The sequence below is a fragment of the Pseudomonas sp. 313 genome, from assembly GCF_000316965.1.
GTDB classification, from domain to species: Bacteria; Pseudomonadota; Gammaproteobacteria; order Pseudomonadales; family Pseudomonadaceae; genus Chryseomonas; species Chryseomonas benzopyrenica.
The window spans coordinates 111546-168025 of record NZ_ANBZ01000024.1; the positions used below are offsets into that span (position 1 = coordinate 111546).

The following is a 56480-nucleotide window of genomic DNA, read 5'->3' on the forward strand; positions in this document are numbered from 1 at the left end:
TAGCCGCCGATTTCGACCAGGTCTGGCCGCTGATCCAGCAGGTCGCCCAGGCCCGGGAGACCTACGCCTACGACCCGGACATGAGCCGCGACGACGCCTGGCGACTATGGGTGGAATTGCCCAGGGCAACCTTCGTCGTTGAACGCGATGGCCAGATTCTCGGCAGCTACTACCTCAAGGCCAATGCCATGGGCCCGGGCGATCACGTCTGCAATTGCGGCTACATGGTCGCTCCCGCCGCCCGTGGCCAGGGCGTCGCCGGCGCCCTTTGCGAGCATTCCCTGCAGATGGCCCGCGAACTGGGCTTCCAGGCCATGCAATTCAACTCGGTGGTGGCCAGCAACCAGGTGGCGGTGCGGCTCTGGCAGAAGCACGGCTTCGAGATTGTCGGCACCCTGCCCAGGGCCTATCGCCATGCCAGCCTGGGGCTGGTGGATTGCTATGTGATGTATCGCTGGCTGGCGGACTAGCGCCACTCGCTCAGCACGGCTTTCAGCGAGGCCGGCAACATGGGGCCGTGGCCCAGGCCTGCGAGCACCTCGTAGCGCACCCGGATGCCGGGGAGCTGGCCGAGGCGGTCGGCCAGGCGCCGGGTGGCATCGGCAGGGACCTCGCTCTGGAAGTGCGCGGGCAGCTCGCGTTCGGCGCCGCCCTGCAGCAGCACCAGGCGGGCCGGGTGCGCCTTGAAACGCTCTTTCAATTGCTCGTCGTCTTGCGGCAGCACGGTAGGGCTCCACCACAGCGAGGGGCTCACGGCGTAGCCCTGGGCGAAGGCGTCGGGGCGGGTGAGCAGGGCGTGGAGGACGAACAGCCCGCCCAGGGAGTGACCCCAGAGCGCGCGCTGGCCATGATCCAGCGGCACCTGACGGCCAACTGCCGGTTCCAGGCGGTCCAGCAGCCACGCCAGGAAGACGTCGGCGCCACCGGTGGCCATCTCGCGAAAGCGTTCGCTGGTAGGCGCAGACGGCGTGTAATCGTAGGCCCGTCCGGGGCCGTCGATGCGCTTGCCGCCGACATAGCCCACCGCCACCAGCACGGGCGGATGGGGCCGCTTGGCCAGGGTGTCGAGCAACTCGGCGTTCAGCCCGCCCAGGGCGGCGTTGCCGTCGAGCAGGTAGAGCACCGGATAGCCGGCGGCCGGTGCCGGGGTGGCGGGTCGGGCGATCCATACCTGGTAGTGGCGGGCGCCGTCGACGGAATCCAGCTGGAGTTCGCTGAAGGCATAGCCGTGGCCTGGCTGCTGGAGCACCTGGGCATCCATGGGCTGATCGATGGGACGGGCCTGGCCGGGAGCGGCGAGGGCGAGCAGCAGCGGCAGGGCCAGCCAGGCGCTCTGACGGGAGAAACGGGACGAAAGCGGCATCAGCGAACAAGACTCATTTCCAGTGGAGCAGTCGAGCCTACCGATCTCTGCCCCCGGTCGCCATACTGGCCAGTATCCCCGCCGCCCAGGACACCCCATGCATCACCCCCATCTGCTGTTCGATCTCGATGGCACCCTCACCGATTCGCGCCTGGGCATCACCCGGGCGATCCAGGTGGCGCTGCGCGCCGAGGGCATCGAGGAGCCCGATCTGCACAAGCTGGAGGTCTTCATCGGCCCGCCGCTGCTGCAGAGTTTCATGACCCACTACGGCTTCGACGAGGCGCGGGCCTGGCGCGCGGTGGAGGCCTATCGGGGGTATTTCCGCGCCACCGGTCTCTATGAGAACGAGGTCTATGCGGGCATCCGCGAGTTGCTGGCCGAGCTGCAGGCGGCCGGGCGGCGGCTCTATCTGGTGACGGCCAAGCCGCGGGTGTTCGCCGTGGAGATCCTCAGACATTTCGCCCTGACGGAGTTCTTCACCGCCCTGCATGGCAGCGAGCTGGATGGCACCCGCACCGACAAGACCGAGCTGCTGCGTTTCGTGCTGGAAACCGAAGGGCTGGCGCCGGAAAGTTGCCTTATGCTGGGCGATCGCGAGCACGACCTGATCGCCGCACGTGAAAACGGCGTGGCGGCGGTAGCCCTGGGCTATGGCTTCGGCAGCCGGGAAGAACTGGAGCGCCAGCGCCCGGCCTTTCACTTCCACAGCGTGGCAGCCCTGCGCCAGGGTTTCGGCCTCTAGTGGAGCGTACCGACCTGCGCGGCCTGGGCCGGCAGGTCGAGGGGCGCGCGGATCAGCCGCAGGTGGCGGTTTGCACTACCAGACTGGCGCTGGTGGTGATGGTCAGGCGCTGGGAATTGAAGTCCATGGTCATGGGGTCCTGCGGACGGACCACGCGGACGACCTGGGCACCGGCGCGCTGACGGCCTTCCTCGGCCAGGGCCGGGGAGAGGGCCTTGCCAACCAGATCCTGGACCGCATCAGAGTTGCACCGGCCACTGCTGCTGACGGCGCCGCTCGTGGTCGAGGAGGCCGCCGGGCTGTCCTGGGTTTCATGCGAGCTGCAACCGGCCAGCAGGGTGAAGAGGGCGGCACTGGCCAGCAGGAGAGGGGACTTGGAGCTCATGAGTTCGCCTTTTCGATCGTGGGGGAAGGAACCTTAACCCGTACGGGCCTCTGCATGGACCCCTCTGGAGTGGGCATTGTTACAAATCGCGAGTCAGGCGACGTTGATAGCCACAGGTGACCAGTCATCTCCCAGGGATAAAGTTAACAAATATAACGTTCGGTAATCGGCCAAATTCGGGTGGCACGGCTTGATCCATTTTTGGCATCGACCATCATCGAACCAGGGCCATACGGCCTCTTACGGTGATGACAACAACAAGAAAGGAACACCCGCCATGTCAGCTCGCTATCCCGCCGTTTTCCCTCCTGACGATCAGCCGATCCGCGCCCGCTAGGCCCTGATCCTCGCGCCCCAAGGCGCTTCCGCTTCCTTCGTCAGGACTCACACCATGTCGACATCGCGCTCGCCCCAGGCCTGCGCACGGGCCCGCTCGTGCCTCGCCTTTGCCTCTCTCGCCTCCCTGCTGGCCAGCCAGGGCGCCTTCGCCGCGCCTTCCACCACCCTGGAAAGTGCCCGCCCCAAGCCCCTCAACAGCCTGGAGACGGCGCGTCCCCTGCCGCCCGGGCCGCCGCGCTGGGCCGAGGACTATCGCTTCCTCGACGATCCGGCCAAGCGCACCGATCCCTTCGACGGTCTGCGTTACCAGCGCCTCGGCGATTCGGCCTGGCTGCAGACCGGCGGCGAGGCGCGCTATCGCTTCGACAGCATCCGCAATCCGGTCTTTGGCCGGCGTGGGGTGGATACCGATCACTACATTCAGCAGCGCCTGCAGCTGCACGCCGACCTGCACCTGTTCGACGACGCCGTGCGCGGCTTCGTCCAGCTGGAAAACACCCGCGCCTGGAACAAGGCGCTCTACGGTCCCTACGACCAGAGCCGCACCGAACTGCACCAGGCGTTCATCGACCTCAACACGCCGCTGGCCGGCGGCAAGCTGATGACCCGCATCGGCCGCCAGGAGCTGGGCTACGGCAACCAGGCCTTCGTCACCTACCGCGACGCCCGCAACATCCGCCTCAACTTCGACGGTCTGCGCCTGGCCTGGAGTCGCCCGGACGGCTACCGGCTGGACGCCTTCGGCCTGAGGCCCGTGGTGACCGGCGAGGACAGCTTCGACGACGGCTCCAACAACGCGGTCAAGTTCTATGGCCTCTACGGCACCCTGCCGCTGGCCGGACCGCTCAGGCTGGATGTCTACGGCTTCGGTCTGGAGACCGATCAGCGCACCCTGGACGGTCTGACCGGTGCGGAAAAGCGCTACACCGCCGGCATCCGCCTGTTCGGCAACGCCGGTCCCTGGGACTGGAGCTGGGACCTGGCCGGGCAGGGCGGGCATCTGGCCGGCGCCCAGATCCGCGCCTGGGGCCTGAGCAGCGAAACCGGCTATCGCCTGGGCGGCGCCTGGAAGCCGCGGCTGGCCCTGCGGGTGGACGCCGCCAGCGGCGATCACGCGCTGGGCGACGACCGCGTCGGCACCTTCGATCCGCTCTATCCGAAGAATGGCTTCTATGGCGACTCCGGTCTCACCACCCTGGCCAACCTCTATCTGGTCGGCCCGCTGCTGACCCTGGCGCCGCGACCGACCCTGCAGCTGGAAAGCGGGCTGTTCGGCGTCTGGCGGCAGAGCACCGAAGACGGCGTCTACCTGCCGGGCATGACCACGGTGCCGGGCACCGCGGCCAGCTCGGCGCGCAAGGCCGGCACCCTCTGGCGCAACAACCTGCGCTGGATGCCCACCGCCAACCTGACCCTGGACCTGGAGTACAGCTACTTCCAGGCCGGCGCCGCCGTGCGCCAGGCCGATGGCGACGACACCAGCTTCCTGATGGCCGCCACCACCTTCCGCTTCTGAGGAGTCCACCATGCGCCTGCTCTCGACCGTTCCGCCCGGGGCCCGCCTGACCCTGCTGCTGTGCTTCATCGTCGCCCTGCTGGAGGGCATGGACCTCCAGGCCATGGGCATCGCCGCCCCGGCCATGGCCAAGGCCTTCGGCTTCCAGCCGGGGCAGATGGGCCTGGTGTTCAGCGCCAGCATCCTCGGCCTGCTGCCCGGCGCCTTCATCGGCGGCTGGTGCGCCGATCGCATCGGCCGCAAGAAGGTGCTGATCGCCTGCGTGCTGATCTTCGGGGTCTTCTCGGTGGCCACCGCCCATGTCTGGAGTCTGGAGAGCCTGCTGCTGGCGCGGCTGCTCACCGGCATCGGCCTGGGCGGCGCCCTGCCCAATCTGATCGCCTTGTCCGCCGAGTCGGTGGACGAGCGCGCCCGCGCCACGGCGGTCAGCCTGATGTACTGCGGCGTACCCCTGGGTGGCGCCCTGGCGGCGGTGGTGGGGTTGCTGGACGTCGGCCGCTGGCAGACGGTGTTCTATGTCGGCGGCCTGGCGCCGCTGCTGGTGGCGCCGCTGCTCGGACGCTACCTGGCGGAGACTGCCGGCTTTCTGCGCACGCGCGGTGGGCCTCAGGCAAGCGGGCCGCGCGGGGCCTGGCTGGGCGCCATCCCGCTGTCGACCACCCTGCTGCTGTGGCTGGGCTACTTCTTCACCCTCACGGTGATGTACATGCTGCTCAACTGGCTGCCCTCGCTGCTGGTGGGCCAGGGCTTCAGCCGCGGCCAGGCGGTGGGGGTGCAGATCCTCTTCAACCTGGGCGGCGGCATCGGCTCGGTGCTGTTCGGCCTGCTCATGGATCGCTGGCGGCCACGGCTGACGGTGCTGGCCATCTACCTGGGCATCCTGCTGGGTCTGGCCGGGCTGGGTCTGGCCAAGGCCTATCCGCTGGTGGCCCTGGCCGGTTTCGCCGCCGGGCTGTTCGTGGTCGGCGGCCAGCTGGTGCTCTATGCCCTGGCGCCGCAGCTCTATCCGGCGGCGGTACGGGCCACCGGGACCGGTGCGGCGGTGGCGGTGGGGCGCCTGGGCGCCATGGCCGGCCCCTTGCTGGCCGGCCAGGTGCTGGCCGTGGGCGGGGGTGCGGCGACCCTGGTGGTGGCCACCACCCCGGCGGTAGTGGTGGCGGCGGGCGCGGTGCTGGCCCTGCTGCAACGGCGGACGGCGGCACCCGCGGCCACCGCCCGCGTGGAGGCTCCCCGTCATGCGTAGCCTGCTGCTGGTCACGTTGCTGATGCTGACCGGCCTGGCCCGCGCGGCCACGGCGGACGGCGATCCGGCCACCGCCACGCCACCACCATTGCAGCTCGAACCCCTGGCGCGTTTCGAGGTAGCCCTCGACGCCCCGGTGTGGGAGCTGGGCCAGACCAGCGACCTGGGCAAGCGGCGCATCATCCCCATCACCGGCGGTCGCTTCGATGGCCAACGCCTGCACGGACGGATCCTCGACAACGGCGCCGACTGGCAGGTGGTGACCGCCGATGGCCTGGCCATCATCGACACCCGCTATCTGCTGCAGACCGACGATGGCGCCCTGATCTATCTGCAGACCAAGGGCTATCGCTACGGCCCGCCGGAGGTGATGCGCGAGCTGGCCGCCGGCAAGCCGGTGGACCCACGGCGCTATTTCTTTCGCGTCACCCTGACCTTCGAGACCGCCGCCCCGGCCTATGCCTGGCTCAACCGCGCCATTGGCGTGGGCAGTGCCATGCGCCTGGGCAAGGCGGTGGTCTACGACGCCTATCTGCTGCAATAGAGGAGTACCCGATGGCTAGCGGAATGAGTGCGCTCTACGACGATGTCCTGCTGCTGGATGGCGTGCGCACGCCCTGGACCGATCTGAATGGCGCTCTGGGGCAGGTATCACCCACCGACCTGGGTATCGCCGTGGCCCGGGGGCTGCTGGCGCGCGGCCACGCCGCCGGGGCGGTGGATTCCGTGCTGGCCGGCTCGGTGGCCCAGGCCAGCTTCGATGCCTATCTGCTGCCACGCCATATCGGCCTCTATGCCGGGGTGTCCGAGGCGGTGCCGGCGCTGCAGGTGCAACGGGTCTGCGGCACCGGCCTGGAGCTGCTGCGCCAGGCAGGCGATCAGTTGCAGAGCGGCCAGGCCAGCCGGGTGCTGTGCGTGGCGGCCGAGTCCATGACCCGCAATCCCATCGCCGCCTACACCCACCGCAGCGGCTTTCGCCTCGGCGCGCCGGTGGAATTCCACGACTTTCTCTGGGAGGCGCTCAAGGACCCGGCGGCCGGGCTGGACATGATCGCCACCGCCGAGCGCCTGGCGCAGCGCCACGGCATCGCCCGCGAGGCTGTGGATGCCTGGGCGCTGCGCAGTTTCGAGCGCGCCCTGGCGGCCCAGCGCCAGGGCTGGTTCACGGAAGAGATCGTGCCGGTGGCGGCGGCCCATTTCGAGGCCGAAGGCCTGGCGCCGCGGGAGTTGCGCCTGTCGCGGGGCTGCGCGGTGGTCGAGCATGACAGCCATCCGCGCGAGACGTCGCCGGAGGCCCTGGCGCGGCTGACGCCGGTACATCCGGGCGGCGTCCAGACCGCCGGCAACAGCTGCGCGGTGGCCGATGGCGCCGCCGCCGTGCTGCTGGCGCGGGGCGCGACCGCCGCGTCGGCACGGGCACTGGCCTGGGTGCGCGGCAGTTGCGTGGTAGGCGTGCCGCCGGACCTCATGGGTAGCGGGCCGGTGCCGGCCATCCAGGGCCTGCTCGACCGCGCCGGCCTGACCCTGGACGCCATCGACCGCCTGGAGATCAACGAAGCCCAGGGCGCCCAGCTGCTGGCGGTGCAGCAGGCCCTGGAGCTGGATCCGGCGCGCCTCAATGTGCACGGCGGCGCCATCGCCCTGGGTCATCCGCTGGCCGCCACCGGGCTGCGCCTGGCCATCACCCTGGCGCGTCAGTTGCGCGCCGAGGGGCTCAGGTATGGCGTGGCGGCGGTGTGCATTGGTGGCGGGCAGGGGATGGCGGTGTTGCTGGAGAATCCGGGGTGGCGAGGGTGCTAAGGCGTAGGGGGTTGGCCAGGGCGCGCCGGATCACCCCCGCTCTCTGGGGGAGAGGGTTGGGGTGAGGGGATCGGCTCTGGTGTGTTGGGCTTCGCTGTGCTCAGCCCAACCTACGAGGGTGTGGGGCACGCCGGATCGCCCCCTCTCCCTGGGGAGAGGGTTGGGGTGAGGGCAGCCCCTGCTCCGACCTACGAGGCCTCCGCCTGCGGCACGACGAGCGGCGGGAAATGGATGGCCACCCGCAGGCCCTGGCCGCCTGCTGCGGTGGCCAGTTCGATGCCGGCGTCGTGGGCGGTGGCGATGTCGCGGACGATGGCCAGCCCCAGACCGGTGCCGTGGATGCCGCTGTCGAGGCGATAGAAGCGCTCGAAGATGCGTTCGCGCTCCGCCTCGGGAATGCCCGGGCCGTCGTCTTCCACCTCCAGTACCGTCGCTCCGGCCTGGCCGCGCAGCCTTACCGTGACCTGACCGCCGCGTGGGGTGTATCTGAGGGCGTTGTCGACCAGGTTGTCGAGCAGGTCGCGCAGCTGAAAGGCGTTGCCCTGCACGGTCTGCGGCTCCAGTTCGTAGCCCAGGTCGATGCCGTGGCCATCGGCCTGGGACAGCTGGCTGGGCATGGCTGCGCCGATCAGCTCGTCCAGCCGCAGGGGTTCGCGTGGCGGACTTTCCAGGCGTGCGGTGGCGGCGCGGGCCAGGGTCAGCAACTGGTTGGTCTGGCGGGTCATGCGCTCGGTGGCGGCCTGGAGTTGCGCCAGGGCCGCGGCGCTTTCAGCATCCCCGGCATGGCGCTGGCGCAGCCACTGGGTCAGGGTGCTGATGCCGGCCAGCGGGGTGCGCAACTGGTGCGCCATGTCATCGAGAAAGGCGCGCTGGTTGCGTGCGCCCTCGCGGATGCGCAGCAGCAGGCCGTTGAGCGCGGTGACGAAGGTGCCCAGTTCGCGAGGCGCACCCTCTTCGCGCAGTGGCGCCAGGTCATCGTAGTGGCGGCTGTCGAGCTGGCGCTCCAGCCGTTCCAGGGGCTTGAGGCCCCGGCGCACCGCCCAGAGCAACTGGGCGGCGATCAGCAGGGCGACCAGGATCTGCACCGCCACCAGGGTCAGCACCATGCGCTGCAGGGCGGCGGTGTGGCGACTCAGGGTCTGGGCCACGCTGGCCACCACCGGTTGCCCGGCTACCGCGCCGAGGCGGCCGACCATGAACACCGAGCGGTCGTTGATGCGGGTGCGCAGGGCGGTGGTATGGCCGTCGCGCATCTCGTCGGTGATCTCCTGGACGGGCATGGCCTCATCGCCGAACAGCAGCTGGCCATCGAGGGTGCGGACCGCCAGCCAGACGTGGTCGTGGCTGTTGTGGCGCAGCAGGTAGTCGGCTTCCGTCGGCAGCCACAGGCGGCCGTTGCCATCCACCTCCAGTTGTTCGAGCAGCAGGATCACCGCATCGGTGAGATCGCCGTCCAGGGCGCTGAACGCCGGTTTGCGGGCGAACTGATAGCTGACCACCGCGCCGGCGAGGTTTACCAGGAGCACCGGCAGCACCAGCCACTTGAGCAGCCGCCGGCGCAGGCTGGGCGCGGTGGCGGTCATGGCGCGGCTTCTTCCAGGCGATAGCCGAAGCCGCGCACGGTACGGATGCCGACCCCGGAGTCGGCCAGTTTCAGCCGTAGCCGCGAGACATAGACCTCCACGGCGTTGTGGGTCAGGTCCTCGCTGCCCCAGGGGGCCAGGGCGTCGATGATCTGCTGCTTGGAGACCACCTTGCCGGCCTGGCGCAGCAGGTGTTCGAGCACCGCCCACTCGCGGGCCGAGAGATCCAGTGAGGTGTCGCCAAGGCGCGCCTGGTGGGCGGCGGTGTCCAGGCGCAAGACGCCAAGGGTGAGGTCGGCGCTGCTCTGGCCACCGGCGCGACGGACCAGCGCCTTGATCCGCGCCACCAGCTCGGGCACGGCGAAGGGCTTGACCAGGTAGTCGTCGGCACCCACCTCGAAGCCATGTACCCGGTCGTCGATGGCGTCGCGGGCGGTGAGCAGCAGCACCGGCTGATCGCTGCCACGCTGGCGCAGGCGGCGGACCACCTCGAAGCCGTCCAGGCCACCGGGCAGGCCGATGTCCAGCACCACCACGGCGAAGCGGGTGGTGCGCAGCCAGGCGTCGGCCTCGGCGCCGGTGCGCAGGAGGTCGACCTGCATGCCATGGCCTTCCAGGACGCGGCGGATACCGTCGGCCAGGGTGGCGTCATCTTCGACGAGCAGGATGTGCATGTAGGGTCCTTGGATTCAACGCGGTTCGGTCGCCGTGCCGCCGATTATGCACAGGCTCTCAGCGCGGCAGGGTGCAGAAATCGCCCAGCGCCCGCACCAGGGCCAGGCGGTGGAGATCATCGGGGCGCGCGGCGGCGAGATGGGCGGCGAGGGCGCGATCCAGCTGCGCCGGGCAGTCCGCGGCGGCGCGCAATTCGCCGGTGGCGGCGAGACCGCCGAGCAGCCTGGCCTGGAGCTCGTTCAGCTGGGTCCTGAGTGCCGTGAGGTCCGTCGTGCTGGCGGGCAGCGGCTGTTCGTTGCGCCGCCATGCCTGCAGCAGGCCGTATTGCACCAGCTTGTTGGCTTCCATCTGGGCGGCGAAAAAGGTCTGGGCGGTGGCCGGGGAGACGCTGGCGGCGGGCGCGGCCTGGGCGACGTCCTGCAGCACCTGGCGTTCGCGGACTTCGTCCAGCACCGGCTTGCCGCTGTCGTGCTTGCTGCGGGCCACCTGATCGGCCAGCGTCAGGCGCTGGGCCATGGCGTCCAGCAGGGCCGGCAGCGGCTCCGCCGCGGCCTGGGCGCCGAGGGCGATACTCAAGAGCGGCAGGGCGAGCCAGCGAATACCGGACATGACGGACCTCCAGGGCAGGGGAAGGGCACCGAAGCTCGCACGGGGCAGCGGGGTGGTCAAGATTAGCGGGGCAGGGCGGTTGCGCGGGAATGAGGGAGTGGGGGTGGCCCTCACCCCAGCCCTCTCCCCGAGGGAGAGGGGGCGGAGCGGGTGCCGTGCCTCCTGGATGAGGCTGCGCCGTCATCCACGCTACGGAGTCGCGCACAGGCGGAACCTGTGGCTTTCGTAGGTTGGGTTGAGACGGCCCCATCGTCGAAGCCCAACACGGCGGCGTCGAGCGCAGGTCGGGTTCGAGCGGAGCGGCGCCCTCACCCCACCCCTCTCCCCAGGGGAGAGGGGGCAGAGCGGCGTGGGTGGCGTGCCTCTTGGATGAGGCTAGGCCTCCTGCGTCGCCCGTACCTCGGCGGTCAGGGCCTGGAGGCGGGCGTCGAGGGCGCTCAGGGCGCCGGCGTCGGCGGCGGTGTCCAGGCTCAGGCGCAGGGCGGCCAGCACCAGCAGCTCGATGGCATCACCGCGGCGGCGATCGCCCTGGATGGCGACCAGTTCGTCGCGCAGGCGGGCGGCGGCCTGTTGCAGGGCGGCGCGGTCGCCTTCGGCCACCTTGAAGCGGTAGCGGCGACCGAGCACCTCCACCTCGTCGTCGGCGCCCGCGTTAGCGGTCTTCACTCGACGCTGGCCGCGTGGCGCTGCTCGGCGTCGGCGGCTACGGTCTGCTCCACCGACTGCGCGGAGAGCAGGGCCAGCAGGCCTTCCACGCGCTGGCGGGTGCTGGCGCCGTGTTCTTCCTGCTCCAGCAGACTCAGTTGCAGGGTGTCGTTTTCCTCGCGCGCGGCCAGCAGGGCCTGCTCCAGTTCCTGGGTGCGGGCGGTCAGGCGCTGGTTGCGCTGCAGCAGGTCGCGGATGGCGGTTTCCAGTTCGCTCAGGGTGTTGTCCAGCATGGGCGCGGTCGTCTCTCGTGTCAGGTTCGGGACTGCCAGGGAGGCAGGGGTCAGCATTCTAGGCCTCTCACCGACCACCGGCACCCCATTCGTCGTGGGCTAAGCCCTTGTTTTGCCAAGAGGTTCACGGGGGTGGTCAGTGAGCTGACCGGCTGTCAGGCAGTTGTCAGGTTGCGCTAAGGGGGCCGTAAGGCAAGACGCCTTAGCCTGGGCTCATCGCGTCGGCTGTCCTGTCCCGGCGCCCCTCGCTTCGGATGAGCCGCCATGACCGATCTGTCCCAGAGCACCGCCCCGCGTCAGCTGGACGAGCCTTTCCTGCCGTTCTCCCGACCCAGCATCGGCGCCGAGGAAGTGGCCGCGGTTAGCCGGGTGCTGACCTCGGGCTGGATCACCACCGGGCCCCAGGCCAACCTGCTGGAAGAGCGCTTCGCCGATTCGGTGGGTGCCGCCCACGCCGTGGCCCTGTGCTCGGCCACCGCCGCCATGCACGTGACCCTGCTGGCGCTGGACATCGGCCCGGGCGACGAGGTAATCACCCCCTCGCTGACCTGGGTCTCCACCGCCAACATGATCACCCTGATCGGCGCCACCCCGGTGTTCGTCGACGTCGACCGCGACACCCTGATGGTCTCCGCCGAGCAGGTGGCCGCCGCCATCACCCCGCGCACCAAGGCCATCGTGCCGGTGCACTACGCCGGTGCCAGCTGCGACCTGACCCCGCTGCGCGCCCTGGCCCGTGAGCATGGCGTGGCGCTGATCGAAGACGCCGCCCACGCCGCCGGCACCCGCTACCAGGGTGAGTCCATCGGCCAGCGCGGCACCGCCATCTTCAGCTTTCACGCCATCAAGAACCTGACCTGCGCCGAAGGCGGCATGCTGGTGACCGACGACGCCACCCTGGCCGAGCGGGTGCGCCGCTTGAAATTCCATGGCCTGGCCGTGGATGCCTTCGACCGTCACGCCCTGGGCCGCAAGCCCCAGGCCCAGGTGCAGGAGCCCGGCTTCAAATACAACCTCTCGGACATCCACGCCGCCCTGGCCCTGGTGCAGCTGGATCGCCTGGGCGACATCAACAGCCACCGGCGGCTGCTGGCCCAGGCCTACACCCAGCGCCTGGCCCAGCTGCCGGTCGCCCCGCTGGCGCTGCCCGACTACGCCCAGACCCACGCCTGGCACCTCTACATCCTGCGCATCTGCCCCGAGCGTTGCGGGCTGGAGCGCGAAGCCTTCATGGCCGGCCTCAAGGCGCGCGGCATCGGCACTGGCATCCATTTCACCGCCACCCACCTGCACCCCTGGTACCGCGAGCGCTGGCCGGAGCTGGCGCTGCCCAACAGCGAATGGAATTCGGCCCGGCTGTGCTCCATCCCGCTGTTTCCCGACATGACCCTCGCCGACGTCGACCGCGTGGTCGGCGCCATCGAAGACCTGCTGGAGAAAGGCGCATGAAGCCCTATGCGATCGACCGGGTATCCGTGGTGATCCCCGTCTACAACGAAGAAGCCAGCCTGCCGGAGCTGCTGCGCCGCACCCGCGCCGCCTGCCGCCTGCTGGATTGCCAGGTGGAGATCATCCTGGTCGACGACGGCAGCCGCGACCGCAGCGCCGAACTGCTGCAGCAGGCCGCCAGCGAGCCGGACAGTCCCGTCGTGGCGGTGCTGCTCAATCGCAACTACGGCCAGCACTCGGCGATCCTCGCCGGCTTCGAGCAGGCCCGGGGCGATCTGATCATCACCCTGGACGCCGATCTGCAGAATCCGCCGGAAGAGATCCCGCGCCTGGTGCACACCGCCGCCCAGGGTTATGACGTGGTCGGCACCGTGCGCCAGCAGCGCCAGGACTCCTACCTGCGCACCCTGCCGTCGCGGCTGATCAATCGCGCCGTGCAGCGTTCCACCGGCGTCGCCATGCGCGACTACGGCTGCATGCTGCGCGCCTATCGTCGCCAGGTGGTGCAGTCGATGCTGGCCTGCCACGAGCGCAGCACCTTCATCCCGATCCTGGCCAACAGCTTCGCCCGCCACACCACCGAGATCGAGGTGGCCCACGCCGAGCGCGAACACGGGGATTCCAAGTACGGCTTCCTCAAGCTGATCAACCTGATGTTCGACCTGCTGACCTGCATGACCACCACCCCGCTGCGCATGCTCAGCCTGTTCGGCGGTGGCCTGGCCATCTTCGGTTTCCTCTTCGCCGCACTGCTGCTGGTGCTGCGCGTCACCCACGGCGCCGAGTGGGCGGCCGATGGCGTGTTCTCGCTGTTCGCCGTGCTGTTCATCTTTACCGGCGCCCAGTTCGTCGGCCTCGGTCTGCTCGGCGAGTACCTCGGCCGGGTGTACCACGACGTCCGTGCCCGGCCCCGGTTCCACGTGGAACAAGTGATCCGCGCCGCCACCCTTTCTCCTTCGCCGGCGCCGCTGCGCCAGATCCAGTAACAGGAAAGCCCCTGATGAAAACCGCCATCGTCTTCGCCTACCACGACATCGGCTGCGCCGGCCTCGCCGCGCTGATCCAGGCCGGCTATCCCATCGCCGCCGTCTTCACCCATCCGGATGACCCTAGCGAGAACCGCTTCTTCGGTTCGGTGGCCCAGCTCTGCGCCCGCCACGGCATCCCGGTGCACGCCCCGGAAGACGTCAACCACCCGATCTGGGTCGAGCGCATCCGCGCCCTGGAGCCGGATTTCATCTTCTCCTTCTACTACCGCAACCTGCTGTCCAACGACGTCCTGGCCTGCGCCAAGCGCGGCGCCTACAACCTGCACGGTTCGCTGCTGCCGCGCTACCGCGGTCGCGCCCCGGCCAACTGGGTGCTGGTCAACGGCGAGACCGAGACCGGCGTGACCCTGCACCGCATGGTCCAGCGCGCCGACGCCGGCGCCATCGTCGCCCAGCAACGCGTCGCCATCGCCGCCGACGACACCGCCCTGACCCTGCACGCCAAGCTGCGCGAAGCCAGCCAGACGCTGCTGCGCGACAGCCTGCCGGCCCTGGCCGAAGGCCGCCTGACCGAGCGCGAGCAGGACGAGAGCCAGGCCACCACCTTTGGCCGCCGCAGCGCCGCCGATGGCGAGCTGGAGTGGAGTCGTCCGGCCGTGGAGCTGAACAACCTGGTGCGCGCGGTGACCCAACCCTATCCGGGCGCCTTTGGCTGGATCGGTGATCGCAAGCTGATCGTCTGGGGCGCCCAGGCGCGTCAGGAAAGCCATGGCCAGGCCCCCGGCAGCGTGCTGAGCCTGGAGCCGCTGCGCATCGCCTGTGGCGAAGGCGTCCTGGAAATCCAGGCCGGCCAGCTGGGCGACAACGGCCTCTATCTGTCCGGTCCGCAACTGGCCCGCGAAGCCGGCCTGGTGGCCGGTGCCCGCCTGCACCGCCAGGATCGCCGCGCCAAGCGCCGTAACCGGGTGCTGATCCTCGGCGTCAACGGTTTCATCGGCAACCACCTCTCCGAGCGCCTGCTGGCCGACGGCGAGTACGAGGTCTATGGCCTGGACATCGGCTCCGACGCCATCGAGCGCCTCAAGTTAGATCCGAATTTCCACTATGTGGAGGGCGATATCTCCATCCACACCGAGTGGTTGGAATACCACATCAAGAAGTGCGACGTGGTGCTGCCGCTGGTGGCCATCGCCACCCCCATCGAATACACCCGCAATCCGCTGCGCGTGTTCGAACTGGACTTCGAGGAAAACCTCAAGATCGTTCGCCACTGCGTGAAATACGGTAAGCGCGTGATCTTCCCGTCCACCTCCGAGGTGTACGGCATGTGCCAGGACGAGCGCTTCGACGAAGACCGCTCCAACCTGGTGGTCGGCCCGATCAACAAGCAGCGCTGGATCTACTCGGTCTCCAAGCAGCTGCTCGACCGGGTCATCTGGGCCTATGGCGCCAAGGGCCTGAAATTCACCCTGTTCCGTCCGTTCAACTGGATGGGCCCGCGCCTGGATCGCCTGGACTCGGCGCGCATCGGCAGCTCCCGCGCCATCACCCAGCTGATCCTCAACCTGGTGGAAGGCACTCCGATCAAGCTGGTCGACGGCGGCGCCCAGAAGCGCTGCTTCACCGACGTCGACGATGGCATCGAGGCGCTGTTCCGTATCATCGAGAACCAGGGCGGTCGCTGCGACGGCCAGATCATCAACATCGGCAATCCGGACAACGAAGCGAGCATTCGCGAGCTGGCCGAAGAGCTGCTGGCCCAGTTCGAGGCCCATCCGCTGCGCCACGAGTTCCCGCCCTTCGCCGGCTTCCGCGAGGTGGAGAGCAAGAGCTTCTATGGCGATGGCTACCAGGACGTGGCCCACCGCAAGCCCAGCGTGGAAAACGCCCGCCGCCTGATCGACTGGCAGCCGAGCACCGCCATGGCCGCCACCGTCGGCAAGACGCTGGACTTCTTCCTGCGCGAAGCCATGGCGCAGCGGGAGGCCTGATGAAAGCCCTGATTCCGGCCAGCCTGCGCATCGACGTGGACACCTATCGCGGCACCTGCGAAGGGGTACCGCGGCTGCTCGACCTGCTGGACGAAGCCGGGGTCAAGGCCAGCTTCTTCTTCAGCGTCGGACCGGACAACATGGGGCGCCACCTGTGGCGCCTGGTGAAGCCCACCTTCCTGTGGAAGATGCTCAGATCCAAGGCCGCCAGCCTCTATGGCTGGGACATCCTCTTGGCCGGCACCGCCTGGCCGGGCCGGCCCATCGGCCGCGACCTCGGTCACCTGATGCGCGAGACCCGCGCCCGTGGCCACGAGGTCGGGCTGCACGCCTGGGATCACCATGCCTGGCAGGCCCACACCGGCAGCTGGAGCCTGGAGCGCCTGGGCGCGGAATTCGGCCGTGGCCTGCAGGCCCTGGAAGACATCCTCGGCGCCCGGGTCGACTGCTCCGCCGCCGCCGGCTGGCGCGCCGATCCGCGGGTGGTGCTGGCCAAGGAAGCCTTCGGCCTCAGGTACAACAGCGATTGCCGCGGCAGTGCGCTGTTCCGCCCGCGGCTGGGCAACGGCAGCCACGGCACCCCTCAGGTGCCGGTGGACATGCCGACCTTCGACGAGGTGGTTGGCCCGGAGCTGGCCGCCGGTGACTGGAACGACTATCTGCTCAAGCGCTTCCGTCCGGGTGCGCTCAACGTCTACACCCTGCACGCCGAGGTGGAAGGCATCGCCTTCGCCGAGGACTTTCGCGCCCTGCTCAAGGCGGCGCGGGAAGAGGGTGTCCTGTTCCTGACCCTGGGCGACCGTCTGCCAGCCGATCCGCGCCAGTTGCCCGCGGGCAATCTGGTGCGGGGCAGCCTGGCCGGACGCCAGGGCTGGCTGGGCGTGCAGGCATGAGTCGGCGACGCCTGTGGATGCTGCTGCCGCTGGCACTGCTGGCCTATGCCTTGCCGCTGGCCTGGCGTGGCCTGTGGATCCCGGACGAGTCGCGCTATGCGCAGATCGCCCAGGAACTCTGGCGGCGTGGCGACTGGGTGGTGCCGCACTTCCTCGGCTTGCCCTATTTCGAGAAACCCATCGGCGGCTACTGGACCCAGGCCATCGCCCAGGCCTGGCTCGGTGATTCGCTGTTCAGCGTACGCCTGGTGCCGCTGCTGGCCAGTCTCGCCACCGCCGCCCTGGTGGCGCGCCTGACCCGGCTGATCTGGCAGGACCGCCCGCTGGCGCTGCTTGCCGGGGTGGTCTATCTCTCCTGCGTGGCCGTGGCGGGTCTGGCCACCTACGTCACCCTCGACGCCCAGTTCGCCTTCTGGATGGCGCTGGCGCTGCTCGCCCTCTGGCAGGCCCAGGCCGCCGCGACCCGCGGCGCGGCCCTGGCCCAGTGGGCGCTGCTGGGCCTGGCCTGTGGCTGCGGCCTGCTGACCAAGGGCTTTCTCGCCCTGGTGCTGCCGGTGCTGGTGGCCGTGCCCTTCTTCCTCCTGCAGCGGCGCCTGGGCGAGTTGCTCTGCCGCGGTCCGCTGGCGGTGCTGGTGGCGATCCTGGTGGTCGCCCCCTGGGCGCTGCTGGTGGCCCAGCGCGATGCGGATTTCTGGAATTTCTTCTTCTGGCACGAGCACATCCAGCGTTTCGCCGGCCAGGATGCCCAGCACGAGCGCCCGTTCTGGTTCTATGGCCCGGTGCTGCTACTGGCCATCCTGCCCTGGGCCGGCCTGCTACCGCGTACCCTGGGCCGGACCTGGCAGGAGCGCCGCCATGCCGGTACCGCCTTCCTCGGCATTGCCGTGGTCGGCCAGCTGCTGTTCTTCAGCTTCAGCCGCGGCAAGCTGCCCACCTACCTGCTGCCGACCCTGGCCGCCTTGGTGCCGCTGCTGGCGCGCACCCTGCTGGAGGCGGGCCGCCGCGGCGCCACCGGCGCCCTGCGCCTGAACGGCCTGTGCAATCTGTTGCTGGGCCTGGCCGGCGTTGCCGCCCTGCTGATCTATGGCGGTCGCCTCTATGAAAGCGGCGAAGGCCTGACCCGTGCCCTGGCCCTGCTGGCGCCCCTGGCGCTACTGCTGGCCGGTCTGGCCGCCCTGGTCTGGCCGCGGCGCACCCTGCTGGCGCCGGCCCTGGCGCTCTGGGTGCTGCTGCCGCTGCTGTCCATCGCCCTGCCCAACAGCCTGGTCGACAACAAGCTGCCGAGCAGCTTCATCCAGGCCCAGCTCGGCCACTTCAAGAATGCCGGCCTGCTGGTCAGCAACGACCTCGGCGTGGCCGCCAGCCTGGCCTGGGCCAGCCACCGCGACGACGTGGTGCTGGTGGGCGGTCCGGGCGAGCTCAAGTACGGCTTCGCCCGCGAACCGGCCAGCGGCCGCCTGATCGAAGAGCGCGACCTGGCCGCCTGGCTCGCCGCCCATCGCGACCAGAGTCCGGTGGCCATCCTGCTGCGGGTCGACGGCCCCAGTGACCGCCAGCTGCTCGACAGCCTGCCCGAGCCCGGCGAGAGCATCGCCAGCGAGCGCCTGGTGCTGCTGGTCTATCCGAGGCCGACACCGTGACCGCCCTCGACGGCCTGCTGATCGCCGTGGTGATCGGCCTCACCTGCGCCGGCCAACTGGGCCAGAAGCGCGCGGTGACTGCCGGCAATGCCCTGGCCGCACGACTGCGCTCGCCCTGGCTGTGGGGCGCCCTGGTCTGCCTGGGCCTGGCCCTGCTGGTCTGGTGCGCGGTGCTGCAGCGGGTGCCGGTGGGCGTCGCCTATCCCTTGCTCTCGCTCAACACCCTGGCGGTGACCCTGCTGGCCCGGCTGGTGTTCGGCGAGCGGGTGGACGCCCGCGCCTGGTGCGGCTGCCTGTGCATCGTCGCCGGTGCCGCCCTGCTGGGGGGCCAGCTATGAACGGCCTGTTGCCGCTCGGCCTGAGCATCCTGCTCACCACCCTCGCGCAACTCTCGCTGCGCGCCGCCCTGGTGCGGCTGCCGGCGATGGCCACGTGGCTGAGCACGCCGTCGGCGCTGTTCGGCGCGGCCGGTCTGCTGCTGGCCCTGGGCATCCTCTGCTATGGCCTGTCGCTGCTGGCCTGGCTGGCCGCCCTGGCGCGCCTGCCGCTGGGTCGCGCCTATGCGGCGCTCGGCCTCTCCTATGTGTTCGTCCACCTCGGCGCGGCCTGGCTGCCAGGCGCCGCCGAATCCTTCACCCCCTGGAAAACCCTGGGCGTCGCGCTGGTCGTGGCCGGCGTCGCCCTCGTCGGCGGGCCCCGCGCCAGCGCCGCTCCCACCCTGAGGAATACCCTATGAACATCAGCGTTTTCGGCATCGGCTACGTGGGTCTGGTGCAGGCCGCCGTGCTGGCGGAAGTCGGCCACCAGGTGGTGTGCATGGACATCGACCGCGCCAAGATCGACAAGCTCAAGCGCGGCGAGGTGACCCTCTATGAGCCGGGTCTGGAAGAGCTGGTGCGCAGCAACCTGGCCGCCGGCCGCCTGGTGTTCACTCACGAGGCCGCCGAGGCCGTGGCCCATGGCGCCGTGCAGTTCATCGCCGTCGGCACCCCGCCGGCCGCAGATGGCTCGGCCGATCTGTCCGCCGTCTTCGCCGTGGCCGAGACCATCGCCCGCCTGCGTCGCGAGCCGCTGATCGGTCAACCGGTATCCCGCGATCCGCTCTTGGTGGTGAACAAGTCCACCGTGCCGGTGGGCACCGGCGACCGCGTCCGCGCGCTGATCCACGAGGTGCTCGCCGAAGAGGGCCGCACCCTGCACGTGGAGGTGGTCTCCAACCCGGAATTCCTCAAGGAAGGCGCCGCCATCGCCGACTGCAAGAAGCCCGATCGCATCGTGGTGGGCACCGATTCGCCGGTGGCCCGCGACCTGATGCGCGAACTCTATGCGCCCTTCAACCGCAACCATGACCGCATCCAGTGCATGGACCTGCGCAGCGCCGAGCTGGCCAAGTACGCCGCCAACAGCCTGCTGGCGGTCAAGATCAGCTTCATCAACCAGATCGCCGAACTCGCCGAGCACGTCGGCGCCGACATCGAGGCGGTGCGCCAGGCCATCGGCGCCGATCCGCGCATCGGCCACCACTTCATCTACCCGGGCTGCGGCTACGGCGGCTCCTGCTTCCCCAAGGACCTGCAGGCACTGATCCGCACCGGCGAGGAAAACCAGGTGGAGCTGGACCTGCTGCGCGCCGTGGAAGCCATCAACGTGCGCCAGAAGACCAAGCTGTTCGAGCGCATCAATACCTACTTCGACGGTGACCTGCGTGGCCGTACCTTCGCCCTCTGGGGGCTGGCCTTCAAGCCCAACACCGACGACATGCGCGATGCGCCCAGCCGGGTACTGATGGAAGCCCTCTGGGCGGCCGGCGCCAAGGTGCGCGCCTTCGATCCGGTGGCCATGGCCGAGGCCCAGCGCCTCTATGGCCATGACGAACGCCTGGCGCTGATGGGTACCCCCGAGGCGGCCCTGGCCGGGGCCGATGCCCTGGTCATCTGTACCGAGTGGCAACAGTTCAAGGCGCCGGACTTCGACCTCATCGCCCGCCAGCTCAACCAGCCGCTGATCTTCGACGGGCGCAACCTGTTCGATCCCGAGCGCATGGAGCGCCGCGGCATCGAATACTTCGCCATCGGGCGTGGCGCCGCCCTGGGCGGTCCTCAGGTCACCCGCCGCGTGGATGCCGCCTGATGGTCTCGCCCATGCCCCTGACCCCACGCAGCGCGCCCCTCTACGCGCTGCCGGCGGCCAGTCGCCTGCGCCGTGAAAGCCTGCTGCTCGGGGTGGTCGCCACCCTGATGTTCACCCTCGGCATCTGGAACCAGGCGCCCCAGGGCTTCGACGGTCGCTGGGCGGTCTTCCTCGGCGAGATGTTTCGCCATGGCCCATCCTTTTTCGCCACCACCTACGGCCAGCCCTATCCGGACTATCCCGGCACCGCCACCTGGCTGAGCTGGCTGGCCGCGCGGGTGATCGGCGCGCCCAATCACCTGGCCAACGTGCTGCCCACCGCCCTGGCCTCGGCCGCGGTGCTGGCGCTGACCTATCGCCTGCTGGCCGACACCCGCCGTGCCTGGGCACTGCTCACGGTGCTGCTGGTGGCCCTGACCCCGCAATGGCTGGAAAAGGCCCGCGCGGTCTGCCTGGACCAGCTGGTCGCCCTGGTGGTGCTGCTCTGCTTCTACCTGCTCCATAGCGCCGACCGCGACGGCCGCCCGCTGCGCCGCCTGCTGGTGTTGCCGCTGTTCGCCCTGGGCTTCGCCATCCGCGGCCCGTTGGGGCTGATCGAGCCCTGTGGCGTGGTCTGCCTCTACTGGCTGGTGGTCGCCTGGGGCGAGCCGGCGCGCCGCACCTTCGCCCTGCAGCGCCTCTTTGGCTATGGCCTGGCCGGTCTCGCCTTGCTCGCCCTGGGCTGGTGGACGCTGATCCAGCTGGCCCATCACGAGGGCGGGGCGGCTTTCGCCGCCGAGGTCTGGCACATGCAGGTCACCGGCCGGCTGGACGAGAGCGGCAAGCCGTTCTGGTTCTATCTGCAGCTGGGGCTGTATCGCTATCTGCCGGTGCTGCCCCTGGCGCTGCTGGTGCTGCTGGCCGAGCGCCGTCGTCTGCTGACCTGGCCGCACACCGCCCAGCGCCGCCTGCTGCTGGGCCTCGCCGGGAGCGGTCTGCTGATCCTGGTCGGACTGTCCATCCCGCACTTCAAGCGCGCCTACTATGTGGTGCCCATGGTGCCTTTCCTGGCCGCCATCGCCGCCCATGGCCTGCTGCGTGCGGAGAGCTGGTTCCGCCGGGTCGCGCCGCTCTACACGGCGCTGGTACTAGCCCTGCCGGGGCTCGCCCTGATCGCCATGCTGGTCTGCCGTCACCTCTGGCAGCGCCACGGCTACTGGCCGGACGTCTCCCTGGCGCTGCTGGTGCCGGCCTTCGTCCTGCTGCAGATCGCCGCCCTGGTCGGCTGGCGGCGCCTGACCGGCAGTCGCCGGCTGCTTGCCCTGAGCGCCCTGGCGCTGGCCGCCCAGTGGCTGATGCTGGTCACGGTGGTGGAGCCAGCCCAGGACCTGCAGTACGACACCCGCGGTTTCGTCCAGCAGGTGGAGGGTCTGCGTCAGCAGCAGCCGGGTCCGCTGGTGTTCTTTGGTCTCGGCCAGGACAGTTGGGCGATCCGCTACATGATGAACCTGGACCACGACGAGCAGCCGATCTTCATCGCCCGACCCCAGGTCGCGGACCTGGCGCACCTGCCGTCCGGTGCCTGGATCATCCTCGCCCGCGACGACCGTGAACTGCTGGCGGGTACCCCGCTTGCCGACCTGACCCCGGTGCTGGGGCGCCGGCTCAACGGCAATCCCTGCCTGGTGTATCGCCTGCCCTGAGGCCCCCGGAGCCGACTTAGAGCCTGTTCATAATCTCGCGAGCTAGAGCCAAACAAGGCGAAAAGGCTTGAGGAAGCGGAGTTTACAGATCGTAAATGAGCATTCCGAAAGCCTTTTCAACGTGGTTTGGCCGACGCGCAGCAGATTATGAGCAGACTCTTAGCGAGCGGCTCCGGCTTCTCGCGACAATTCCAGGATGCGGTTGCGCCCCTGCTCGGCGACCAGATAATGGCCGTCGCCGCGAGGGATCAGGGTCTGCGCCGAGCGTAGGTGCGAGAGCACCGTGACCAGTCGGCCGTCGGGCTGCACCAGCAGCACCCGGGCGCCGTGGGTGGCGTCTTCGGTGATCCACAGGCCGTCGGCCGAGCACTGCACGAAACCGGGGGCGTCGAGGCCCGTGGCGACCAGGGTGTCTGCACCCCCGGGTTGCCACTGCTTGACCCACCCCTTGGCCTTTTCGGTATAGAACAGCCGGCCATCCGGGCAGCGCGCCACCCCTTCGCCTTCTTCCAGGCCCTCGCGCAGCACCGCCAGGCGGCGTTGCAGCGGGTCGTAGCTGAGCAGGCGACCGCGCGGCAGGTCCTCGATGGCATAGAGGGTCCGGCCATCGGTGGCGATGCCCTCGACATCGTTACCGTCGAACAGGGCGTCGCGGTGCCCGTCGCGCAGGAGAAACACCGGCAGCGGCCCGCCTTCCTGGCTGACCACCAGACCGCCCTGGAACATGACCAGACCATCGGGCTTGGACAGCTCGCCCAGCACCGGCTGGCGCTCGCCCGTGGGCAGCAGCCGCAGCAGACTGCCGCGGCGACTGGAAAATTCCTGGGTCACGAACAGGCTGCCATCGGCATCCAGGGCCAGGGCGCTGACCATGGGGATGTCGGCGGCGAATTCCCGATAGCGCCAGCCCTCGGCCGCACTGACCGGATGGAAATGCCGCCAGGCCGGATAGGCGAAGCCTGCGGCCAGCACGGCAACGCCCAGCGCCAGACCCTGGCGCCAGCCCAGGCGCGGAACACGTCGCATGGCGACCTCTCGAGGTTGGGAAATGACCCTGCAGTCTAGCGGCCCGTGCGTGAAGATTCCGTCGCCGGCGCCCCGGGTGAGGGTGCCGGCGGGGCGGCGCCTCAGGCGGTGAGGAAGGCCTCGGTCAGCTTGACCCAGTAGCGCGCGCCGACCGGCAGCAGGGCGTCGTTGAAGTCGTAGGCCGCGTTGTGCAGGTTGGCACTGGGGCCGTTGCCGACGAACAGGTAGCAACCGGGTACCTGCTGCAGCATGTAGGCGAAGTCCTCGCTGGCCGGGATGGGCGCGAAGGGATGCAGGGCGTCGGCGCCGAAGTGCTCGACCGCCACCTGGCGGGCGAAGGCGGTGGGACCGTCGTGGTTGACCAGCACCGGATAGCCGCGCTGGTAGTCCAGTTCGGCGGTGGCGCCAAAGCTTTCCGCCTGGGCGCGCACCAGGGCGCCGATGCGCTGCTCCAGCAGGTCGCGGGTGCTGTCCTGGAAGGCGCGGATGGTCAGCTTCATCTCCACGGCGTCGGGGATGACGTTGGACGCCTCGCCGCCGTGGATGCTGCCCACGGTAATCACCGCCGTATCCAGCGGCGCCACGTTGCGCGACACCACCGTCTGCAGCGCCATGACCGTGGCCGCACTGGCGACGATGGGGTCGACCGCCTTGTCCGGCACCGCGCCGTGGCCGCCCTGGCCGCGGATGCGCAGGAGGGCGGTGTCAGAGGAGGCCATGGCCGCGCCGTCGACAAAGCAGAACTTGCCGGTGGGCACGCCGGGCATGTTGTGCAGACCGAACACCTGGTCGCAGGGGAACAGCTCGAAGAGGCCGTCCTGCATCATCTTCAGGGCGCCGCCCAGGCCTTCCTCGGCCGGCTGGAAGATCAGGTGCAGGGTGCCGTCGAAGGCGCGGGTCTCGGCCAGGCAGCGGGCGGCGGTGAGCAGGGTGGTGGTGTGGCCGTCGTGACCGCAGGCATGCATGCGGCCCGGGTGCTGGCTGGCGTAGTCGAGCCCGGTGGTTTCCAGGATCGGCAGGGCGTCCATGTCGGCGCGGATGCCCAGCACCTTGCTGCCGCTGCCGGCGCGCAGGGTGCCGACCACCCCAGTGCCGCCCAGGCCGCGATGGACTTCGTAGCCCCAGCCCGCGAGGGCGGCGGCCACCAGGTCGCTGGTGCGCTGTTCCTGGTAACCCAGTTCGGGATGGCGGTGGATGTCGCGGCGCAGGGCGACCATTTCCGGTAGGTAGCCGGCGATATGACGGGCGGTGGCGTCTTGATCCGCAGCAGTGGCAAGGCTCATGGCGATCTCTCTCAATCCAGGTGGCGTTCGGGATAGCTCAGCAGTGCCAGCCATCCTATCAGCAGCATGACGATCAGGTACCAAGCCGGGGCGAGCGGGCTGCCGGTGGCCTCAATCAGCCAGGTGGCGATGAACTGGGCGGTGCCGCCGAACAGGGTCACCGCCAGGGCGTAGGTCATGGCCAGTCCCGTGGCGCGCACCGGCCGCGGCAGGCCGGCGAGGATCAGCAGCAGCCCGGCGGTCATGTTGACGCTCATGGCGGTGATCACCACGAAGCGGGCGGCGAAGGCCAGGCCCTGGGTGGTGGGGTCATTCAGCCAGACGAAGGCCGGGTAGATGCCCAGCAGGGCCACCGCCAGGCTGACCAGGGCCACCGGCTTGTAGCGACCGAAGCGATCCAGTAGCAGCCCGGCGGCCAGGGCGGCGGCCATCTGCACGGCGCTGGAGGCCACCCCGGCCAGGTAGGCGCTGGTGGCCGGCAGGCCGACGATGCGGGTCATGTAGGTGGGCATGTAGAACTGCATCAGGTAGGTCAGCAGGGTCGCCGACATCACGATCAGCAGGCCCAGGCCGAAGCGCCGCGGATGCTCGCGCAGGAAGGCGCGCACCGGGCCGCCCTCGACCGTGCCGGCGCCGCTCCAGGTCTCGTCCACCTGACGGCGGATATAGAGGCCGACCGGAATGATCAGCAGGCCGACCAGGAAGGGGATGCGCCAGCCCCAGGCATGCAGCTCGGCCTCTGACAGGCTGCGGGTGAGCAGGGCGCCCAGACCGGCGCCGAGCAGGGCACTGCCGCCCTGGCTGATCACCTGCCAGCTGACATGGAAGCCGCGCCGGCCGGGGCTGGCCGACTCCAGCAGCAGGGTGGTGGCGGCGCCAATCTCGCCGCCCGCGGAAAAGCCCTGCAACAGCCGTCCCAACAGCAGGATCAGCGGCGCGGCGAGGCCGATCTGGGCATGGGTCGGGGTAAAGGCGATCAGGGCGCTGCCCAGGCCCATCAGCGAAATGGTCAGCAGCATGGCCTGTTTGCGCCCGTGGCGATCGGCATAGGCGCCCAGCACCATGCTGCCCAGCGGCCGCATGACGAAGCCGACGCCAAAGACCCCGACCGCCATCAGCAAGGAGCCGTAGGGGGTATCCGAGGGGAAATAGAGCTGGCCGATGATGGCGGCGAAAAAGCTGAAGACGGTGAAGTCGAACATCTCCAGGCCGTTGCCGAGACTGGCCGCGGCGATCAGCTTGGCGCGCGAGGGCGGGGCGGTGGTTGCCTGAGCGGCCGGGGTGGAGGACGTCGGAAGAGCCTGGGCCATGGTGCGTTCCTCTGCACTGAGATGAATGCTTAGCTGTGCAAATGTTGGTCCGGTCCATCAAGGCCGCCAGCGAGAGCGATCAGGGCAGGTCCGGACGCCAGGCCTGCGCCAGGGTGGTGCAGCGCAGGTCCTCTTGCAGCCTAGTCGAACCCGCCACCCTGGCTGGCGGTCTCTCATAAATCCGTCACAATGCCCGGCTAAAGTGCCAGGTCGCGTCTGAGCGTCGCCGGCCCAGGCCCGTCTCCCATCCCCGCGAGGAATCCGGTATGGACATCAAAGGTCCGCTGACCGCTGTGGCGCTCGCCCTGGCGCTAGGTGGCACGACCGCTCGGGCCGAGGGCGTCGACCCGGCCATCCCCGACTACCAGAAGGTGAGCGGAATCTCCGGCAATCTGTCGAGCGTGGGCTCCGACACCCTGGCCAACCTGGTGACGCTCTGGGCGGAGAGCTACAAGCGCCAGTATCCCAACCTCAATATCCAGATCCAGGCGGCCGGCTCGTCCACGGCACCGCCGGCGCTCACCGAAGGCACCGCCGGCATCGGTCCCATGAGTCGCAAGATGAAGGACGCCGAGCTGCAGGCCTTCGAGCAGCGCTTCGGCTACCCGCCCACCGCGGTGCCGGTGGCCATCGATGCCCTGGCGATCTTCGTCAACAAGGACAATCCCCTGCGCCAGCTGACCCTGGAGCAGGTCGACGCGATCTTTTCCAGCACCCGGCTCTGCGGCGGTCCGCACGAGATCAAGACCTGGGGCGACCTGGGCCTGACCGGTGACTGGGCCAAGCGGCCGATCCAGAGATTCGGCCGCAATTCGGTGTCGGGCACCTACGGCTACTTCAAGGAAGCGGCGCTGTGCCGCGGCGACTTCCGCGCCAACGTCAACGAGCAGCCGGGCTCGGCCTCGGTGGTCCAGGCCATCAGCCAGTCGCTGGGTGGCATCGGCTACTCCGGTATCGGCTACCAGACCGCCAGTGTCCACAGCCTGGCGCTGGCCCGGCAAGGCACCACCGACTACGTCGAGGACAACCAGGAAAACACCCTGTCCGGGCGCTATCCGCTGGCGCGTTATCTCTACGTCTATGTCAACAAGGCGCCCAACCGCCCGCTCAATCCCCTGGAAGGGGAATTCCTGCGCCTGATCCTCTCGCGCAACGGTCAGGAGGCCGTGCTCAAGGACGGCTATATTCCCCTGCCGGCCCCCGTGGTGCAGCAGGCGCTGAAGACGCTGGGTTACTGAGCGGCCGGCGCTCAACGCCCGCACTGGGCGGGGCGCCCCTGGCCGCCCATTCGCTGTAACCTTTCTGTCACACGACGTGATTAGGCTCTGCGCCATGAAATCCCCGGTACCTCCGTCCCCGCCCGATCCTCGCGGCCCTGCTCGGCTGGACTTCAACACGCCTGCACTGCGCCGGCGGCGACGTTGGCGGGCGCTGCAGGATCGACTGGTACGGGGCTCGGTGCTGGCCGGCGGCCTGGCCGTGCTGGCCACCATCACCCTGATCTTCTTCTATCTGGCCTATGTGGTGCTGCCGTTGCTGCGCGGTGCCAGTCTCGAAGCCGAGCCGCTGCCGCAACCCGCTTGGCTGGCAACGGCCGGGGCGCCGCTGCTGTTGGGTGTCGACGAACAGAATCGCCTCGGCCTGCACCTCTCCCAGGGCGGCGAAGCGACGTTCTTTACCCTGGCCGACGGCCAGCCGGTCATCCGCGAGCGCCTGCCGTTGCCGCCTGGCGTCACCATCAGCAGCCAGGCCCAGGATGCCCCCCGTGGGCTGATCGCCCTGGGTCTGTCCGATGGTCGCGTGCTGGTGGCGCACAAGCGCTATGTTTCCCGCTATCCCCAGGGCGAGCGGGTCATCACCCCTGAACTGGACTTCCCCTACGGGCGCGAGCCCCTGGACCTGGGCGCGCCGCGCGCGGCCCTGGAGCGGGTCGCCATCGCTGGCGACGAGGACCTGCTGGTGCTGGCCGGGGCCCAGGGCAACCGGGTGACGGCCCTGCGTCTCGGCGGGTTGGCGACTCCGGTGACCGGCGACCAGGCCACGCCGGTCCGCACCTCGATCACCCTCGGGCCGCTCAATGCCGCGGTCAAGGCCATTCACCTCGATCCTCGCGGCCGCTGGCTCTATGCCCTCAATGGCCGCGCCCAGGCGGATGTCTTCGACCTGCATGACGGCAGTCTCAACGGCCACTACAAGCTGCTCGATGCCGCCGACAACGAGGTCACCGCCAGCGCCCAGCTGCTGGGCGGCGTATCGCTGCTGGTGGGTACCGCCAAGGGTGGCGTCAGTCAGTGGTTCATGGTCCGCGGACAGGATGGCGAACCGGTGCTGAGGCATATCCGCGATTTCCAACTAGGCACGGCGCCCATCGTCCAGCTGGTGCCCGAGCAGCGGCGCAAGGGCTTCGTCGCGCTGGATGCCGCCGGTGAACTCGGGGTCTTCCACAGCACCGCCGGGCGCACCCTGCTGCGTGAGCAGCTCGCCCCCGCCGCCGGGGTGCTGGCGCTGTCGCCGCGCGCCGACCGGCTGCTGCTGGAAGAGAACGGTCGGCTGCTCGGCTTCCGCCTGGACAATCCGCACCCGGAAGTCTCCTGGTCGGCGCTCTGGGGCAAGGTCTGGTACGAGAATTACGAAGCACCGGCGCGGGTCTGGCAGTCCAGCGCCGCCACCGCGGACTTCGAACCCAAGCTGAGCCTGGCGCCGCTGACCTTCGGCACCCTCAAGGCGGCCTTCTACGCCATGCTGTTCGCCGCGCCCCTGGCCATCGCCGCGGCGATCTACACCGCCTACTTCATGGCGCCGCGCATGAGGCGCACGGTCAAGCCGGTCATCGAGCTGATGGAGGCCCTGCCCACGGTGATCCTCGGCTTCTTCGCCGGGTTGTTCCTGGCGCCCTTCGTGGAAAACCACCTGCCCGGGCTGTTCAGCCTGCTGTTGCTCCTGCCGCTGGCCATCCTCGCCGCGGGCTTTGGCTGGTCGCGCCTGCCGCTCACGCTGCGCGAGCGGATCCCGGAAGGCTGGGAAAGCCTGCTGCTGTTGCCGGTGGTGCTGCTGACCACCGCCCTGGCGCTATGGCTCAGCCCCTCGCTGGAAGGGCTGCTGTTCGCCGGCGACCTGCGCCTCTGGCTGAGCCAGGAGCTGGGCATCGCCTATGACCAGCGCAACGCCCTGATCATCGGGCTGGCCATGGGCTTCGCCGTCATCCCCAACATCTTCTCCATCGCCGAGGATGCCATCTACAGCGTGCCACGTAGCCTGACCCTGGGCTCCCTGGCGCTGGGCGCCACCCCCTGGCAGACCCTGACGCGGGTGGTGCTGCTCACCGCCAGCCCGGGCATCTTCTCGGCGCTGATGATCGGCCTGGGCCGCGCCGTCGGCGAGACCATGATCGTGCTCATGGCCACCGGCAACACCCCGATCATGGATGCCAACCTGTTCGAGGGCATGCGCACCCTGGCGGCCAACATCGCCGTGGAGATGCCCGAATCCGAGGTGGGCGGCACCCATTACCGGCTGCTGTTCCTGGCGGCACTGGTGCTGCTCAGCTTCACCTTCCTGATGAACACCCTGGCCGAACTGATCCGCCAGCGGCTGAGGAAAAACTATGCGGCCCTCTAGCACAGGCGCGCCGCAGGGGCAGGGCGTTGGACGGCGGCGCTCCCTGGGCGTCTGGCTGCGTGGCGGTGCGCCTGGGGTCTGGCTCAGCGCCGGCGCCGTGGCCATCGCCGTGCTCATGACCCTGGGGCTGATCGGCATCCTCGCCGTGCGCGGCCTGGCGCATTTCTGGCCGGCCGAGGTGGTGCAGGCGCGCTACACGCCGCCGGGCCTGGAAGCGCGCCTGGTGCTGGGCCAGGTGGTGGAACAGGAGACGATCCCGGCCGAGCGGCTGCGTAGCGCCGGGGTAGCCCTGCCGGCGGACAGTGGCGAAACCCTGACCCGCGAACTCTTCAAGCTGGGCAATCGCGATCTCTATGGCAGCGACTTCGTCTGGCTGGTCGGCGACTGGTTGCAGGATCGCCAGACCCCGGCCGACGCCCTGGTGCTGGAGCGCCGCGAATGGGGCAACTTCTACGGCTATGCGCTGGAAGTGCGCGAAGCGGGACGCCAGGTGGCCAAGGGCGCCGCGGCGGTGCCCGAACTGCAGCGCCGCCTGCTGCGCACCCGCGACCTGAGCGAGCGCCTGGAGCGCCTGGAAAAGCAGGACATCGGCGGCGTCAATCATGCCCTGGAGCGGCTGCGCCTGGAGGGCCGCGGCCTGGAGCTGGACGGGCGTCTCGACGCCGCCGCCCAGGCCGACCTCGCCGCCCGCCGCGCCGAGCTCGAAGCCCGTTACGGCGAGCTGGAAGACCAATTGGCCAGCCTGCGCCAGGAGCGCCGCCGCGACAGCGTGGTGCTGCGCGACGTCGAGGGCCGCACCCTGGAACTCAATCTCGCCCGCATCGTGCGCGCCTATCAGCCCAACGCCATGGGCCTGGGCGCCAAGCTCGGCTTCTATGGCAGCAAGCTGTGGGAATTCCTCAGCGCTGATCCGCGCGAGGCCAATACCGAGGGCGGGGTCTTCCCGGCCATCTTCGGCACCGTGATGATGACCCTGCTGATGGCGGTGATCGTCACCCCCTTTGGCGTCATCGCCGCCATCTACCTGCGCGAATACGCCCGCCAGGGCCCGCTGACCCGTACCATCCGCATCGCGGTCAACAACCTCGCCGGGGTGCCGGCCATCGTCTATGGCGTCTTCGGCCTGGGCTTCTTCGTCTATGTGCTGGGTGGCTCCCTGGACCAGCTGTTCTTCCAGGCCAGTCTGCCCACGCCGACCTTTGGCACCCCGGGGCTGCTGTGGGCCTCGCTGACCCTGGCGATCCTCGCTGTGCCGGTGGTGATCGTCGCCACCGAAGAGGGCCTGGCGCGCATTCCCCGCAGCATCCGCGAGGGCTCCCTGGCGCTGGGCGCGACCCAGGCCGAGACCCTGTGGAAGGTGGTGCTGCCGCTGGCCAGCCCGGCGCTGATGACCGGGCTGATCCTGGCCGTGGCCCGCGCCGCCGGCGAGGTGGCGCCACTGATGCTGGTGGGGGTGGTCAAGCTGGCGCCTTCGCTGCCGCTGGACGGCAACTATCCCTATCTGCACCTGGACCAGAAGATCATGCACCTGGGCTTCCACATCTATGACGTCGGCTTCCAGAGCCCCAACGTGGAAGCCGCCCGCCCGCTGGTCTACGCCACCGCCCTGCTGCTGGTGCTGGTGATCGCCGGGCTGAACCTGTCCGCCGTGTTCCTGCGCAACCGGCTGCGCGAAAAGTACCGGCTGCTGGAAGACTAGCGCCCGCGGCCGAGGAGACCCCATGCCTTCCGATTCCTCCATCTTCAGAACCGCCGCCGCCTACGCGGCCAGCGCCCAGCCTGCGGCGAGCGAAGGTGGCGTGGCCCTGTCGGTGCCGCGGCTCAATCTGTTCTACGGCAAGAAGCAGGTCTTGCAGGACATCGCCCTGGAGATCCCGCGCCAGCGCGTCACCGCCTTCATCGGTCCCAGCGGCTGCGGCAAGTCGACCCTGCTGCGCTGCTTCAATCGCCTGAACGACCTGGTGGAAGACTGCCGCATCGACGGCGAGATCCTGCTCGACGGCCAGAACATCTATGCCCGCGGTACCGAGATCGCCGAGCTGCGGCGGCGGGTGGGCATGGTGTTCCAGAAGCCCAATCCCTTTCCCAAGAGCATCTACGAGAACGTGGTCTACGGCCTGCGCATCCAGGGCATCAAGCAGAAGCGGGTGCTCGACGAAGCGGTGGAGTGGGCGCTGCACGGCGCGGCGCTGTGGGACGAGGTCAAGGATCGCCTGCACGAGTCGGCCCTGGGCCTCTCGGGTGGCCAGCAGCAGCGCCTGGTGATCGCCCGCACCATCGCCGTGCAACCCGATGTGCTCCTGCTCGACGAACCCTGCTCGGCGCTGGATCCCATCTCCACCCTCAAGGTGGAAGAGCTGATCCACGAACTGAAACAGCGCTACACCATCGTCATCGTCACCCACAACATGCAGCAGGCGGCGCGGGTGTCCGACTACACCGCCTTCATGTACTTGGGCCAGTTGGTCGAACACGGCGACACCGACACCCTCTTCACCAATCCCGCGAAGCGGCAGACCGAAGACTACATCACCGGCCGCTACGGCTAGTTCCAGGCAGGCCGGTGCCCCACCCGGCGACTCGATCCTCTCAGGCAGGACTGACAGCATGATCAACAAAGAAGGCCACACGCAGCACATCTCCCAGCAATACAACGTCGAACTGGAAGAGGTCCGCAGTCACCTGCTGGCCATGGGCGGTCTGGTGGAAAAGCAGGTCAGCGACGCCGTGCGCGCGGTGATCGACGCCGATGCCGGCCTGGCGCGCCAGGTACGCACCATCGATGACCAGATCGACATCATGGAACGTGGCATCGACGAGGAATGCCTGCGCATCCTCGCCCGTCGTCAGCCGGCGGCCTCCGACCTGCGCCTGATCATCAGCATCTCCAAGTCGGTGATCGACCTGGAGCGCATCGGCGACGAAGCCTCCAAGATCGCCCGCCGCGCCATCGAGCTGACCGAGGACGGCGAGGCCCCGCGCGGCTACGTCGAGGTCCGCCACATCGGCGAGCAGGTGCGCAAGATGGTCCATCAGGCGCTGGACGCCTTCGCCCGCTTCGACGCCGAGCTGGCCCTCTCGGTGGCCCAGTACGACAAGCTGATCGACCGCGAATACAAGTCCGCGCTGCGCGAACTGGCTACCTACATGATGGAAGACCCGCGCTCCATCTCGCGGGTGCTGAGCATCATCTGGGTACTGCGCTCTCTGGAGCGGGTCGGCGACCACGCGCGCAACATCGCCGAGCTGGTGATCTACCTGGTCCAGGGCACCGACGTACGGCACATGGGCCTCAAGCGCATGGCCGAAGAGGTCAATCGGTCGCGCGAATGATCCGCCCGGTCACTCCCCGGGTGGCGCTGCGGAGCCGCCTGCTATGCTGGAAGACTTGGCATGGAGTGACCGATGAGCAAGTTGAACGTACTGGTGGTGGATGATGCGCCCTTCATTCGCGATCTGATCAAGAAGGGTCTGCGCAATCTGTTTCCCGGGCTCGTGGTGGACGAGGCGGCCGATGGTCGCCGCGCCCAGACGATGCTCGGCAAGCAGCGTTTCGACCTCATCCTCTGCGACTGGGAAATGCCCGGCATGACCGGTCTGGAGTTGCTGTCCTGGTTTCGTGCCCAGCCGGACCACCAGGGCGTGCCCTTCATCATGGTCACCAGCCGCGGCGACAAGGAAAACGTCGTCCAGGCCATCCAGGCCGGCGTGTCCGACTACATGGGCAAGCCCTTCTCCAACGAGCAACTGGCGGCCAAAGTCAAGAAGGCCCTGCAGCGCACCGGCAAGCTGGCCGAGCTGCAGGCTGGGGCTCAACCGCGCCCGGCCACCGGTTTCGCCAACGATTCTCTCGGCGCCCTGACCGCCGGCCGCAGCGATGTGGTCCAGCCCGCCGCCGCACCGGTCGCGGCGCCAGTCGCTTCCTCCAGTGCCGCTCTGCTCACCGGCGCCGCGCCGCCGGCACCTGCCCGCGGCAAGGCGGCCGCCAATTTCGGCCAGGGCCAGCTGCGCCTGCCCAACGCCAGCATGGCCTGCCTGATCAAGGCCATCAGCCTCAAGGAAGCCCTGCTGGTGGTCCGCCGCGGCGATCCGCTGCCACAGATCCTGGAAACCGCCGTGCTCGACCTGGAGCAGGGCGAAGACGGCAACGACGTGGCGCGCCTCAATGGCTATCTGCATTCCCTCGCCGCGCTGGAAGCGACGCCGGCCAGCGAGTGGGTGCAGGTCAACTTCCGCTTCATCGACCGGGACCCGGCCAAGCTCGACTACCTGTCGCGGCTGATCGCCAAGGGCACCGCCCAGCGGCACTACGTGCCGGGCGCCTGAAGAGGGCGACGCCATGAGGGGGCTGGCACGGAGACTGCTTCGCGCTCAGGTATCGCGGATTTCTGACGCCCTGCCCATGCCCCTTGCCCGTCACCTGCTGCTGCTGTCGTTGACCCTTGCGGGTCCCGCCCTGGCGGCGCCCATCTACAAGTACGTCGATGCCAATGGCGTGGTCACCTACACCGACAAGGCGCAGAAGGGCGCCAAGGTGATGACCTTCAGCGACGACCCCATCGAGCGGCTGGACCAGCGGGTCAAGTTGCAGCCGCGGCACTATGCCGGCGGTACGGTGCTGGAGGTGCGCAACGACAGCTTTCTGCCGGTGACCGTCACCCTGCGCCTGTCGGCGCTGCAGAATGTCAGCGGGGTGGGCGAGGCGCCGATCCGCAAGGTCCTGCCGGCGCGCAGCCTGACCCGCCTGGCGACCCTGATCGCGCCGGATCCCAGTCGTCCGCAGCGCTACACCCCCCAGCTCACCACCCTGATGGGCAGTGTCACCCCGGTCTTCGCCTCCGGTTTCGCCTATCCGCTGCCCTGGCTGGGCGGGCCCTTCAACGTCAGCCAGGGCGCCGGCGGTGGTTTCAGCCACAACACGCCCAAGAGTCGCTATGCGGTGGACATCGCCATGCCCGAGGGGACGCCCATCGTGGTCTCGCGCGCCGGCCAGGTGGTGGAGGTGGAGAACGCTCAGGACGGTCGCGGCAACCACCCCTCCGGCAACTTCGTGCGCATCCTCCACGACGACGGCACCATGAGCGTCTACCTGCACTTGCAGCGCGGTTCGATCAAGGTCACCGAGGGTCAGTGGGTACGCACCGGCCAGGCCCTGGCCGCTTCAGGCAACACCGGGCGCAGCACCGGGCCGCACCTGCACTTCGTGGTCCAGCGCAACACCGGCGAGGCGGTCGAATCCATTCCCTTCCGCTTCGCCCAGGCAGTGGACAGCTTGCCGAATTTCGCCGTCGGCGGACCTTGAGAGCCTGTTCAAAGGCTGCTGCGCGTCGGTCAAACGGCGTTGAAAAGCCCCTGGAAGGCCAGCCCCGCCTGGGCGGCCCCGTCGCCATGCTCATTTACCATCGGTAAACCCGAGCGCGGGTCCGATCCGCTTCCTCAGGGCTTTTCGTGGGGCCGCCTAGGCCTTGTTTGGCTCTGGCTCGCCAGCCTTTGAGCAGGCTCTTACCCTCGTCCAGTTTCAGCCCTGGGCGTCGAGGTACTCGCTCGGCGACACTCCCAGCACCCGGCGAAACATCCGGGTAAAGGCCGAGGGCGAGGCGTAGCCGAGATCCAGGGCCACCCGGGTGACCGGCTCGCCGGCGGCCAGCCGCGGCAGGGCCAGCATCAGCCGGGTGTGCTGGCGCCAGGTGGAAAAGCTGGTGCCGGTTTCCTTGAGGAACAGTCGGGCCAGGCTGCGCGAGCAGAGGTGCAACTGCTGCGCCCAGGTCGCCAGGGCCGTATCGTTGGCCGGATCGGCATGCAGCGTGGTCTGGATGGTCTGCAGCCGGCGATCGGCCAGCGCCGGCAGGTGCAGGGCCGTCTCTTCGAGAAACACCAGTTCCGCCAGCATCAGCGCCCGCACATGGCTGCCCAGCTCGGCCTCGCCATAGGAGGTACCGCCGCGTCGCAGGCAACGCAGCAATTCGCGCAGCAGCGGCGAGATGAGCACCATGCGGGTGGCCGCCTCGGGGCAGGGCAGGCCGCTCGGCAATTCGATGATCACCACCTGCAGGGTGGCCTCGCCGTTGGCCCGCGCCTGGTGCTCGACGCGGGGCGGAATCCAGATCGCCTGCTTGGGCGGAACGTACCAGACCCCTTCGTGGGTGGTGACCTCCAGCACGCCGTTGACCGTGTACATCAGGTGCGCCTGATCGTGCACATGCGGCGGCCACGCCTGGCCGTGGGCGAAGGTGCCAAGCTGGGATACCAGCGGCCCGGCGGGCGGGATAGGCGCATCCGCAGCCACGCTTCGCGTCGGGTCGATTGTCTGTTCCTGCATAGCGGCTGTCCGTTTCGGTTGGGCAGGGTCAAGGTGCCAGGACCTAACCTGCAGCACTATGGCCGGAGCATTGGGCGCGCCCAAGGGGCGATCCCCCTGCACGCCGAAAACCTGCCTCTTGCGGGAGTGTCGCACAGAACACCCGCCGCTTGGCTGACCTGCCTGAACCATCAGGCCTGTATTTGAACTACCGTCCGATCGGTGGCAGCGTGGCACAGGGATTTGAGTGCCACGCTTTTTTATTCGCGACGATGCTTTGCCAGCGGCTTCACAAAGCCGCGGTTTGACCATCGCCCGCCTCGCGCGGCTTTGTTAGGTTCTGTCCTTGCCCATCATGGTGGCCCTATGCCATGGACCGACGCCTGACCGCCCTGATCACCTGCCTGACCCTCGCCCTGGCCGTGCCTGCCGTTGCGCCGGCTGCCGAAAAGGCGACCCTGACCAAGACCTCCGCCAAGAGCCCGGCCCGCAAGGGGCAGGTCAAGCTCAAGGTCCGCAACGGCAGCGAAGGTCGCATCTTCGAAGTCCGCAACGATTTCGACGTGCCCGTGCGCGTCGAACTGCGCCTGCAACGCACCGTCAACGTGGCCGGTGCCGAGCGCCCGATCCGCCAGGTCATCGAGCCGCGCTCCACGGTGCAGCTGGCGGTGATCCGCAAGCGCCAGCAGGGCTTTCCCATGCACTTCGACCAGGCCTTCAGCTACAGTCCGCAGCTGCCGGTCGGCACCCTGCCGTCGCTGGCGACGAATGTCGCGGGTGGTGCCGACAACGGCATCGGCTATGGTTACGCCTGGCCCTGGCGGCAAGGGGTCTACTACGTGACCCAGGGCGCCGGGGGCGATTTCAGCCACAACACGCCCAAGGGGCGCTATGCGGTGGACATCGCCATGCCCGAGGGCACGCCGATCAGCGCCGCTCGCGCCGGCACGGTGATCGACGTCGAAAACGGCCAGTTCGGCCATGGTCCCAACCCCTCCGGCAACTTCGTGCGCATCGCCCACGAGGACGGCAGCCAGAGCGCCTACCTGCACCTGCGCCGCGGTTCGGTCAAGGTGCGACCCGGGGAGCGGGTGGAGATCGGCACGCCCCTGGCGGAGTCGGGCAACACCGGTCGCAGCACCGGTCCCCATCTGCATTTCGTCGTCCAGGCCCACACGGGCGGTGAAATGGTCTCCATTCCCTTCCGTTTCGTGCGGCCGCTGGCGGCCCTGCCCAACATGGCGCTGGGCGACCGCTGAGTCCGCGCTTCAGGGCGTTCCAAACAGGCTGACGCCACCGGGCCCATCCAGGGCCCAGGCACCCTGTCGCCTGTAGAAATCCCTTGGCAGGATCAGGCTTGGTGGCGTTATGCTATCACCACGCTATTTCCTCCAGCCGCGGGCTCTACCGCGGCCTTTTCTTCCTTCAGGCTCTGGATGCCGCCCTATGAAAGGATTCCTGGCCGTCCTGTGCGCCGGTGGGCGCAATCGGGCTTTGCATCTGCTGGTCCTGTTGCTGATCGCCCTCGACGGCCAGGCGCAGGTGCTGCGCCTCGACGATCCGGCGCGCAGTTACGATCCCCGACCGGCACTGGAGATTCTCAAGGCGCCCGCCAGTCTGACCTTTGCCGAGGCCGCCGCGCGTCCAAGCGGTGGCGAAAACGGCTGGCATGCGCCCGATGAACTGGAAATGCTGCTCCATGACGGCCGCCAGGGCCTCTGGCTGCGCTTTGCCATCCAGAGTCGCGACGACCAGGCCTGGTGGCTGATTCCGACCTGGCCGGTGCTGGATCGTCTGGACCTGCGCACCCGCGGAGCCGATGGTCGCTGGAGCCCGCTGCAGCGCAGCGGCCTGGCGCTGCCGGCGACGCAACGGGCGCTGCCCGGGCGCCAGCTGATGTTCGCCCTGGCGCCGACCGCCGGCGCCGTGGAGGAGGTCTACCTGCGGCTGGATTCGCGGGAGACCTTTATCCTGCCGCTGCGCCTGGTGACCCCGGCCATCTATCTGCGCGAGGCCCAGCAGGATGCCTGGCTGGTCGGCAGCTTCTTTGGCTGCCTGATCACCATCCTGCTGCTGACCCTCACGCTGTGGGGGTTCGGCCGCCGCTCGGGCTTTGGCTGGTATGCCCTCTATCTGCTCAGCGTCATCGGCTATCAGGCGGTCACCAGCGGCTATGGCGCCTGGCAACTCTGGCCGGAGAGCCCGGCCTTCGCCCTGCGTGCGCACCTGGCCTTCGCCGCCCTGTGCTTTCTGAGCGGCGGGTTGTTCGTGCGCTATCTGCTCAGTCTCTATCACGGCGGCCGGTGGATCGACTTTGGCAATCGTCTGCTGATCGGCTACTGGAATGTGACGCTGGTCGTCACGCTGATCTGGCCGCACCTGCTGAGCTTCCAGGAAATGCTCGGCATGATGGCGCTGAGTTGCCTGGGCCTGCTGGGCACCACCACCTACCTGGCGCTGCGCGGTAGCCGCATGGCGTTGTGGTTCAGCGCCGCCTGGGCCCTGCTGTTGCTGGGCAGCGCGATCCAGCTGCTGGCTGTGGCCGGCTGGCTGGCCGCCGACAGTCCGGCTTTCCATGGGCAGATAGCCGGTTTCACCCTGGGCTTCGTGATGCTGTCGCTGGGGCTCACCGAGGGCCTGAGTCTGCAGCGGCGGGCGCGAATCGAAGCCCAACGGCAGGCCCTGGAAGCCTCCAACGCCCTGGCCCGCGAGCGCGAAGCCTCCTTTGTCGAGCTGGAATTGCGGGTGGCGCTGCGCACCGTGGAGTTGCAGCAGGCCAAGGCCAGCCTCGAGCGGCTGAATCGCGAACTCTTGCACCAGAGCCAGACCGATTCCCTGACCGGGCTCGGCAATCGCCGGCATTTCGAGCGGGTCTTCCAACAGGAGATCCGCCGCGCCATCCGTGCCGAACTGCCGCTGGCGGTGCTGCTGGTGGACCTCGATCACTTCAAGGCGGTCAACGACACCCATGGCCACACCCTGGGCGACGAGTGCCTGAGGTGCGTGGCCGAGGTGTTGCGCCAGCACGTCCAGCGCGCGGGGGAGGTGGCGGCGCGCTATGGCGGCGAGGAATTCGTCATTGCCTTGCCCGGCAGCGACCGGGCGGCGGCCGAGCTCCTGGCCGAGCGTATCCGCCAGGAGGTAGCGGGGCTGGAGTTGCAGACCGAGCAGGGGCGCTTGCGTCCGTCGGTCAGCATCGGTGTCGCGGTGACCGTGCCGAGCAATCTCGAGCACGGCCTGGGCCTGCTGGAAGACGCCGACCGGGCGCTCTATGCAGCCAAGCGCGGTGGGCGCAATCGCGTCTGCCTGAGCGACGGTCTGCCGGAACTGGGCAGCGGACGCGGCTGAGGCCGCGTCGCCTCAGCGCTCCTCCGGCTGGCGCCGGCGGACGTCCTTGGGGTCCAGCTTGATGACCTTGGCCAGGACGATCTTGGGACCCTTCATCTTCTTGACGATGATGCGCAGGCCTTCGGCCTCCAGCACCGTCTCCTCTTCGGGAACGCGCTTGAGGCTGTCGTAGATCAGGCCGGCCAGGGTCTCGGCCTCGACGTGGTCCAGGTCGATGCCCAGCAGGCGCTCGACCTTGAACAGCGGGGTGTCGCCACGCACCAGCAACTTGCCCGGCTGATAGGCGACCACGCCGCGTTCGGTCTTGCGGTGTTCGTCCTGGATGTCGCCCACCAGCACCTCGAGCACGTCCTCCATGGTCAGGAAGCCGATGACCTTGTGGTCGGCTTCCTCCACCAGCACGAAGTGCGCACCACCGCGGCGGAACTGCTCCAGCAGGTCCGACAGCGGCATGTGCTTGGTCACCCGTTCCAGCGGATGCACCAGGTCGTCGAGGTCGAAGGAGGCGGCTTCGCTGTCCAGGCCGGCGATGGCCAGGAGCAGGTCCTTGATGTGCAGCACCCCGGTAAAGGTCTGGCTATCTTCGTCATAGACCGGGTAGCGACTGTACTTGGAGCGGCGGATCTGGGTGAGGATCTCCTCCAGGCTGGCCTTGCTGTCCAGGTAGATGAGGTCTTCGCGGGAATTGGCCCAGTCCACCACCTCCAGCTCGCCCAACTCCACGGCCGAGGCCAGCACCCGGGCGTCCGGGTCGGTGGCGCGGTTGGAGTGCAGGATCAGCTTGAGCTCGTCGCGGCTGTAGTGGTGTTCGTGGTGCGCGCCCGGCTCGCCCTGGCCGGCGATGCGCAGGATGCCATTGGCACTGGCGTTGAGCAGCCAGATGGCCGGGTACATCAGCCAGTAGAAGAGGTACAGCGGCACCGCCGTCCACAGCGACAGCAGATCGGGCTTGCGGATCGCCCAGGACTTGGGCGCCAACTCGCCGACCACGATGTGCAGGTAGGAGATGATGAAGAAGGCCGAGAAGAAGGCGACGCCGTGGATCACCTCGGGGCTGCGAACGCCGGCGGCGCCGAGCAGGGGTTCGAGCAATTCGGCGAAGGCCGGCTCGCCGACCCAGCCCAGGCCCAGGGAGGCCAGGGTGATGCCGAGCTGGCAGGCGGAAAGGTAGGCGTCGAGCTGGTTATGCACCTTCTTGAGGATGCGCCCGCGCCAGCCGTGCTTCTTGGCGATGGCCTCCACACGCGTGGCGCGCAGCTTGACCATGGCGAACTCGGCGGCGACGAAGAAGCCGTTGAGCAGCACGAGGAAGAAGGCGAAGAACACGAGGCCGAGATCGGCGAACAACGTCGAGGCGAGACTGGTGGAAGGGTCCATTAGGGCCGGGAGCTGGAAAAAGGTCGGCTAAGCATGGGGGCGGGGCAGGGCAGTTGCAAGATGTTACGCCCGCCGAGGGGACGGGGGCATGCTGCGGGCTGACGGACAGCGGCTCTGGCACTGACCTTTGCCGGCGGGACCTTTTATCTAGGTCCAGCCTTCCAGACGCATGGTCGCCCGCACCAGCCGCTGCTCTTCCTGCTCGATCTCGCGCAGGCTGTCCCTCACGCTGTGGATATGCTCGCGGGCGGCGGCGTGGGCCTCGTCGGGCAGGCGTCCACTCACCGCGGCATAGAGGCGGGCGTGCTGGGCATCGATCTCGCGGCGTTGCGGCGGGCGATGGTAGAGATTGGCGATGCAGGCGAACACCGAGCCCAGCAGCAACTCGTTGAGCGACTGCAGGGTGTGCACCAGCACCGGATTGTGCGAGGCCTCGCTGATCGCCAGATGGAAGGCGTGGTCGAGGCGGGCATGGGTTTCTGCCGGCAGGCTGGCCGGATCCTGGCAGGCGGCGCAGAGCTCCTCGTAGCGCCGCCCGATCAGTACCAGGTCGGCGGTGGTGGCGCGCAGCGCGGCCAGGCGCGCGGCTTCGCCCTCCAACAGGGCGCGTACCTCCAGCAGATCGTAGAGGGTACGCGGCTGGCTGCTGAACAGGTGCAGCAGCGGATTCTCCGCCGCAGGCGCCGCCAGGCGGGCGACGAAGCTGCCCTGGCCGTGGCGGGTCTCGATGATGCCACGGGCGCGCAGCAGCCCCAGGCCCTCGCGCAGGGCGGTGCGGGAGACGCCGAGCTTGTCGCACAGGCGGCGCTCGGAGGGGAGCGGCTGGCCGACCTTGAGCACCCCGTCCACCACCAGCCGTTCGATCTGCTGGCTGACGTTCTCGGCGACGGGAAGGCGGGCGACGGGTGCGGACATAAGGATTTCCTGCTGGTATGACCACGAGGTTCCATCCTAGTGAGCCATCGGCCGGATTTGCCGTCAAGCAGGCTGAAACCTGCTAATCCTTTGGTCGAAGAGGGCGCAAAAACTGGTATGACCAGTACCAAGGGCCATGGACGCCCCGCTTGCAGTCGGGGTACAACGAAGCCTTTCCAGCCAGAACAACAACAATGGCGGTTACCCGATGAGCCTGGTCTACGACGAACGTCTCGACGGCGCCTTGCCCCGCCCGGACAAGGCGCAACTGCTGCAGCGGTTGCGTGCCGAACTGCCCGAGCACTGCCTGCTGCACGACAGGGAAGACCTCAAACCCTATGAGTGCGATGGCCTCGCGGCCTATCGCACCACGCCGCTGCTGGTGGTGCTGCCGGAAACGGTAGAGCAGGTGCAGGCGACCCTGCGCCTCTGCCATGAGCTGAACGTACCCCTGGTGGCGCGCGGTGCCGGCACCGGGCTCTCCGGCGGCGCCCTGCCACTGGAGCAGGGCGTGCTGCTGGTGATGGCGCGCTTCAATCGCATCCTCGACGTGGACCCCGAGGGCCGCCGTGCCCGGGTCCAGCCCGGGGTGCGCAACCTGGCCATCTCCCAGGCCGCGGCGCCCCACGACCTCTACTACGCCCCCGATCCCTCGTCGCAGATCGCCTGCTCCATCGGCGGCAACGTGGCCGAGAACGCCGGTGGCGTGCACTGCCTGAAATACGGCCTGACCGTGCACAACGTGCTGGCGGTGGAGATCGTCACCCTGGAGGGCGAACGCCTGACCCTGGGCAGCGCCGCCCTGGACAGCCCCGGCTTCGACCTGTTGGCGCTGTTCACCGGTTCCGAGGGCCTGCTCGGCGTCGTGGTGGAGGTGACCGTCAAGCTGCTGCCCAAGCCGCCCTGTGCTCGGGTGGTGATGGCCAGCTTCGCCGACATCGAGCGCGCCGGGGCGGCGGTGGCCGACATCATCGCCGCCGGCATCATCCCCGGTGGGCTGGAGATGATGGACAACCTGACCCTGAGAGCCGCCGAGGACTTCATCCACGCCGGCTACCCGGTGGATGCCGCCGCCATCCTGCTCTGCGAGCTGGACGGGGTGGAGGCCGACGTGGCCGCCGACATCGAGCGCGTCAGCAGCCTGCTGGCGGCCGCCGGTGCCACCGAGATCCGCCTGGCCCGCGACGAGGCCGAGCGGCAGAAATTCTGGGCCGGGCGCAAGAATGCCTTTCCCGCGGTGGGGCGGCTGTCGCCCGACTACTACTGCATGGACGGCACCATCCCGCGCCGCGCCCTGCCCGAGGTGCTGCGCGGCATCGAGGCGCTGTCCGCGGAATACGGCCTGGCGGTGGGCAACGTCTTCCATGCCGGCGACGGCAACCTGCATCCGCTGATCCTCTTCGATGCCAACCGGCCCGGCGAACTGGAGCAGGCCGAGGCCCTGGGCGGGCGCATCCTCGACCTCTGCGTGGCGGTGGGGGGCACCATCACCGGCGAACACGGGGTGGGTCGCGAGAAGATCAACGCCATGTGCACCCAGTTCCAGCCGGGCGAGCTGACCTTCTTCCATGCGGTGAAGGCGGCCTTCGACGCCCCCGGGCTGCTCAACCCCGGCAAGAACGTGCCGACCCTGCACCGCTGCGCCGAATTCGGTGGCCTGCACGTGCATCACGGCCAGTTGCCCCACCCGAACTGGAGCGTTTCTGATGGACAGCCTGGAACTGCTCCTCGATCAGGTCCGAGAGGCCCTGGTCCGTCGCCAGCCGCTGCGCATCCATGGCGGCGATACCAAGGCTCATCTGGGTCGCCCGGTGGACGGCGAGCCGCTGGACGTCAGCGGCCATCGCGGTCTGGTGCACTACGACCCCACCGAGCTGGTGGCCACGGTGCGCACCGGCACGCCGCTGGCCGAACTCAATGCCGCCCTGGCCGAGCAAGGCCAGATGCTGCCTTGCGAACCGCCGCGGCTGGGGGAGGGCGCCACGGTCGGCGGCACCCTGGCCTGCGGCCTCTCCGGTCCGCGCCGGCCCTGGGCCGGCAGTCTGAGGGACTTCGTCCTGGGCACGCGGTTGATCACCGGCACTGGCGAACACCTGAGATTCGGCGGCGAGGTGATGAAGAACGTTGCCGGTTACGACGTCTCCCGCCTGCTGGCCGGCAGTCAGGGCTGCCTGGGCGTGATCACCGAGGTGTCCTTCAAGGTGCTACCCAGGCCGCGCTGCACCCAGAGCCTGAGTCTGGAACTGGACGCCGAACGCGCCCTGCAGCGCCTCGCCGTCTGGGGTCGCGAAGCCCTGCCGATTTCGGCGGCCTGCCATGACGGCCAGCGCCTGCACCTGCGCCTGGAAGGTGGCGAGGGTTCGGTACGCTCGGCGGTCGATCGCCTTGGCGGTGACAGCTTGGCCGAGGCTTTCTGGGAAGAGCTCAACGAGCAGCGCCTGGCCTTCTTCGCCGGTCCCGCGCCGCTGTGGCGACTGTCGGTACCGGTCAATACGCCATTGCTGGAGCTGCCCGGCACCCGGCTGCTGGACTGGGGCGGTGCCCAGTACTGGCTCAAGAGCGATGCCCCGGCCACAGTCCTGCGCGAGATCGCCGAGCGCGCCGGTGGTCATGCCCTCTGCTATGCGCCGGACGCCGAGCGTGAGGCCCAGCATCCGCTGCCCGCCGCGCTGCTGGACTACCACCGCCGCCTCAAGGCCCGCCTGGACCCCCAGGGGGTCTTCAATCCGGGTCGGCTGTACGCCGGGCTCTAAGGGAGCGACCTATGCAAACCAATCTGAGTCCTGCCGCCCGCGAATTGCCCCGCGCCGCCGATGCCGAGCGGGTGCTGCGCAGCTGCGTGCATTGCGGCTTCTGCAACGCCACCTGCCCGACCTACCAGCTGCTCGGCGACGAGCTGGACGGGCCCCGCGGGCGCATCTACCTGATCAAGGGCATGCTCGAAGGCGGCGAGGTCAGCGAAAAGACCCGCGAGCATCTCGACCGCTGCCTGACCTGCCGCAATTGCGAGACTACCTGTCCGTCGGGCGTCTCCTACCACGAATTGCTCGACATCGGCCGCGCCGAGGTGGAACGTCGGGTGCCGCGGCCACTAGGCCAGCGCCTGCTGCGCGCCGGACTGCGCCAGGTGCTGCCGCAGCCACGGCTGTTCGGGGTGCTGCTGAAAGGCGGCCAGACCCTCAAGCCGCTGTTGCCGGCCAGCGTCCAGGCCAAGCTGCCGGCGCGCATCGCCGCCCCGGGTGTGCGCCCAGCACCGCGCCATGCCCGGCGCATGCTGATCCTCGAAGGCTGCGTGCAGCCAGGGCTGTCGCCCAATACCAATGCCGCCACCGCGCGGGTGCTGGATCGCCTCGGCATCAGCCTGGACGCCGCGCCCCGCGCTGGTTGCTGTGGCGCGGTGGACTATCACCTCAATGCCCAGGAAGCCGGCCTCGATCGCGCCCGGCGCAATATCGACGCCTGGTGGCCGGCCTTGCAGGGCGGCGCCGAGGCCATCATCCAGACCGCCAGCGGCTGCGGCGCCTTCGTCAAGGAGTACGCCAGCCTGCTCAAGGACGACCCAGCCTATGCCGCCAAGGCCCGCGAGGTCTCAGCGCGCACCCGCGACCTGGTGGAGGTGCTGCGCGAGCTCCCGCTGGAAGAGCTACGGCTGAAGGACACCCCGCGGCTGGCCTTCCATTGCCCCTGCACCCTGCAGCACGCCCAGCGCCTCGGCGGCGCCGTGGAAGGCGTCCTGCAACGGCTCGGCTTTCCGCTGGCGCCGGTGCCGGACGGTCACCTCTGCTGCGGTTCGGCCGGCACCTATTCGCTGACCCAGCCGGACTTGTCGCGGCGTCTGCGCGACGCCAAGCTCGATGCCCTGGAGACCGGCCACCCCGAGGTGATCGCCACCGCCAACATCGGTTGCCAGAGCCATCTCGACGGCGCTGGGAGAACTCCCGTGCGCCACTGGATCGAAATCCTCGACGCGGCCCTGGCCGCTCCGACTCAACCCTGAACCCTGGAGGCCCCATGAAGACCAAAGCCGTGCTCACCCTTGCCGAGATCGACACCCTGCTGGCCGCCGGGCGTGCCGAAGCCGAGCGCCAGGGCTGGGCCGTGTGCATCGCCGTGGCCGACGACGGCGGTCATCCGCTGGCCCTGCTGCGTCTCGACGGCGCCGCGCCCAACAGCGCCTACATCGCCCCGGAAAAGGCCCGCAGCGCCGCCCTGGCGCGCAAGGAGTCCAAGGTGCTGGAAGAGATGATCAACAACGGACGCACCGCCTTTCTCAGCGCGCCGCTGATGCAGGGCATGCTCGAAGGCGGGGTGCCCATCCTGGTGGACGGCCAGGTGGTGGGCGCGGTCGGCGTCTCCGGCGTCAAGGCCCCGGAAGATGCGCAGGTCGCCAAGGCCGCCATCGCCGCCCTCGGCTGATCGCCTGCCCACGATCTGCTGCACGTCGGCCAGGCTGTGTTGAAAACCGCCTCGGAATGCTCATTTACCCTTCGTAAACTCCGCTTCCTCGGCTGTTTTCGCCTTGCCTGGCTCTAGCTCGCGAGATCGTGGACAGGCTTCCATTTAATTTTCATGTCTCAAGGAAAGCCATCATGACCGACCGCACTACCCTGGGCCGCCTGCAGGTGGCCACCGAGCTGCAGCGCTTCATCGACGCGGAGGTGCTGCCCGGCACCGGACTCGACACCGCCGCCTTCTGGTCGGGCGTGGACGCGCTGGTGCACGAGCTGGCACCGCGCAATCGGGAGCTGCTGGCCGAGCGTGATCGCCTGCAGACGGAGCTGGACAACTGGCACAGCGCCCATCCCGGTCCGGTCACCGATCTGTCCGCCTACCAGAGCTTTCTGGAAAGCATCGGCTATCTGCAGCCGGTGCCCGGTCAGGTGCAGGCCTCGACCTCCGGCGTCGATCGTGAAATCGCCGAGCAGGCAGGTCCGCAGCTGGTGGTGCCGGTGCTCAACGCCCGCTACGCCCTGAACGCCGCCAATGCCCGCTGGGGCTCGTTGTATGACGCCCTCTACGGTACCGACGCCCTGCCCGAAACCGATGGCGCCGAGCGCGGCAAGGGCTACAACCCTACCCGCGGCGCCAAGGTAGTGGCCTTCGCCCGCCAGGTGCTGGACGGCGTGGCCCCCCTGGCCGGCGGTTCGCACCGGGACGCTACCGCCTACCGGGTGCAGGACGGTCGCCTGGTGGTGGACCTCAAGAGCGGCACCAGCGAACTGGCCGATCCGGCGGCCTTCGTCGGCTACCAGGGCGACGCCGCCGCGCCGTCCGCGGTGCTCTTGCGCCACAACGGCCTGCACCTGGAGATCCAGATCGACCGCGACAGCGCCATCGGCAAGACCGACGCCGCCGGGGTCAAGGATCTGCTCATGGAGGCCGCGGTCAGCACCATCATGGACCTGGAAGATTCCATCGCCGCGGTGGATGCCGCCGACAAGGTGCTGGCCTATCGCAACTGGTTGGGCCTGATGAAGGGCGACCTGGCAGAAGAAGTGAGCAAGGCTGGCGAGACCTTTACCCGCCGCCTCAACCCCGACCGCGAGTACCAGGGCGCCGACGGTCAGCCACTGACCCTGCACGGTCGCTCGCTGCTGTTCATCCGCAACGTCGGCCACCTGATGACCAATCCGGCGGTGCTGCTGGAAGACGGTCGCGAGATCCCCGAAGGCATCCTCGACGCCCTGGTCACCGTGACCATCGCCATGCACGACCTCAAGCGCCAGGGCAATTCCCGCAGCGGCTCGGTGTACATCGTCAAACCCAAGATGCACGGCCCGGCCGAGGTGGCCTTCGCCGTGCAGCTGTTCGACCGCGTCGAGGCCCTGTTGGGGCTGCCGGCCAACACCGTCAAGCTGGGCATCATGGACGAGGAGCGCCGCACCAGCGTCAACCTCAAGGCCTGCATCGCCGCCGCCGCGGCGCGGGTGGCCTTCATCAACACCGGCTTCCTCGACCGCACCGGTGACGAGATGCACACCGCCATGCTGGCCGGGCCCATGCTGCGCAAGGGCGACATGAAGACCTCGAAGTGGATCACCGCTTACGAGCGCAACAACGTGCTGGTCGGCCTGGCCTGTGGCCTGCGTGGCAAGGCGCAGATCGGCAAGGGCATGTGGGCCATGCCCGACCTGATGGCGGCCATGCTGGAACAGAAGATCGGTCATCCCAAGGCCGGCGCCAACACCGCCTGGGTACCGTCGCCCACCGCCGCCGTGCTGCATGCCCTGCATTACCACCAGGTCAACGTCCAGCAGGTGCAGCAGGAGCTGGAACGCAGCGACGTCGACGCCGCCCGCGGCGAATTGCTCGCCGGGCTGCTCAGCGTGCCGGTGGCCGAGTCGCCGGACTGGTCCGCCGAAGCCATCCAGCAGGAACTGGACAACAATTGCCAGGGCATCCTCGGCTACGTGGTGCGCTGGGTCGACCAGGGCGTGGGCTGCTCCAAGGTGCCCGACATCCATGATGTCGGCCTGATGGAAGACCGCGCCACCCTGCGCATCTCCAGCCAGCACATCGCCAACTGGCTGCACCATGGCGTGGTCAGCGCCGAACAGGTGGACGAGACGCTGCAGCGCATGGCCAAGGTGGTGGACGGCCAGAACGCCGGCGATGCGCTCTATGAGCCCATGGCCGGCCACTTCGACAGCTCCTACGCCTATCGCGCCGCTCGCGACCTCATCTTCAAGGGCCGCGAGCAGCCCAGCGGCTACACCGAGCCGCTGCTGCACGCCTGGCGATTGAAGAAGAAAGCGGGGGCTTGAGAGGTATGATTCCCAACGCTCGGACGTAGCTTGCGGAGCGAGCGTTGTGCCCTTGATCCAGAGCTGTAGGCGCCGGCTTGACGGACCTCAGGTCGTTCCCTAGTATGGATCCCAACACGGCCCCTCTCGGCTGACTCACCTAGGTGATGACGCTGCTGAGGGGTTTTTTATTGCCTGCGTTTTTACCAGTCGGTTTCCCAGCCAGGCTGGGCTCCCATGCCTGCGATGTTCAGGCCCAGGTGCGACAGCTCTGGAAAACTCAGCAGATGCGCCTTGATTCGCTGTGACCACGTTGACCGAGGATTCACGACGTCCAGAAGATGACGTGTCATACACAGCAGTAGATAGCAACGCGCCAGAGCATGCGCATTGCCTATGAAAGGCTGTGCCCAAGCCGCCTCGGCCAGAGAGGGCAATTTCGGCTGATCAATGATGTTGCGATTCCACAGTCGGCTATGGTGTGCGCACACATTGCGTAGATAGTTGAGACTACGTAACCAGGACGAGAAGATCCGACCGTTCGATAGCCCATACTTGGCTGCGATGGCGTCCTGTTCGGTCTCTTGCAGACCACTGTACAGCGTGGACATCGTGCCGAAATCCCAGACTTCCGCCGCTATCCAGATCGGCAAGGGCAATCCGTATTTGTCCTTGCAATGCCTGATGAAGTCTTCCCTGGAGCGAGCGATCAGTTTGGCGTGCCGTCCCAGCCAATCGTGGTGGCGGCTAAGGCCGGTTCTAGGATCGAGCTTGCTGCTGAAGTCGGCGTGCAATAGTTCGGGGCGCAAGTAGGCAAAGGCGTCTTGGGCTCCGAGACAGTAGGCAATGTCGACTCTCAATCCGACTTCGATGCGCTCCAGTGCATCCAGCGTCAGTAAGCGTAACTTCTTGTCGAACACATAGAGGTCGACGGCATTCTGAAAGGTGGCTCCGACCTTGAAATCATCCAGCGTCAAGGTGGTGACCTTGAGTTTTTGTGGCTTCTTACCTTTATCAAGCAACACCAGGGCACCGCTTCGCTCTCGAAACGCATACCAGTAGCCGCTCAAGCGGTAATAGCCGATTCGGCCCAGGTAGTTGAGCGCCAGTGTTCTATCAGTGACGGTCAGACCACGTCGAATCAATTGATCCAGCTGGTCATCCAGACTCATCCATGGTTTGGCGTATGCCGACATTGATCCATTCCTTTCGATCAGAACGCTATGCAGAGTCTTAGCAAATAGCATCTATCCCGGGCGGCGCGATCCCTCGGGCCTTTTCGGAGAGCGCTCAAGGAGAGGTGTTCTGCGAGTACAAGAAAAGCTTGGAATACGTTAGCGATCCCGCGGCTCAGACAGAAGCCCTTTGCTTTGGGCGGATCCTCTACCGGAACGTCGACAACCGCTGGCCCTCCGACCACCGCCTCTTCCCTTGCCACTGGCGAATTTTTATACTATCGGGTCCCCCGTTCCCGGGATCATCATCGCCACGAGGAAGACCATGGCCCGCGTTACTGTCGAAGACTGCCTGGACAACGTAGACAACCGATTCGAGCTGGTCATGCTCGCCACCAAGCGCTCGCGCCAGCTGGCCACCGGCGGCAAGGAGCCCAAGGTACCGTGGGACAACGACAAGCCCACCGTCGTCGCCCTGCGCGAGATCGCCGAAGGCCTGGTCGACGAGGAAGTCATCCGTCTGGACGACATCGTTGAAGAAGAGCCGCTGTTCGCCGCCTTCGAAGTCAACGACGAAGCGGACGGCGAGGCCCTCTAAGCCATGGCCGCCGAGCCTGCCTATGGTGACGTCCGCCCGACCGGCATCGACCTGCTGGCCGAGCGTCTGGCGGACTACCTGACCCCCGACCAGGTCAATCTGGTCCGGCGGGCCTATTACTACGCCGAGCAGGCTCACGACGGGCAGCGCCGCCGCAGCGGCGAGCCCTATGTCACCCATCCGCTGGCCGTCGCCAACATCCTCGCCGACATGCACATGGACCATCAGAGCCTGATGGCGGCCATGCTGCACGACGTGATCGAGGACACCGGCATCGCCAAGGAAGCCCTCGCCGGCCAGTTCGGCGAGACGGTGGCGGAGCTGGTGGACGGGGTCAGCAAGCTGACCCAGATGAAGTTCGAGACCAAGGCCGAGGCCCAGGCGGAGAACTTCCAGAAGATGACCATGGCGATGTCCAAGGACATCCGCGTCATCCTGGTCAAGCTGGCCGACCGGCTGCACAACATGCGCACCCTGGACGCCATGCCGCCGGACAAGAGCCGGCGCATCGCCAAGGAAACCCTGGAAATCTACGCGCCCATCGCCAACCGGCTGGGCATGCACGATTTCTACGTGGAATTCGAGGACCTGGGTTTCCGCGCCATGCACCCGATGCGCGCCGAGCGCATCCAGCGGGCGGTCAAGACCGCGCGGGGCAATCGCCGCGAGATCCTCGGCAAGATCCAGGAATCCCTGGCCAACTGCCTGGCCCGTGACGGCCTGGACGGTGAGGTGGTCGGGCGCGAAAAGCACCTGCACAGCATCTACCAGAAGATGCGCGGCAAGCGTAAGTCGTTCAACGAGATCATGGACGTCTACGGCTTCCGCATCATCGTCGACAAGGTCGACACCTGCTACCGGGTGCTAGGCGCGGTGCACAATCTCTACAAGCCGTTCCCGGGGCGCTTCAAGGACTACATCGCCATCCCCAAGGCCAACGGCTACCAGTCCCTGCACACCACCCTGTTCGGCATGCACGGCGTGCCCATCGAGATCCAGATCCGCACCCGCGAGATGGAAGAAATGGCCAACAACGGCATCGCCGCCCATGGCCTGTACAAGGCCGGGGGCGACGAGCCGCGCGCCAGCCACCTGCGCGCGCGCCAGTGGGTGAAGGGCATCCTCGAGTTGCAGCAACGTGCGGGCAACTCCCTGGAATTCATCGAGAACGTGAAGATCGACCTCTTTCCCGACGAGGTCTACGTCTTCACCCCCAAGGGCCGCATCATGGAGCTGCCCAAGGGCTCCACGGCCGTGGATTTCGCCTATGCGGTGCACACCGATGTGGGCAACAGCTGCATCGCCTGTCGCATCAATCGTCGCCTGGCGCCGCTGTCGCAGCCGCTGGGCAGCGGCGAGACGGTGGAGATCGTCACTGCGCCCGGCGCTCGGCCCAATCCGGCCTGGCTTAACTTCGTGGTCACCGGCAAGGCACGCACCAATATCCGCCATGCGCTCAAGCAGCAGCGTCGCTCCGAGTCCATCAGCCTCGGCGAGCGGCTGCTGAACAAGGCGCTATCCGGCTTCGGAACCCAGCTGTCGAAGATCTCGCCGATGCGCATCCTCTCGGTGCTGGGCGAGTACAAGGGCGTGGTGCTGGAAGACCTGCTCGAAGAGATCGGCCTGGGCAATCGCATGGCCTATGTGGTGGCGCGGCGCCTGGTGTCCGGCAGCGAGCAGGAAGAGCCGCTGGAACCCCAGGCCAGTACCACGCCCCAGGGGCCGCTGGCCATCCGTGGCACCGAAGGCCTGGTGATCAGCTACGCCAAGTGCTGCACGCCGATTCCGGGCGACCCCATCGTCGGCCACCTCTCGGCCGGCAAGGGCATGGTGATCCACCTGGAAAACTGTCGGAACATCGCCGAATTCCGGCACAACAGCGAAAAATGCATCGTGCTCAACTGGGCCAAGGACGTCACCGGCGAATTCAGCGTCGAGTTGCGCGTCCAGCTGGAGCACCAGCGCGGCCTGATCGCCATGCTGGCCAACAACGTCACCGCCGCGGACGCCAACGTCGAGAAGATCGGCATGAATGAGCGCGACGGCCGAGTCAGCGTGGTTCAGCTGGTGGTCAGCGTGCGCGATCGCGTACACCTGGCGCGGGTGATCAAGAAGCTGCGGACGCTCAAGGGCGTGGCCGGTATTACTCGGGTTCGCAGCTGAGAACCTGCTCACGATCTGCTGCGCGTCGGCCAAACGGCGTTGAAAATGCCCTGGAAGGCCAGCCCCGTCGGAATGCTCATTTACCACTCGTAAACTCCGCTTCCTCAGGCATTTTCGCCTTGTTTGTCTCTAGCTCGCGCAATCGTGAACAGGTTCTGAGGTTGCAGTGGGTCGCCACGGGCTTGCAGAATCGAGCCTTTCCCGCACAGGAGCGACCCATGAGCAAGCAAGTGATCCACACCGACAAGGCGCCTGCCGCCATTGGTACCTATTCCCAGGCGATCAAGGTCGGTGACACCGTCTATCTCTCCGGGCAGATCCCGCTCAATCCCACCAGCATGGAGCTGGTAGACGGCTTCGAGGCCCAGGTGGTCCAGGTGTTCGAGAACCTCAAGTCCGTGGCCGAAGCCGCCGGTGGTTCGCTGGCTGACATCGTCAAGCTGAACATCTTCCTGATCGACCTTTCGCACTTCGCCACCGTCAATGAGATCATGGGTCGCTACTTCCAGCCGCCGTATCCCGCCCGCGCCGCCATCGGCGTAGCCGCGCTGCCCAAGGGCTCCCAGGTGGAAATGGACGGGGTGCTGGTGCTGGGTTGACCCTGCGCAGGACCCGTAGGTTGGGCTGAGCGCAGCGAAGCGAAGCCCAACAATAAGCGCGCTGATGGCTCGCCTTGTTGGGCTTCGACGATGGAGCCGTCTCAACCCAACCTACGAAGGTAGGGACGCATTGCGGCCGTGCCGGTGCGCCGTGACGACCGCTCCTACAGCAGCATCAATCTTCTGTAGGAGCGGCCCATGGCCGCGATGGCCTAAATGGGCAACGATCGCGATAGCCCCAAAAGAAAAAAGCCGACCGTCTCGCGACGGTCGGCTTTTTCATGCCTGCCCGAATCAGGCCGGGATGGACTTGATCTTCGGCATCCGCGCCCAGCAACGGTGCTTGGCGATGGCGGCGAAGAAGTCCTGCTGCACCGCCTTGAAGTCGCTGCCGGTGAGCAGTGCCTCGTCAGGGCTCAGGTAGACCGCCTTGAGCAGCTGCTCGGCTTCGCCGGTGAGGGCGATGGCCTTGAGGTGCTTGTAGGCTTCCAGCAGGTAGTGCTTGATCACGCCGTCGTCGAGCATGGCCTTGACGCTCTCGGCGCCGCCCGGCACATAGACCGCGTCCAGGGCTACCGAAGGCATGCCCTCGGCCGAGCCGTCCACGGCCACTTCACTGCCATCGGCGGCCTTGACCGGGCCGGCGGTGGGGCCGAGCACCTTCACATGGGCGCCTTCGGCCTTGAGTGCCTGCTTGATGGCGTCCACTTCACTGGCGATGACGCCGTCACCCACCAGTACCGCCACCTTGAAGCCCTTGATGTTGCCGGACAGCAGGTTGAGCTGGCTCAGTGCCGGCGACTTGTCGATGGAGATCTGGCGCGGTTGCACGGTGGGTGCGGTGGGCGGCGTCACGCCGATCTTCTTGGCGACCTTCTGCGCCAGGTCCAGATCGATGTTGGCGAGGATCTCGTTGACCTGACGCTCACGGATCCACATGCGCTCGACCTTGCCCAGCTCGAAGCTGTAGGCATCGGCGACGTGGGCCTGCTCGGCTTCCGACAGGCTGTTGTAGAACAGCGTGGCCTGGGAGAAGTGGTCGCCGAAGGACTCGCTGCGCTCGCGCACCCTGTAACCGTCGATGCGCTCGTAATAGCTCTCGAAGCCGCCATCCTGGGGTGCTGGCGGGGTTTCCTTGGGCCAGCCACCGTCGATGGAGTTGGGCTCGTAGGAGGCACGGCCTTTGTCGATGGTCATGCGGTACTTGGCGTCACGCTGGCCATTGTGGTTCGGCACCACCGGGCGGTTGACCGGCAGTTCATGGAAGTTCGGCCCACCGAGGCGGCTGATCTGGGTGTCGGTGTAGGAGAACAGCCGACCCTGCAGCAGGGGGTCGTTGCTGAAGTCGATACCGGGCACGATGTGGCCGGGGCAGAAGGCCACCTGCTCGGTTTCGGCGAAGTAGTTGTCCGGGTTGCGGTTGAGCACCAGCTTGCCCAGGGGCGTGATGGGTACCAGCTCTTCGGGAATGATCTTGGTGGCGTCGAGGATGTCCCAGTCGAACTTGTGCTCGTCTTCCTCGGGGATGATTTGCACGCCGAACTCCCACTCGGGATAGTCACCGGCCTCGATGGCTTCCCAGAGGTCGCGGCGGTGGGCATCGGTGTCCTTGCCCGCCAGCTTCTGGGCTTCGTCCCACACCAGGGAACGCACGCCACCGGCGGGTTTCAGGTGGATCTTGACGAAGACGCCCTTGCCGGCGGTATTGATCATGCGGAAGGTGTGGATGCCAAAGCCCTGCATGCTGCGCAGGTTCACCGGGATGGCACGGTCGGTCATGGTCCAGAGCACCATGTGCGCCGACTCGGGCACCAGGGAGACGAAGTCCCAGAAGGTGTCGTGGGCGCTGCCGCCGGTGGGGATCTCGTTGTGCGGCTCGGGCTTCACCGCATGGACGAAGTCGGGAAACTTGATGGCGTCCTGGATGAAGAAGACCGGCATGTTGTTGCCGACCATGTCCCAGTTGCCTTCCTCGGTGTAGAACTTGATGGCGAAGCCGCGCACGTCACGCACGGTATCGCCCGAGCCACGCGGGCCCTGCACGGTGGAGAAGCGCACGAACACCGGGGTCTGGTGGTTGGGGTCGCGGAAGAGGGCGGCCTTGGTCAGGTCGGACCAGTCCTGGTAGGGCTGGAAATAGCCATAGGCGCCGGTGCCGCGGGCATGGACGATGCGCTCCGGGATGCGCTCGTGGTCGAAGTGGGTGATCTTCTCCCGCATGATGAAGTCTTCGAGCAGGGAGGGTCCGCGGGTGCCGGCGCGCAGCGAATTCTGGTTGTCGGCGATCTTCACGCCGTGGTTGGTGCGCAGTGCCTGGCCGGTGGCATCGGAGCGGAACTGCTCCAGTTGCTCGAGTTTCTTCGAAGTGTTCTGGCGATCCAGGGTATCGGTACCGGCGAGTTCACTCTTGGGGGGCGTAGCCATGGAAAGTCCTCATCAGGCGCCTGTAGGGCGCTCTTTGCGTCCCCTACGGAATGTGGGGCGAATTCAGGCAGTCCTCTAGTGACTCGCGGTCCAGAGCCGGTGTTCCGTTTGGCTGATGCGAAGCGACGGGCTGTGCGCCTGGCGCTTGGTCATTGTCTGGGCTGGCCATATGCCTTTATTGGCGTAATACCCGACAACAAGTGCTAAGCAGATATAAGCGCGCACGTTAAACTGCACGGCTGGATCACCATCCTGTTGTCTGACGTTACCCACAAGGTTTTTCCATTGATCGAATTCCACGCTGTCCACAAGACGTACCGCACGCGCGGTCGCGAGGTCGCGGCGCTCCTGCCGGTCGACCTGAGGATCGAAGCCGGCGAGATCTTCGGCCTGATCGGCCATTCGGGGGCCGGCAAGAGCACCCTGCTGCGCCTGATCAACCGCCTCGAAGCCCCCAGTGGCGGTCGCCTGCAGGTCGATGGCGCCGAGGTCACCACCCTTGGCGCGAGCGAGCTGCGCGATTTCCGCCGCCGCATCGGCATGATCTTCCAGCATTTCAACCTGCTCTCGTCCAAGACCGTGGCGGCCAACGTGGCCATGCCGCTGGAACTGGCCGGCGGCCGTTCGCGGGCGCAGATCGCCCAGCGGGTCGAGGAGCTGCTGGCGCGGGTCGGGCTGTCCGACCAGGCGCGCAAGTACCCGGCGCAACTGTCCGGCGGCCAGAAGCAGCGCGTCGGCATCGCCCGCGCCCTGGCCACCGAGCCGAAGATCCTGCTCTGCGACGAGGCCACCAGCGCCCTCGATCCCCAGACCACCGCCCAGGTGCTGCAACTGCTGGCCGAGCTCAATCGCGAACTGGGCCTGACCATCGTGCTGATCACCCACGAGATGGACGTGATCCGCCGCGTCTGCGACCGCGTCGCCGTGCTCGACGGCGGCGCCGTGGTGGAGCAGGGCACCGTGGCCGATGTCTTCCTGCATCCGCAGCACCCCACCACCCGCCGCTTCGTGTTCGAAGCCGAGCACCAGGACGAGGCCGAACTGGCCGACGCCTATGCCCATGTCGAAGGGCGCATCCTGCGCCTGACCTTCCGCGGCGAAGCCACCTATGCACCGCTGCTGGGCCATGTTGCCCGGGAGACCGGTGTGGACTACAGCATTCTCGGCGGTCGCATCGACCGCATCCGGGACGAGCCCTATGGCCAGCTCACCATCGCCCTGGTGGGCGGTGACCTGGACGCCGCCCTGGCTCGCTTCCAGGCCGCCGACGTCACCGTGGAGGTCCTGCGCTGATGGACGAACTATTCAGCAACATCGACTGGGCCGAGATCTGGCAGGCGACCCAGGACACCCTGGCCATGCTCGGCTGGTCCATGCTCTTCACCCTGATCCTCGGCCTGCCGCTGGGCGTGCTGCTGTTTCTCACCAGCCGCCGCCAGTTGCTGGAGCAGCCGCTGGTCTACGGCATCCTCTCCTTCGTGGTCAATGTGCTGCGCTCGGTGCCCTTCATCATCCTGCTGATCCTGATGATCCCCATCACGGTCTGGCTGATCGGCACCTCCCTGGGCGTCGAGGGCGCCATCCCGCCGCTGGTGGTGGGCGCCGCGCCCTTCTTCGCCCGGCTGGTGGAAAC

Annotated in this window: 48 protein-coding genes and 1 pseudogene (2 of these 49 cut by a window edge); 34 read left to right on the forward strand and 15 right to left on the reverse strand. The window is 68.0% G+C overall.

What is annotated here, in order from left to right; genetic code table 11:
- Positions 1 to 470, forward strand: the 3' portion of a protein-coding gene (locus C722_RS0103970; RefSeq protein WP_017639255.1) for a GNAT family N-acetyltransferase. The gene continues 19 nt to the left of window position 1, outside the view; only the last 470 of its 489 coding nucleotides appear in the window; its start codon lies beyond the left edge, outside the window; it ends in the stop codon at positions 468 to 470.
- Here C722_RS0103970 and C722_RS0103975 read toward each other — a convergent pair.
- On the reverse strand, positions 467 to 1363 hold the full coding sequence (locus C722_RS0103975) for an alpha/beta hydrolase (protein ID WP_017639256.1): 897 nt from the start codon (positions 1361 to 1363) through the stop codon (positions 467 to 469). The genes C722_RS0103970 and C722_RS0103975 overlap by 4 nt on opposite strands.
- 97 nt (positions 1364 to 1460) lie before the next feature.
- Between C722_RS0103975 and C722_RS0103980 the strand changes: the two genes are divergently transcribed.
- Complete coding sequence (locus C722_RS0103980; RefSeq protein WP_017639257.1) at positions 1461 to 2108, forward strand: HAD-IA family hydrolase; 648 nt, start codon at positions 1461 to 1463, stop codon at positions 2106 to 2108.
- 52 nt (positions 2109 to 2160) lie between these two features.
- On the opposite strand, the gene C722_RS0103985 is transcribed toward C722_RS0103980, so the two are convergent.
- Entirely contained in the window at positions 2161 to 2493 is a 333-nt protein-coding gene (locus tag C722_RS0103985) for an I78 family peptidase inhibitor (protein WP_017639258.1), read from the reverse strand.
- 391 nt (positions 2494 to 2884) lie between these two features.
- Between C722_RS0103985 and C722_RS0103990 the strand changes: the two genes are divergently transcribed.
- Genes C722_RS0103990 through C722_RS0104005 form a run of 4 tightly spaced genes read left to right on the forward strand, consistent with a single transcriptional unit; the run spans position 2885 to position 7391 of the window.
- Positions 2885 to 4348 carry an alginate export family protein gene (locus C722_RS0103990; protein ID WP_017639259.1) on the forward strand — a complete coding sequence of 488 codons (1464 nt, stop codon included), beginning with the start codon at positions 2885 to 2887 and terminating at the stop codon, positions 4346 to 4348.
- Between the two features lie 10 nt (positions 4349 to 4358).
- Entirely contained in the window at positions 4359 to 5591 is a 1233-nt protein-coding gene (gene mhpT / locus C722_RS0103995) for a 3-(3-hydroxy-phenyl)propionate transporter MhpT (protein ID WP_017639260.1), read from the forward strand.
- A complete protein-coding gene (locus tag C722_RS0104000) occupies positions 5584 to 6135 on the forward strand; it encodes a DUF3237 domain-containing protein (RefSeq protein WP_017639261.1) in 552 nt (183 codons plus the stop codon). The genes mhpT and C722_RS0104000 overlap by 8 nt, the downstream gene beginning before the upstream one ends.
- A 23-nt stretch (positions 6136 to 6158) precedes the next feature.
- The gene (locus tag C722_RS0104005; protein ID WP_017639262.1) at positions 6159 to 7391 is read left to right on the forward strand and encodes a thiolase family protein; all 1233 of its coding nucleotides are present in this window, start codon (positions 6159 to 6161) and stop codon (positions 7389 to 7391) included.
- Positions 7392 to 7579: 188 nt separating this feature from the next.
- Here the strand turns inward: C722_RS0104005 and C722_RS0104010 are convergent, their stop codons facing one another.
- The 5 genes from C722_RS0104010 to C722_RS0104030 all read right to left on the reverse strand — a co-directional run bounded on the left by C722_RS0104010 (position 7580) and on the right by C722_RS0104030 (position 11196).
- Positions 7580 to 8974 carry a sensor histidine kinase gene (locus C722_RS0104010; RefSeq protein WP_017639263.1) on the reverse strand — a complete coding sequence of 465 codons (1395 nt, stop codon included), beginning with the start codon at positions 8972 to 8974 and terminating at the stop codon, positions 7580 to 7582.
- A complete protein-coding gene (locus C722_RS0104015) occupies positions 8971 to 9648 on the reverse strand; it encodes a response regulator transcription factor (protein WP_017639264.1) in 678 nt (225 codons plus the stop codon). Before C722_RS0104015 ends, C722_RS0104010 begins: the two co-directional genes overlap by 4 nt.
- Positions 9649 to 9706: 58 nt before the next feature.
- Positions 9707 to 10258, reverse strand: a complete 552-nt coding sequence (locus tag C722_RS0104020) for a chorismate mutase (protein WP_017639265.1) — start codon at positions 10256 to 10258, stop codon at positions 9707 to 9709.
- A 375-nt stretch (positions 10259 to 10633) separates the two neighbouring features.
- Positions 10634 to 10924, reverse strand: coding sequence for a cell division protein ZapA (gene zapA / locus C722_RS0104025; RefSeq protein ID WP_017639266.1), 291 nt, complete (start codon positions 10922 to 10924; stop codon positions 10634 to 10636).
- A complete protein-coding gene (locus C722_RS0104030) occupies positions 10921 to 11196 on the reverse strand; it encodes a hypothetical protein (protein WP_017639267.1) in 276 nt (91 codons plus the stop codon). The genes zapA and C722_RS0104030 overlap by 4 nt, the downstream gene beginning before the upstream one ends.
- A 300-nt stretch (positions 11197 to 11496) precedes the next feature.
- Here C722_RS0104030 and arnB point away from each other — a divergent pair, with 300 nt between their 5' ends.
- Genes arnB through C722_RS0104075 form a run of 9 tightly spaced genes read left to right on the forward strand, consistent with a single transcriptional unit; the run spans position 11497 to position 21970 of the window.
- The gene (gene arnB, locus C722_RS0104035; protein WP_026083640.1) at positions 11497 to 12645 is read left to right on the forward strand and encodes a UDP-4-amino-4-deoxy-L-arabinose aminotransferase; all 1149 of its coding nucleotides are present in this window, start codon (positions 11497 to 11499) and stop codon (positions 12643 to 12645) included.
- The gene (gene arnC / locus C722_RS0104040) at positions 12642 to 13631 is read left to right on the forward strand and encodes an undecaprenyl-phosphate 4-deoxy-4-formamido-L-arabinose transferase (protein WP_017639269.1); all 990 of its coding nucleotides are present in this window, start codon (positions 12642 to 12644) and stop codon (positions 13629 to 13631) included. The genes arnB and arnC overlap by 4 nt, the downstream gene beginning before the upstream one ends.
- A 14-nt stretch (positions 13632 to 13645) precedes the next feature.
- Entirely contained in the window at positions 13646 to 15625 is a 1980-nt protein-coding gene (arnA, locus tag C722_RS0104045) for a bifunctional UDP-4-amino-4-deoxy-L-arabinose formyltransferase/UDP-glucuronic acid oxidase ArnA (protein WP_017639270.1), read from the forward strand.
- Positions 15626 to 15636: 11 nt separating this feature from the next.
- Positions 15637 to 16518 carry a 4-deoxy-4-formamido-L-arabinose-phosphoundecaprenol deformylase gene (arnD, locus tag C722_RS0104050; RefSeq protein WP_026083641.1) on the forward strand — a complete coding sequence of 294 codons (882 nt, stop codon included), beginning with the start codon at positions 15637 to 15639 and terminating at the stop codon, positions 16516 to 16518.
- On the forward strand, positions 16515 to 18158 hold the full coding sequence (arnT, locus tag C722_RS0104055; protein ID WP_026083642.1) for a lipid IV(A) 4-amino-4-deoxy-L-arabinosyltransferase: 1644 nt from the start codon (positions 16515 to 16517) through the stop codon (positions 18156 to 18158). Before arnD ends, arnT begins: the two co-directional genes overlap by 4 nt.
- Positions 18155 to 18496: an EamA family transporter gene (locus tag C722_RS0104060; RefSeq protein ID WP_017639273.1), complete on the forward strand. Its 342-nt coding sequence runs from the start codon at positions 18155 to 18157 to the stop codon at positions 18494 to 18496. The genes arnT and C722_RS0104060 overlap by 4 nt, the downstream gene beginning before the upstream one ends.
- A complete protein-coding gene (arnF, locus tag C722_RS0104065; protein ID WP_017639274.1) occupies positions 18493 to 18894 on the forward strand; it encodes a 4-amino-4-deoxy-L-arabinose-phosphoundecaprenol flippase subunit ArnF in 402 nt (133 codons plus the stop codon). The genes C722_RS0104060 and arnF overlap by 4 nt, the downstream gene beginning before the upstream one ends.
- Positions 18891 to 20288, forward strand: a complete 1398-nt coding sequence (locus C722_RS0104070; RefSeq protein WP_017639275.1) for a UDP-glucose/GDP-mannose dehydrogenase family protein — start codon at positions 18891 to 18893, stop codon at positions 20286 to 20288. Before arnF ends, C722_RS0104070 begins: the two co-directional genes overlap by 4 nt.
- Positions 20288 to 21970, forward strand: coding sequence for a glycosyltransferase family 39 protein (locus tag C722_RS0104075; protein ID WP_017639276.1), 1683 nt, complete (start codon positions 20288 to 20290; stop codon positions 21968 to 21970). The genes C722_RS0104070 and C722_RS0104075 overlap by 1 nt, the downstream gene beginning before the upstream one ends.
- 159 nt (positions 21971 to 22129) lie before the next feature.
- On the opposite strand, the gene C722_RS0104080 is transcribed toward C722_RS0104075, so the two are convergent.
- The 3 genes from C722_RS0104080 to C722_RS0104090 form a co-directional block, all read right to left on the reverse strand.
- Positions 22130 to 22996, reverse strand: coding sequence for a hypothetical protein (locus tag C722_RS0104080; RefSeq protein ID WP_017639277.1), 867 nt, complete (start codon positions 22994 to 22996; stop codon positions 22130 to 22132).
- A gap of 101 nt (positions 22997 to 23097) precedes the next feature.
- The gene (locus C722_RS0104085; RefSeq protein WP_017639278.1) at positions 23098 to 24279 is read right to left on the reverse strand and encodes a M20 aminoacylase family protein; all 1182 of its coding nucleotides are present in this window, start codon (positions 24277 to 24279) and stop codon (positions 23098 to 23100) included.
- A gap of 11 nt (positions 24280 to 24290) precedes the next feature.
- Positions 24291 to 25589, reverse strand: coding sequence for an MFS transporter (locus C722_RS0104090; RefSeq protein ID WP_017639279.1), 1299 nt, complete (start codon positions 25587 to 25589; stop codon positions 24291 to 24293).
- A gap of 266 nt (positions 25590 to 25855) precedes the next feature.
- Here C722_RS0104090 and C722_RS0104095 point away from each other — a divergent pair, with 266 nt between their 5' ends.
- From C722_RS0104095 to C722_RS0104125, 7 genes are all read left to right on the forward strand, one after another.
- Positions 25856 to 26827, forward strand: a complete 972-nt coding sequence (locus C722_RS0104095; protein ID WP_017639280.1) for a PstS family phosphate ABC transporter substrate-binding protein — start codon at positions 25856 to 25858, stop codon at positions 26825 to 26827.
- Positions 26828 to 26921: 94 nt separating this feature from the next.
- Positions 26922 to 29207, forward strand: coding sequence for an ABC transporter permease subunit (locus tag C722_RS0104100; protein WP_051226128.1), 2286 nt, complete (start codon positions 26922 to 26924; stop codon positions 29205 to 29207).
- Entirely contained in the window at positions 29194 to 30906 is a 1713-nt protein-coding gene (gene pstA / locus C722_RS0104105) for a phosphate ABC transporter permease PstA (RefSeq protein ID WP_017639282.1), read from the forward strand. The genes C722_RS0104100 and pstA overlap by 14 nt, the downstream gene beginning before the upstream one ends.
- A gap of 22 nt (positions 30907 to 30928) precedes the next feature.
- Positions 30929 to 31756, forward strand: coding sequence for a phosphate ABC transporter ATP-binding protein PstB (gene pstB / locus C722_RS0104110; RefSeq protein WP_017639283.1), 828 nt, complete (start codon positions 30929 to 30931; stop codon positions 31754 to 31756).
- A 58-nt stretch (positions 31757 to 31814) separates the two neighbouring features.
- Positions 31815 to 32540 (forward strand): phosphate signaling complex protein PhoU, encoded by a 726-nt coding sequence (gene phoU / locus C722_RS0104115; RefSeq protein WP_007161478.1) that lies wholly within the window; start codon positions 31815 to 31817, stop codon positions 32538 to 32540.
- Between the two features lie 72 nt (positions 32541 to 32612).
- The gene (locus C722_RS0104120; protein ID WP_017639284.1) at positions 32613 to 33533 is read left to right on the forward strand and encodes a response regulator; all 921 of its coding nucleotides are present in this window, start codon (positions 32613 to 32615) and stop codon (positions 33531 to 33533) included.
- A gap of 76 nt (positions 33534 to 33609) precedes the next feature.
- Positions 33610 to 34509, forward strand: a complete 900-nt coding sequence (locus C722_RS0104125; RefSeq protein WP_017639285.1) for a M23 family metallopeptidase — start codon at positions 33610 to 33612, stop codon at positions 34507 to 34509.
- 216 nt (positions 34510 to 34725) lie between these two features.
- Here C722_RS0104125 and C722_RS0104130 read toward each other — a convergent pair whose 3' ends face one another.
- The gene (locus tag C722_RS0104130; RefSeq protein WP_026083646.1) at positions 34726 to 35526 is read right to left on the reverse strand and encodes an AraC family transcriptional regulator; all 801 of its coding nucleotides are present in this window, start codon (positions 35524 to 35526) and stop codon (positions 34726 to 34728) included.
- Between the two features lie 350 nt (positions 35527 to 35876).
- Between C722_RS0104130 and C722_RS0104135 the strand changes: the two genes are divergently transcribed.
- Together C722_RS0104135 and C722_RS0104140 are read left to right on the forward strand one after the other, a co-directional pair.
- The gene (locus tag C722_RS0104135) at positions 35877 to 36764 is read left to right on the forward strand and encodes a M23 family metallopeptidase (RefSeq protein ID WP_017639287.1); all 888 of its coding nucleotides are present in this window, start codon (positions 35877 to 35879) and stop codon (positions 36762 to 36764) included.
- 187 nt (positions 36765 to 36951) lie between these two features.
- On the forward strand, positions 36952 to 38853 hold the full coding sequence (locus C722_RS0104140; protein WP_017639288.1) for a diguanylate cyclase: 1902 nt from the start codon (positions 36952 to 36954) through the stop codon (positions 38851 to 38853).
- A gap of 12 nt (positions 38854 to 38865) precedes the next feature.
- On the opposite strand, the gene C722_RS24590 is transcribed toward C722_RS0104140, so the two are convergent.
- Both C722_RS24590 and glcC read right to left on the reverse strand, forming a co-directional pair.
- Positions 38866 to 40230: a hemolysin family protein gene (locus C722_RS24590; protein WP_051226129.1), complete on the reverse strand. Its 1365-nt coding sequence runs from the start codon at positions 40228 to 40230 to the stop codon at positions 38866 to 38868.
- Between the two features lie 147 nt (positions 40231 to 40377).
- Positions 40378 to 41145 carry a transcriptional regulator GlcC gene (glcC, locus tag C722_RS0104150; RefSeq protein WP_017639290.1) on the reverse strand — a complete coding sequence of 256 codons (768 nt, stop codon included), beginning with the start codon at positions 41143 to 41145 and terminating at the stop codon, positions 40378 to 40380.
- A 208-nt stretch (positions 41146 to 41353) separates the two neighbouring features.
- Between glcC and glcD the strand changes: the two are divergent.
- The 5 genes and pseudogenes from glcD to C722_RS0104175 all read left to right on the forward strand — a co-directional run bounded on the left by glcD (position 41354) and on the right by C722_RS0104175 (position 47909).
- A pseudogene (glcD, locus tag C722_RS25645) lies at positions 41354 to 42852 on the forward strand (glycolate oxidase subunit GlcD).
- Positions 42852 to 43898, forward strand: coding sequence for a glycolate oxidase subunit GlcE (glcE, locus tag C722_RS0104160; protein ID WP_017639292.1), 1047 nt, complete (start codon positions 42852 to 42854; stop codon positions 43896 to 43898). Before glcD ends, glcE begins: the two are co-directional and overlap by 1 nt.
- Positions 43899 to 43909: 11 nt before the next feature.
- Positions 43910 to 45142: a glycolate oxidase subunit GlcF gene (gene glcF, locus C722_RS0104165; protein ID WP_017639293.1), complete on the forward strand. Its 1233-nt coding sequence runs from the start codon at positions 43910 to 43912 to the stop codon at positions 45140 to 45142.
- 14 nt (positions 45143 to 45156) lie between these two features.
- On the forward strand, positions 45157 to 45561 hold the full coding sequence (locus C722_RS0104170) for a heme-binding protein (RefSeq protein ID WP_017639294.1): 405 nt from the start codon (positions 45157 to 45159) through the stop codon (positions 45559 to 45561).
- Positions 45562 to 45734: 173 nt separating this feature from the next.
- Positions 45735 to 47909, forward strand: a complete 2175-nt coding sequence (locus tag C722_RS0104175; protein WP_017639295.1) for a malate synthase G — start codon at positions 45735 to 45737, stop codon at positions 47907 to 47909.
- Between the two features lie 182 nt (positions 47910 to 48091).
- Here the strand turns inward: C722_RS0104175 and C722_RS0104180 are convergent, their stop codons facing one another.
- Positions 48092 to 49084, reverse strand: a complete 993-nt coding sequence (locus C722_RS0104180; protein ID WP_017639296.1) for an Abi family protein — start codon at positions 49082 to 49084, stop codon at positions 48092 to 48094.
- Between the two features lie 304 nt (positions 49085 to 49388).
- Between C722_RS0104180 and rpoZ the strand changes: the two genes are divergently transcribed.
- The 3 genes from rpoZ to C722_RS0104195 all read left to right on the forward strand — a co-directional run bounded on the left by rpoZ (position 49389) and on the right by C722_RS0104195 (position 52423).
- Positions 49389 to 49661, forward strand: a complete 273-nt coding sequence (rpoZ, locus tag C722_RS0104185) for a DNA-directed RNA polymerase subunit omega (protein ID WP_017639297.1) — start codon at positions 49389 to 49391, stop codon at positions 49659 to 49661.
- 3 nt (positions 49662 to 49664) lie between these two features.
- Complete coding sequence (spoT, locus tag C722_RS0104190; RefSeq protein ID WP_017639298.1) at positions 49665 to 51824, forward strand: bifunctional GTP diphosphokinase/guanosine-3',5'-bis pyrophosphate 3'-pyrophosphohydrolase; 2160 nt, start codon at positions 49665 to 49667, stop codon at positions 51822 to 51824.
- Between the two features lie 218 nt (positions 51825 to 52042).
- The gene (locus tag C722_RS0104195) at positions 52043 to 52423 is read left to right on the forward strand and encodes a RidA family protein (RefSeq protein ID WP_017639299.1); all 381 of its coding nucleotides are present in this window, start codon (positions 52043 to 52045) and stop codon (positions 52421 to 52423) included.
- A gap of 294 nt (positions 52424 to 52717) precedes the next feature.
- On the opposite strand, the gene katE is transcribed toward C722_RS0104195, so the two are convergent.
- Positions 52718 to 54847: a catalase HPII gene (gene katE, locus C722_RS0104200; RefSeq protein WP_017639300.1), complete on the reverse strand. Its 2130-nt coding sequence runs from the start codon at positions 54845 to 54847 to the stop codon at positions 52718 to 52720.
- Positions 54848 to 55132: 285 nt separating this feature from the next.
- On the opposite strand from katE, the gene C722_RS0104205 reads away from it, so the two are divergent.
- A complete protein-coding gene (locus tag C722_RS0104205) occupies positions 55133 to 56140 on the forward strand; it encodes a methionine ABC transporter ATP-binding protein (protein WP_017639301.1) in 1008 nt (335 codons plus the stop codon).
- Positions 56140 to 56480, forward strand: partial view of a methionine ABC transporter permease gene (locus C722_RS0104210; RefSeq protein WP_017639302.1) — the 5' portion only. The gene runs 325 nt beyond the window's last position; only the first 341 of its 666 coding nucleotides appear in the window; it begins with the start codon at positions 56140 to 56142; the stop codon falls past the right edge of the window. The genes C722_RS0104205 and C722_RS0104210 overlap by 1 nt, the downstream gene beginning before the upstream one ends.

Excerpts from the sequence above, each read along its gene's own strand:
- C722_RS0103975 (WP_017639256.1), bottom strand. The coding sequence starts at position 1,363 with ATGCCGCTTTCGTCCCGTTTCTCCCGTCAGAGCGCCTGGCTGGCCCTG.
- C722_RS0103980 (WP_017639257.1), top strand. The coding sequence starts at position 1,461 with ATGCATCACCCCCATCTGCTGTTCGATCTCGATGGCACCCTCACCGAT.
- C722_RS0103985 (WP_017639258.1), bottom strand. The coding sequence starts at position 2,493 with ATGAGCTCCAAGTCCCCTCTCCTGCTGGCCAGTGCCGCCCTCTTCACC.
- C722_RS0103990 (WP_017639259.1), top strand. The coding sequence starts at position 2,885 with ATGTCGACATCGCGCTCGCCCCAGGCCTGCGCACGGGCCCGCTCGTGC.
- mhpT (WP_017639260.1), top strand. The coding sequence starts at position 4,359 with ATGCGCCTGCTCTCGACCGTTCCGCCCGGGGCCCGCCTGACCCTGCTG.
- C722_RS0104000 (WP_017639261.1), top strand. The coding sequence starts at position 5,584 with ATGCGTAGCCTGCTGCTGGTCACGTTGCTGATGCTGACCGGCCTGGCC.
- C722_RS0104005 (WP_017639262.1), top strand. The coding sequence starts at position 6,159 with ATGAGTGCGCTCTACGACGATGTCCTGCTGCTGGATGGCGTGCGCACG.
- C722_RS0104010 (WP_017639263.1), bottom strand. The coding sequence starts at position 8,974 with ATGACCGCCACCGCGCCCAGCCTGCGCCGGCGGCTGCTCAAGTGGCTG.
- C722_RS0104015 (WP_017639264.1), bottom strand. The coding sequence starts at position 9,648 with ATGCACATCCTGCTCGTCGAAGATGACGCCACCCTGGCCGACGGTATC.
- C722_RS0104020 (WP_017639265.1), bottom strand. The coding sequence starts at position 10,258 with ATGTCCGGTATTCGCTGGCTCGCCCTGCCGCTCTTGAGTATCGCCCTC.
- C722_RS0104030 (WP_017639267.1), bottom strand. The coding sequence starts at position 11,196 with ATGCTGGACAACACCCTGAGCGAACTGGAAACCGCCATCCGCGACCTG.
- arnC (WP_017639269.1), top strand. The coding sequence starts at position 12,642 with ATGAAGCCCTATGCGATCGACCGGGTATCCGTGGTGATCCCCGTCTAC.
- arnA (WP_017639270.1), top strand. The coding sequence starts at position 13,646 with ATGAAAACCGCCATCGTCTTCGCCTACCACGACATCGGCTGCGCCGGC.
- arnT (WP_026083642.1), top strand. The coding sequence starts at position 16,515 with ATGAGTCGGCGACGCCTGTGGATGCTGCTGCCGCTGGCACTGCTGGCC.
- arnF (WP_017639274.1), top strand. The coding sequence starts at position 18,493 with ATGAACGGCCTGTTGCCGCTCGGCCTGAGCATCCTGCTCACCACCCTC.
- C722_RS0104070 (WP_017639275.1), top strand. The coding sequence starts at position 18,891 with ATGAACATCAGCGTTTTCGGCATCGGCTACGTGGGTCTGGTGCAGGCC.
- C722_RS0104075 (WP_017639276.1), top strand. The coding sequence starts at position 20,288 with ATGGTCTCGCCCATGCCCCTGACCCCACGCAGCGCGCCCCTCTACGCG.
- C722_RS0104080 (WP_017639277.1), bottom strand. The coding sequence starts at position 22,996 with ATGCGACGTGTTCCGCGCCTGGGCTGGCGCCAGGGTCTGGCGCTGGGC.
- C722_RS0104085 (WP_017639278.1), bottom strand. The coding sequence starts at position 24,279 with ATGAGCCTTGCCACTGCTGCGGATCAAGACGCCACCGCCCGTCATATC.
- C722_RS0104090 (WP_017639279.1), bottom strand. The coding sequence starts at position 25,589 with ATGGCCCAGGCTCTTCCGACGTCCTCCACCCCGGCCGCTCAGGCAACC.
- C722_RS0104095 (WP_017639280.1), top strand. The coding sequence starts at position 25,856 with ATGGACATCAAAGGTCCGCTGACCGCTGTGGCGCTCGCCCTGGCGCTA.
- C722_RS0104100 (WP_051226128.1), top strand. The coding sequence starts at position 26,922 with ATGAAATCCCCGGTACCTCCGTCCCCGCCCGATCCTCGCGGCCCTGCT.
- pstA (WP_017639282.1), top strand. The coding sequence starts at position 29,194 with ATGCGGCCCTCTAGCACAGGCGCGCCGCAGGGGCAGGGCGTTGGACGG.
- pstB (WP_017639283.1), top strand. The coding sequence starts at position 30,929 with ATGCCTTCCGATTCCTCCATCTTCAGAACCGCCGCCGCCTACGCGGCC.
- phoU (WP_007161478.1), top strand. The coding sequence starts at position 31,815 with ATGATCAACAAAGAAGGCCACACGCAGCACATCTCCCAGCAATACAAC.
- C722_RS0104120 (WP_017639284.1), top strand. The coding sequence starts at position 32,613 with ATGAGCAAGTTGAACGTACTGGTGGTGGATGATGCGCCCTTCATTCGC.
- C722_RS0104125 (WP_017639285.1), top strand. The coding sequence starts at position 33,610 with ATGCCCCTTGCCCGTCACCTGCTGCTGCTGTCGTTGACCCTTGCGGGT.
- C722_RS0104130 (WP_026083646.1), bottom strand. The coding sequence starts at position 35,526 with ATGCAGGAACAGACAATCGACCCGACGCGAAGCGTGGCTGCGGATGCG.
- C722_RS0104135 (WP_017639287.1), top strand. The coding sequence starts at position 35,877 with ATGGACCGACGCCTGACCGCCCTGATCACCTGCCTGACCCTCGCCCTG.
- C722_RS0104140 (WP_017639288.1), top strand. The coding sequence starts at position 36,952 with ATGAAAGGATTCCTGGCCGTCCTGTGCGCCGGTGGGCGCAATCGGGCT.
- C722_RS24590 (WP_051226129.1), bottom strand. The coding sequence starts at position 40,230 with ATGGACCCTTCCACCAGTCTCGCCTCGACGTTGTTCGCCGATCTCGGC.
- glcC (WP_017639290.1), bottom strand. The coding sequence starts at position 41,145 with ATGTCCGCACCCGTCGCCCGCCTTCCCGTCGCCGAGAACGTCAGCCAG.
- glcE (WP_017639292.1), top strand. The coding sequence starts at position 42,852 with ATGGACAGCCTGGAACTGCTCCTCGATCAGGTCCGAGAGGCCCTGGTC.
- glcF (WP_017639293.1), top strand. The coding sequence starts at position 43,910 with ATGCAAACCAATCTGAGTCCTGCCGCCCGCGAATTGCCCCGCGCCGCC.
- C722_RS0104170 (WP_017639294.1), top strand. The coding sequence starts at position 45,157 with ATGAAGACCAAAGCCGTGCTCACCCTTGCCGAGATCGACACCCTGCTG.
- C722_RS0104175 (WP_017639295.1), top strand. The coding sequence starts at position 45,735 with ATGACCGACCGCACTACCCTGGGCCGCCTGCAGGTGGCCACCGAGCTG.
- C722_RS0104180 (WP_017639296.1), bottom strand. The coding sequence starts at position 49,084 with ATGTCGGCATACGCCAAACCATGGATGAGTCTGGATGACCAGCTGGAT.
- rpoZ (WP_017639297.1), top strand. The coding sequence starts at position 49,389 with ATGGCCCGCGTTACTGTCGAAGACTGCCTGGACAACGTAGACAACCGA.
- spoT (WP_017639298.1), top strand. The coding sequence starts at position 49,665 with ATGGCCGCCGAGCCTGCCTATGGTGACGTCCGCCCGACCGGCATCGAC.
- C722_RS0104195 (WP_017639299.1), top strand. The coding sequence starts at position 52,043 with ATGAGCAAGCAAGTGATCCACACCGACAAGGCGCCTGCCGCCATTGGT.
- katE (WP_017639300.1), bottom strand. The coding sequence starts at position 54,847 with ATGGCTACGCCCCCCAAGAGTGAACTCGCCGGTACCGATACCCTGGAT.